This is a genomic window from Pradoshia sp. Z3_51, from assembly GCF_058215915.1.
In genome coordinates, this window is record NZ_JBZAJC010000001.1 from 1 (window position 1) to 57671 (window position 57671).

At 37.8% G+C, this 57671-nt stretch carries 57 protein-coding genes (1 of these 57 running past the window's edge); 40 read left to right on the top strand and 17 right to left on the bottom strand.

What is annotated here, in order from left to right:
- Positions 1-471 precede the first annotated feature (471 nt).
- Positions 472-657, bottom strand: coding sequence for a hypothetical protein (locus tag AC4BHA_RS00005; protein WP_148629679.1), 186 nt, complete (start codon positions 655-657; stop codon positions 472-474).
- Positions 658-1608: 951 nt separating this feature from the next.
- Here AC4BHA_RS00005 and rsgA point away from each other — a divergent pair.
- Positions 1609-2676, top strand: coding sequence for a ribosome small subunit-dependent GTPase A (rsgA, locus tag AC4BHA_RS00010; protein ID WP_490557925.1), 1068 nt, complete (start codon positions 1609-1611; stop codon positions 2674-2676).
- A gap of 324 nt (positions 2677-3000) precedes the next feature.
- Here rsgA and AC4BHA_RS00015 read toward each other — a convergent pair whose 3' ends face one another.
- From AC4BHA_RS00015 to AC4BHA_RS00025, 3 genes are all read right to left on the bottom strand, one after another.
- Positions 3001-5613 (bottom strand): calcium-translocating P-type ATPase, PMCA-type, encoded by a 2613-nt coding sequence (locus AC4BHA_RS00015; RefSeq protein ID WP_490557926.1) that lies wholly within the window; start codon positions 5611-5613, stop codon positions 3001-3003.
- Between the two features lie 475 nt (positions 5614-6088).
- Entirely contained in the window at positions 6089-6931 is an 843-nt protein-coding gene (locus tag AC4BHA_RS00020) for a manganese catalase (protein ID WP_490557927.1), read from the bottom strand.
- Positions 6932-7232: 301 nt separating this feature from the next.
- Positions 7233-7361, bottom strand: coding sequence for a hypothetical protein (locus AC4BHA_RS00025; protein WP_257469051.1), 129 nt, complete (start codon positions 7359-7361; stop codon positions 7233-7235).
- A 467-nt stretch (positions 7362-7828) separates the two neighbouring features.
- On the opposite strand from AC4BHA_RS00025, the gene AC4BHA_RS00030 reads away from it, so the two are divergent.
- Positions 7829-8260 (top strand): DUF2621 domain-containing protein, encoded by a 432-nt coding sequence (locus AC4BHA_RS00030; protein ID WP_066103960.1) that lies wholly within the window; start codon positions 7829-7831, stop codon positions 8258-8260.
- A 100-nt stretch (positions 8261-8360) separates the two neighbouring features.
- Here the strand turns inward: AC4BHA_RS00030 and AC4BHA_RS00035 are convergent, their stop codons facing one another.
- Entirely contained in the window at positions 8361-8930 is a 570-nt protein-coding gene (locus tag AC4BHA_RS00035) for an HD domain-containing protein (protein WP_140461422.1), read from the bottom strand.
- Between the two features lie 241 nt (positions 8931-9171).
- Between AC4BHA_RS00035 and AC4BHA_RS00040 the strand changes: the two genes are divergently transcribed.
- Complete coding sequence (locus tag AC4BHA_RS00040) at positions 9172-9672, top strand: NUDIX domain-containing protein (RefSeq protein ID WP_139891983.1); 501 nt, start codon at positions 9172-9174, stop codon at positions 9670-9672.
- A gap of 76 nt (positions 9673-9748) precedes the next feature.
- Here the strand turns inward: AC4BHA_RS00040 and AC4BHA_RS00045 are convergent, their stop codons facing one another.
- Together AC4BHA_RS00045 and AC4BHA_RS00050 are read right to left on the bottom strand one after the other, a co-directional pair.
- Positions 9749-10360, bottom strand: coding sequence for a hypothetical protein (locus tag AC4BHA_RS00045; protein ID WP_066103954.1), 612 nt, complete (start codon positions 10358-10360; stop codon positions 9749-9751).
- 419 nt (positions 10361-10779) lie between these two features.
- Positions 10780-10920 (bottom strand): small acid-soluble spore protein P, encoded by a 141-nt coding sequence (locus tag AC4BHA_RS00050; RefSeq protein WP_077248027.1) that lies wholly within the window; start codon positions 10918-10920, stop codon positions 10780-10782.
- A gap of 146 nt (positions 10921-11066) precedes the next feature.
- Between AC4BHA_RS00050 and AC4BHA_RS00055 the strand changes: the two genes are divergently transcribed.
- From AC4BHA_RS00055 to AC4BHA_RS00085, 7 genes are all read left to right on the top strand, one after another.
- On the top strand, positions 11067-11342 hold the full coding sequence (locus AC4BHA_RS00055) for a hypothetical protein (protein WP_066103951.1): 276 nt from the start codon (positions 11067-11069) through the stop codon (positions 11340-11342).
- Between the two features lie 229 nt (positions 11343-11571).
- Complete coding sequence (gene acnA, locus AC4BHA_RS00060; protein ID WP_490557928.1) at positions 11572-14301, top strand: aconitate hydratase AcnA; 2730 nt, start codon at positions 11572-11574, stop codon at positions 14299-14301.
- 177 nt (positions 14302-14478) lie between these two features.
- The gene (locus AC4BHA_RS00065) at positions 14479-14973 is read left to right on the top strand and encodes a TlpA family protein disulfide reductase (RefSeq protein ID WP_066103947.1); all 495 of its coding nucleotides are present in this window, start codon (positions 14479-14481) and stop codon (positions 14971-14973) included.
- 126 nt (positions 14974-15099) lie between these two features.
- Positions 15100-15231 (top strand): FbpB family small basic protein, encoded by a 132-nt coding sequence (locus tag AC4BHA_RS00070; RefSeq protein WP_077248025.1) that lies wholly within the window; start codon positions 15100-15102, stop codon positions 15229-15231.
- Positions 15232-15299: 68 nt separating this feature from the next.
- Entirely contained in the window at positions 15300-15443 is a 144-nt protein-coding gene (locus AC4BHA_RS00075; RefSeq protein ID WP_066103946.1) for an acid-soluble spore protein N, read from the top strand.
- A 347-nt stretch (positions 15444-15790) separates the two neighbouring features.
- Positions 15791-18097 carry an AAA family ATPase gene (locus AC4BHA_RS00080; RefSeq protein ID WP_490553324.1) on the top strand — a complete coding sequence of 769 codons (2307 nt, stop codon included), beginning with the start codon at positions 15791-15793 and terminating at the stop codon, positions 18095-18097.
- A 35-nt stretch (positions 18098-18132) separates the two neighbouring features.
- Entirely contained in the window at positions 18133-18552 is a 420-nt protein-coding gene (locus tag AC4BHA_RS00085; RefSeq protein WP_066103942.1) for an acyl-CoA thioesterase, read from the top strand.
- Positions 18553-18598: 46 nt separating this feature from the next.
- On the opposite strand, the gene AC4BHA_RS00090 is transcribed toward AC4BHA_RS00085, so the two are convergent.
- The 3 genes from AC4BHA_RS00090 to plsY form a co-directional block, all read right to left on the bottom strand.
- Positions 18599-18889, bottom strand: coding sequence for a HesB/YadR/YfhF family protein (locus AC4BHA_RS00090; RefSeq protein WP_066103940.1), 291 nt, complete (start codon positions 18887-18889; stop codon positions 18599-18601).
- A 334-nt stretch (positions 18890-19223) separates the two neighbouring features.
- Positions 19224-20363, bottom strand: a complete 1140-nt coding sequence (locus tag AC4BHA_RS00095) for a CapA family protein (RefSeq protein WP_066103938.1) — start codon at positions 20361-20363, stop codon at positions 19224-19226.
- Between the two features lie 308 nt (positions 20364-20671).
- Positions 20672-21280 carry a glycerol-3-phosphate 1-O-acyltransferase PlsY gene (plsY, locus tag AC4BHA_RS00100; protein WP_066103936.1) on the bottom strand — a complete coding sequence of 203 codons (609 nt, stop codon included), beginning with the start codon at positions 21278-21280 and terminating at the stop codon, positions 20672-20674.
- Positions 21281-21451: 171 nt separating this feature from the next.
- Between plsY and AC4BHA_RS00105 the strand changes: the two genes are divergently transcribed.
- The 4 genes from AC4BHA_RS00105 to AC4BHA_RS00120 all read left to right on the top strand — a co-directional run bounded on the left by AC4BHA_RS00105 (position 21452) and on the right by AC4BHA_RS00120 (position 27499).
- Positions 21452-21862: a CoA-binding protein gene (locus AC4BHA_RS00105; protein ID WP_490557929.1), complete on the top strand. Its 411-nt coding sequence runs from the start codon at positions 21452-21454 to the stop codon at positions 21860-21862.
- Positions 21863-22199: 337 nt separating this feature from the next.
- Positions 22200-24167 (top strand): DNA topoisomerase IV subunit B, encoded by a 1968-nt coding sequence (parE, locus tag AC4BHA_RS00110; protein ID WP_490558170.1) that lies wholly within the window; start codon positions 22200-22202, stop codon positions 24165-24167.
- Complete coding sequence (gene parC, locus AC4BHA_RS00115) at positions 24161-26596, top strand: DNA topoisomerase IV subunit A (RefSeq protein WP_140461425.1); 2436 nt, start codon at positions 24161-24163, stop codon at positions 26594-26596. Before parE ends, parC begins: the two co-directional genes overlap by 7 nt.
- Before the next feature lie 147 nt (positions 26597-26743).
- Positions 26744-27499, top strand: a complete 756-nt coding sequence (locus AC4BHA_RS00120) for a YybI family spore inner coat protein (protein WP_140461426.1) — start codon at positions 26744-26746, stop codon at positions 27497-27499.
- Positions 27500-27717: 218 nt separating this feature from the next.
- Here the strand turns inward: AC4BHA_RS00120 and AC4BHA_RS00125 are convergent, their stop codons facing one another.
- The gene (locus AC4BHA_RS00125) at positions 27718-28137 is read right to left on the bottom strand and encodes a F0F1 ATP synthase subunit C (RefSeq protein ID WP_140461427.1); all 420 of its coding nucleotides are present in this window, start codon (positions 28135-28137) and stop codon (positions 27718-27720) included.
- 449 nt (positions 28138-28586) lie between these two features.
- Here AC4BHA_RS00125 and AC4BHA_RS00130 point away from each other — a divergent pair, with 449 nt between their 5' ends.
- The 4 genes from AC4BHA_RS00130 to AC4BHA_RS00145 all read left to right on the top strand — a co-directional run bounded on the left by AC4BHA_RS00130 (position 28587) and on the right by AC4BHA_RS00145 (position 31260).
- Positions 28587-29504: a nucleoside hydrolase gene (locus tag AC4BHA_RS00130; protein WP_490553315.1), complete on the top strand. Its 918-nt coding sequence runs from the start codon at positions 28587-28589 to the stop codon at positions 29502-29504.
- A gap of 170 nt (positions 29505-29674) precedes the next feature.
- Positions 29675-30124 (top strand): staygreen family protein, encoded by a 450-nt coding sequence (locus tag AC4BHA_RS00135; protein WP_066103923.1) that lies wholly within the window; start codon positions 29675-29677, stop codon positions 30122-30124.
- 81 nt (positions 30125-30205) lie between these two features.
- Positions 30206-30766 carry a YcxB family protein gene (locus AC4BHA_RS00140; RefSeq protein WP_066103920.1) on the top strand — a complete coding sequence of 187 codons (561 nt, stop codon included), beginning with the start codon at positions 30206-30208 and terminating at the stop codon, positions 30764-30766.
- Positions 30763-31260: a metallophosphoesterase family protein gene (locus tag AC4BHA_RS00145; protein WP_066103917.1), complete on the top strand. Its 498-nt coding sequence runs from the start codon at positions 30763-30765 to the stop codon at positions 31258-31260. The genes AC4BHA_RS00140 and AC4BHA_RS00145 overlap by 4 nt, the downstream gene beginning before the upstream one ends.
- Before the next feature lie 48 nt (positions 31261-31308).
- Here AC4BHA_RS00145 and AC4BHA_RS00150 read toward each other — a convergent pair whose 3' ends face one another.
- Both AC4BHA_RS00150 and AC4BHA_RS00155 read right to left on the bottom strand, forming a co-directional pair.
- A complete protein-coding gene (locus AC4BHA_RS00150; RefSeq protein ID WP_490553308.1) occupies positions 31309-32331 on the bottom strand; it encodes an HAAS signaling domain-containing protein in 1023 nt (340 codons plus the stop codon).
- A complete protein-coding gene (locus tag AC4BHA_RS00155) occupies positions 32318-32665 on the bottom strand; it encodes a PadR family transcriptional regulator (protein ID WP_066103914.1) in 348 nt (115 codons plus the stop codon). Before AC4BHA_RS00155 ends, AC4BHA_RS00150 begins: the two co-directional genes overlap by 14 nt.
- A gap of 406 nt (positions 32666-33071) precedes the next feature.
- On the opposite strand from AC4BHA_RS00155, the gene AC4BHA_RS00160 reads away from it, so the two are divergent.
- The 7 genes from AC4BHA_RS00160 to AC4BHA_RS00190 all read left to right on the top strand — a co-directional run bounded on the left by AC4BHA_RS00160 (position 33072) and on the right by AC4BHA_RS00190 (position 39203).
- A complete protein-coding gene (locus tag AC4BHA_RS00160; protein WP_066104338.1) occupies positions 33072-33623 on the top strand; it encodes a site-specific integrase in 552 nt (183 codons plus the stop codon).
- 131 nt (positions 33624-33754) lie between these two features.
- Complete coding sequence (locus AC4BHA_RS00165) at positions 33755-34255, top strand: hypothetical protein (protein WP_490557930.1); 501 nt, start codon at positions 33755-33757, stop codon at positions 34253-34255.
- 323 nt (positions 34256-34578) lie between these two features.
- Positions 34579-34866 carry a hypothetical protein gene (locus AC4BHA_RS00170; protein ID WP_140461430.1) on the top strand — a complete coding sequence of 96 codons (288 nt, stop codon included), beginning with the start codon at positions 34579-34581 and terminating at the stop codon, positions 34864-34866.
- Between the two features lie 10 nt (positions 34867-34876).
- A complete protein-coding gene (locus AC4BHA_RS00175) occupies positions 34877-35155 on the top strand; it encodes an alpha-amylase family glycosyl hydrolase (protein WP_148629692.1) in 279 nt (92 codons plus the stop codon).
- Positions 35156-35597: 442 nt separating this feature from the next.
- The gene (locus AC4BHA_RS00180) at positions 35598-36911 is read left to right on the top strand and encodes a sugar ABC transporter substrate-binding protein (RefSeq protein WP_490557931.1); all 1314 of its coding nucleotides are present in this window, start codon (positions 35598-35600) and stop codon (positions 36909-36911) included.
- Between the two features lie 265 nt (positions 36912-37176).
- The gene (locus tag AC4BHA_RS00185; protein WP_225983693.1) at positions 37177-38298 is read left to right on the top strand and encodes a carbohydrate ABC transporter permease; all 1122 of its coding nucleotides are present in this window, start codon (positions 37177-37179) and stop codon (positions 38296-38298) included.
- Complete coding sequence (locus AC4BHA_RS00190; protein WP_066103904.1) at positions 38295-39203, top strand: sugar ABC transporter permease; 909 nt, start codon at positions 38295-38297, stop codon at positions 39201-39203. The genes AC4BHA_RS00185 and AC4BHA_RS00190 overlap by 4 nt, the downstream gene beginning before the upstream one ends.
- A gap of 158 nt (positions 39204-39361) precedes the next feature.
- On the opposite strand, the gene AC4BHA_RS00195 is transcribed toward AC4BHA_RS00190, so the two are convergent.
- Positions 39362-40354, bottom strand: coding sequence for an aldo/keto reductase (locus AC4BHA_RS00195; protein ID WP_066103902.1), 993 nt, complete (start codon positions 40352-40354; stop codon positions 39362-39364).
- A 574-nt stretch (positions 40355-40928) separates the two neighbouring features.
- Between AC4BHA_RS00195 and AC4BHA_RS00200 the strand changes: the two genes are divergently transcribed.
- The 13 genes from AC4BHA_RS00200 to AC4BHA_RS00260 all read left to right on the top strand — a co-directional run bounded on the left by AC4BHA_RS00200 (position 40929) and on the right by AC4BHA_RS00260 (position 52749).
- The gene (locus AC4BHA_RS00200; protein WP_066103900.1) at positions 40929-41789 is read left to right on the top strand and encodes a Cof-type HAD-IIB family hydrolase; all 861 of its coding nucleotides are present in this window, start codon (positions 40929-40931) and stop codon (positions 41787-41789) included.
- A gap of 188 nt (positions 41790-41977) precedes the next feature.
- Positions 41978-42889, top strand: a complete 912-nt coding sequence (murQ, locus tag AC4BHA_RS00205; RefSeq protein ID WP_066103898.1) for an N-acetylmuramic acid 6-phosphate etherase — start codon at positions 41978-41980, stop codon at positions 42887-42889.
- A 25-nt stretch (positions 42890-42914) separates the two neighbouring features.
- Entirely contained in the window at positions 42915-43775 is an 861-nt protein-coding gene (locus AC4BHA_RS00210; protein WP_148629697.1) for a MurR/RpiR family transcriptional regulator, read from the top strand.
- Positions 43776-43797: 22 nt separating this feature from the next.
- The gene (locus AC4BHA_RS00215; RefSeq protein WP_066103894.1) at positions 43798-45162 is read left to right on the top strand and encodes a PTS transporter subunit EIIC; all 1365 of its coding nucleotides are present in this window, start codon (positions 43798-43800) and stop codon (positions 45160-45162) included.
- On the top strand, positions 45159-46160 hold the full coding sequence (locus tag AC4BHA_RS00220) for a MupG family TIM beta-alpha barrel fold protein (protein ID WP_490557932.1): 1002 nt from the start codon (positions 45159-45161) through the stop codon (positions 46158-46160). The genes AC4BHA_RS00215 and AC4BHA_RS00220 overlap by 4 nt, the downstream gene beginning before the upstream one ends.
- A gap of 181 nt (positions 46161-46341) precedes the next feature.
- Entirely contained in the window at positions 46342-46593 is a 252-nt protein-coding gene (locus AC4BHA_RS00225) for a GlsB/YeaQ/YmgE family stress response membrane protein (protein ID WP_139891962.1), read from the top strand.
- Positions 46594-46802: 209 nt separating this feature from the next.
- Complete coding sequence (locus AC4BHA_RS00230; RefSeq protein ID WP_139891961.1) at positions 46803-47075, top strand: YhdT family protein; 273 nt, start codon at positions 46803-46805, stop codon at positions 47073-47075.
- Positions 47072-48511, top strand: coding sequence for a sodium/pantothenate symporter (panF, locus tag AC4BHA_RS00235; protein WP_140461439.1), 1440 nt, complete (start codon positions 47072-47074; stop codon positions 48509-48511). The genes AC4BHA_RS00230 and panF overlap by 4 nt, the downstream gene beginning before the upstream one ends.
- Before the next feature lie 237 nt (positions 48512-48748).
- Complete coding sequence (locus AC4BHA_RS00240) at positions 48749-48895, top strand: hypothetical protein (protein ID WP_175354260.1); 147 nt, start codon at positions 48749-48751, stop codon at positions 48893-48895.
- Between the two features lie 71 nt (positions 48896-48966).
- A complete protein-coding gene (locus tag AC4BHA_RS00245; RefSeq protein WP_219847586.1) occupies positions 48967-49101 on the top strand; it encodes a DUF6254 family protein in 135 nt (44 codons plus the stop codon).
- Positions 49102-49210: 109 nt separating this feature from the next.
- A complete protein-coding gene (locus AC4BHA_RS00250; protein ID WP_490557933.1) occupies positions 49211-49885 on the top strand; it encodes a PH domain-containing protein in 675 nt (224 codons plus the stop codon).
- A gap of 612 nt (positions 49886-50497) precedes the next feature.
- Positions 50498-50905 (top strand): hypothetical protein, encoded by a 408-nt coding sequence (locus AC4BHA_RS00255; protein WP_066103880.1) that lies wholly within the window; start codon positions 50498-50500, stop codon positions 50903-50905.
- A gap of 179 nt (positions 50906-51084) precedes the next feature.
- Positions 51085-52749 (top strand): FAD-binding dehydrogenase, encoded by a 1665-nt coding sequence (locus AC4BHA_RS00260; protein WP_490557934.1) that lies wholly within the window; start codon positions 51085-51087, stop codon positions 52747-52749.
- 38 nt (positions 52750-52787) lie between these two features.
- On the opposite strand, the gene AC4BHA_RS00265 is transcribed toward AC4BHA_RS00260, so the two are convergent.
- Positions 52788-54554, bottom strand: a complete 1767-nt coding sequence (locus tag AC4BHA_RS00265; protein ID WP_066103876.1) for a glycoside hydrolase family 3 protein — start codon at positions 54552-54554, stop codon at positions 52788-52790.
- 350 nt (positions 54555-54904) lie between these two features.
- Here AC4BHA_RS00265 and AC4BHA_RS00270 point away from each other — a divergent pair, with 350 nt between their 5' ends.
- Positions 54905-55066 (top strand): hypothetical protein, encoded by a 162-nt coding sequence (locus AC4BHA_RS00270; protein WP_175354259.1) that lies wholly within the window; start codon positions 54905-54907, stop codon positions 55064-55066.
- A gap of 200 nt (positions 55067-55266) precedes the next feature.
- Here AC4BHA_RS00270 and AC4BHA_RS00275 read toward each other — a convergent pair whose 3' ends face one another.
- A complete protein-coding gene (locus AC4BHA_RS00275; RefSeq protein ID WP_181161997.1) occupies positions 55267-55764 on the bottom strand; it encodes a phosphatidylglycerophosphatase A family protein in 498 nt (165 codons plus the stop codon).
- 109 nt (positions 55765-55873) lie between these two features.
- On the opposite strand from AC4BHA_RS00275, the gene yutH reads away from it, so the two are divergent.
- Positions 55874-56902 (top strand): spore coat putative kinase YutH, encoded by a 1029-nt coding sequence (gene yutH, locus AC4BHA_RS00280; protein WP_175354258.1) that lies wholly within the window; start codon positions 55874-55876, stop codon positions 56900-56902.
- A gap of 80 nt (positions 56903-56982) precedes the next feature.
- Here yutH and AC4BHA_RS00285 read toward each other — a convergent pair whose 3' ends face one another.
- A protein-coding gene (locus AC4BHA_RS00285; RefSeq protein WP_490557935.1) for an STAS domain-containing protein crosses the window boundary here: on the bottom strand, positions 56983-57671 show its 3' portion. It continues 136 nt past the right edge of the window; the window shows 689 of its 825 coding nt (coding positions 137-825); its start codon lies beyond the right edge, outside the window — the gene reads right to left on this strand; its stop codon occupies positions 56983-56985.

Consider the following 57671-nt stretch of genomic DNA (forward strand, 5'->3'; position numbering starts at 1 on the left):
AGAAACGCTCCTTATTTTATGAAACGATAAAAGAAAATTTATTCAACAATGATGTTTATCATATAGGGGATAGTGATCATAAAGAGGATATAGTATTTGAACTTATTGGGATAGTGGTTGCTATTGATATTCACTTCCATATGGGGCAATGAATTGTGAACTTTTCTACTTTACCTATGGGCATTGTCCAAGTAGGATTAATGCCCTTTTATATTGAATTTCTTATGGAAGAAACGGGGCAGGTTAGTGGAAGAAAGATTTGCTACTTTGCAGTGCAACCAAGGACTAAGAGAAGTTCAAAGAAGCGTTAACGAACTGCTATTTGATATATAATTTAGAAAACTTATAGAGGGATAAGTCGACACATCTAATAGTAAAAAAACAAAAGATATATTTTTATAAGACAAGGTTATTTATGTCTTCTTTTTTGTTAACATCGCCCTTTAGTATAGAGATGTTGAAAAAAGAAGATCAAGATTTTTTAGCCCGATCTATCGCAATGCGAATTGTTACTCCGATTGCCCCACCTATTCCCATCAAAACAGCAACGTCTATAAAATTCTTAGATGGTATATCCTTGAAAACCAAATCAAAAATCCACATCAGCACTAAGACTGTAGCAATCAAACTCAATATACGTAACAAACCTTTTATCATTATTTTCCTCCTGTGTGATTTTTTTTATTGTATCACAACTGTACTATTTATATCGATTAGTTACTTATTACATGAACCAGGGCTGCAGGGCTTTATTTTATACCGAAAGTTTGGTGTTTAGCTCACCTTCTTAATCTGCAAAAAAGGGGGAATCTAGCAGAAGGTTAAGACTGTCATAAGACGTTCAGTTATTATGCGACTAAAGGGGCAGGTTAGCGGAAGAAGGATTTTAATATATCTAAGTGGGATTTTTACAATAGACGAGATAAAGAAAATGGGAGTTTTAAGTCCAAGGGATAAAGGGGTATCAAAATGCGGTTTTATTTTCGAACAATGAAAAACAATATATTTTTATCTTTAATTACTTTAATGGTATTGATTCTTACAGTCGGATTTTGGTATGGAATACCCTTATTCGGGTTATCAGATTTCTTTTTTGAAACGAATGTACCCATATTCGTTCAATTTGTTTTAATCTGCCTGAGTGTTGGTTTTTGTTTTTCAATAATTTGTATTCCATTTCATCTATCTTTCGCTAAAGAATATACCATAAACAAAAAGAAAAATATGATAAATACTTTTTTTATAACTCAAGGTACTTTAATTATGTTTGTAGCATTTCTATTTGCAGTTTTTTATTTAACCGTATCACTTTTAGCATTTTAAACCTTTAACTTTAACTGCGATAGCCGAAGATCAAAGCTGTCAAAATTGACGGCCTTTTCTTATGCTGCTAACGGGGCAGTTTAGTGGAAGAACATTGTTTAATTTGTGTTGAACATTAGAGTTGGATTGTACTAATATAAAACTTATAAGTAATGAAAGGAGCGGCTGTGTTTATGTATAGCAAGCGAAATGTGGAGATTGTAACAAATAGGGAGGTATGCACAAAATAAACTAATGCATAAAACCTCCCAAAAGTTATTATCTAAACTTTAGGAGGAAATGAAATTGAATAATATTGATATGAAAAATTTAGGACTTATTGAAGAATTCATACAGGAGTCTACAATATATAAAGACCTTTTTATTGGGCGAGTTTCATCACAATCTAAAAATTTATATAAGGTGATTACAGAAAGTGGTGAGGTTGTTGCTGAGATATCCGGTAAGTATCACTATAATGTAACAGGAATTTCTGAATATCCTGCTGTTGGAGATTTTGTTATGATCGACAGAACAAATAATTCAAAGGGGAACGGAATTATTCATCATATACTTTCACGAAAAAGCGTATTTGGACGTAAAATGGTAGGAACCAAAAAAGATATTCAGATTGTCGCTACAAATATTGATACGGTTTTTATTTGTATGTCACTGAACAATGATTATAATCTGCGTAGACTAGAGCGTTATCTTTCTATCGCTTGGGACAGTGGTGCAAACCCAGTTGTTGTACTTACAAAGTCAGATTTATGTGATGATATAGCATCAAGACTTAATGAAATATATTCTATTGCAATTGGTATAGATGTGATTGTTACAACAAATACTTCTGATGAAGGATGCCAATCTTTAAAAAAGTATCTTTCAAATGGGAAGTCAGTAGCGTTTATAGGTTCATCTGGAGTTGGGAAATCAACCTTAATTAATTGCCTTATCGGCCAAAACTTATTAGATACAAATGAAATAAGGAATGATGATAAAGGCAAACATACTACTACAAGCCGTGAATTAATTATGTTGCAAAATTTAGGTGTTGTTATAGACACTCCTGGTATGAGAGAGCTTGGAATTATAAGTGCAGATTTAACCAAGTCTTTTTCTGATATTGAAGACCTTGCTAATGATTGTAAATTTAATGATTGTACACACCAACATGAGCCAAACTGTGCAGTACAAAAAGCAATGAAAGATGGATTTTTGTCAATTGAAAGGCTAGAAAGCTACTGGAAACTAAAAAAAGAGACTAAGTATCAAGGTTTGAATTCTAAAATGATTGAAAAAGAAAAGGCAAATGAAATGTTTAGTAGCATAGGCGGCATGAAAAATTTCAAGAAATTTAAAGAACAAAATTGAAAGAAAAGAAGATGAAGTTTTATAGCTCTTTGAAGTGAAAAATAGGTAACAGCTCGATGTTGAGCTGTTACCTTATTTTTTGGTAGATAGTATAGTTAAATGAGATTTTATTTATAATATTTGTGAAGGAATGTACTTAAACAAACAGGAGAGTTAGTCCAATAACAAGTACAACCACTTCCTTTTTGGAGGTGGCTATTAAACAAGCATTAATCAATAGCAACAATGGCTATTCTAGTAACACCAAGGGGAAAAGAATCAGAAAAACCGAACGGATTAGCCGAATAAAAAGCACCCAATCGGGTGCTTTTTAACTGCTGGAAATTAGGTTGTCTTAGTTCTTCTGATCAGTTTTTCAATCTCAATTACAATGATTGGAACAAATCCAAGTCCAAGCGCGATCAGATAGTATTCAGAAGGAAGAGATGTTACCTCGAAAATATAAGCTAGCGGTGGTATAAATACAATCGCAACTATAAGTAAAAGTGAAGCAAGCAGGGCAAGAATCATATATTTATTTTCACGAATATCGGATTGGAAAATAGATTTGGTTGTTCTTACATTTAGAACATGAAAGAGCTGCGAAAGTGATAAAACTAGAAAGGCCATTGTTTGGGCAGCGCCTAATGAGTTCAGATTGACTCCTGCCAGATAAAAGCCGATTAAGGAAAGTACAGCAAACATCAACCCCTGAAGGACAATCCGGTAAAGGAGCCCACCTGCAAAAATTCCTTCTGCTTTTGGCTTCGGTCTCCTCTTCATAATATCTTCTTCAACAGGTTCCATTCCAAGAGCGAGTGCAGGAAGTCCGTCTGTCACTAAGTTCAGCCACAAAAGATGGATGGCAAGGAGCGGTGTTTGTTGCCAAATAATCATGGCAATGAAAACAATAAATATCTCACCCATATTAGTGCCAAGCAGGAATTGAATGGCTTTGCGGATATTATCATAGGTACCGCGACCTTCTTTTACTGCATCGACAATTGTCGCAAAATTATCATCCGTCAAGATCATATCTGATGCTCCTTTTGCGACATCCGTCCCAGTTATGCCCATCGCGCAACCGATATCAGCTGCCTTCAAGGCAGGAGCATCATTAACCCCGTCACCTGTCATTGATACGATTGCACCTTTTTGCTGCCAGGCGCGGACAATCCGTATTTTATCTTCCGGTGACACACGTGCATAAACAGAGTACTCATCGATTGAGTCATTTAATGCTTGATCGCTCATTTTTTCAAGTTCTGCACCACTAAGAGACTTTTGTCCGGCATTTAATATACCGAGTTCTTTGGCAATGGCATTTGCTGTTCCAATATGGTCACCTGTGATCATAACCGGGCGGATACCAGCTCTTTTACAAACCTGTACAGCATCCTTAGCTTCTGCACGTGGAGGATCAATCATTCCAAGCAAGCCGACAAAGTGCAAATCATGCTCAATCTCATCGCTATTAGGGTGATCAGGAACACTGTCAAGTTCCTTATAAGCAACAGCGATAACACGCATAGCTTCATCCGTCATTTGGTTGTTAATTCTCTTGGCAGCTTCAAAATCACCAGTTTTACAACGGTTCATCAATACATCAAAAGCACCTTTTGTTAATGCATAAGGTTTTCCTTCTATTACATGGATGGTTGTCATTAGCTTTCTGTCAGAATCAAAAGGAATCTCACCAACACGGGGTGCTGCTTCATGAAGGCTTTCTTTTGTCATTTGATTCTTAAGCGCTGCTGAAAGGATAGCAGTCTCTGTTGGATCGCCGATGTGCTTTTCTTCTCCATCTACGATTTCAACGGTCCCATTTGATGCAAGTGAACCAAGGCGAAGCAAGGATTTAATTGGACCGGAAACATGGTCAGTTATATCTTCTGGTTCACCTTTAACCCAGGCTTTGATGACTGTCATTTTATTCTGTGTAAGTGTACCTGTTTTATCAGAGCAAATAACAGAGGCACTTCCTAAAGTTTCAACTGCTGGAAGCCTGCGGATTATAGCATTTCTTTTGACCATTCGCTGGACGCCGAGTGCTAAAACGACTGTGACAATTGCAGGCAAACCTTCTGGAATAGCAGCGACTGCTAAGGATACTGCAGTCATAAATATCTCGAGTATCGGCATTCCAGAGAAGAATCCGATAGCAAAGATTACAATACTGATGGCAAGCGCCAGTAAGCCGAGGTACTTTCCTAGCTTGCCTAGTTTTTGTTGCAGAGGTGTCTGACCTTGGTCAGCTGATTCAAGCAATTCGGCAATCTTGCCCATTTGTGTATCCATTCCGGTTCCAGTTATAATTGCTTTTCCGCGACCATAGGAAACACTGCTGCCTGAAAAAACCATATTCACTCTATCTCCAAGGGGTGCATCCTCATTAACTGTTGCATTCTGATCCTTTTCAACTGGAACGGACTCTCCAGTTAATGCTGACTCCTCAATTTTCAAGGAAGCTGCATCAACCAATCTTCCATCAGCAGGAATGAAATCACCAGCTTCAAATTCGATTAGATCACCAGGCACAATCTGGCTTGCTTCAATCTCGGTTAATTTTCCATTACGGATGACTTTTGCCCGCGGAGAGGAAAGGTTCTGTAGTGCCTCGAGTGATCTTTCCGCCTTATTCTCCTGAACAACTCCAAGTACAGCATTCAATATAACAATACTTAAGATAACAACTGGTTCAATATATTCCTTTGTATCATGGCCTTTAAGAGCGACGAAAAAGGAAACCGCAGCTGCAATGATTAGAATCAAGACCATGATATCCTTAAATTGTTCAAAAAAACGTTGGACGAGCGTTTTCTGTTTTTTTCCTTTTAATTGATTAAGTCCATATTTCGCTTGATGTTCCGCTACTTGTGCATCGCTTAAACCAAGCTTACTATTTGTCCCATATTCCTTTTCGATATCATCGAGTTTTTTCACATGTGGATTATTCATGAAGAAACCTCCATTCTTTTTCAATAAATATGCCATTAGCATATCCAAAAGAGAGCGAAGGATTCTTTTTAGATAATTAATTAATAAAGAAAGGTAGACTTAATCAAAATCTTCATTGAGATAGCTTAAGAACAAGCATTGTTTTATTACTTAGATACTATGGGAAAATATTATCGATTAATGGGGGAGGGGGGATGATGATGTTTATTATAGGACATGGAAGAGTGGCTAATGTTCCCCGGAATTTAGAGGGCTTTAAAGTACAGAAAATATAAATGCGTAATGATACTCGAAATTCTTTTAAATGATACAGAAAAAGGAGTTTTTACGATAATCAACAATAGGGGGTGCAATAGTAAAATGAGCAAGCAGTGCAGGGGGAGCAAAGGGAAATATCTATGAAAAAAGGATTTCAGAATAAGTGCTATTCTGAAATCCTTTTGTATGGTAGTCTAAATTATATAGGAGTGTTTATTTATAAGATTGATTTATCTGTGTCCATTGGCAATGTGTTATGTGTTTCTAGTGGTGCTGGTTTTAACATTGGTTTAGCTCCTTCAGCCGGTGGAACAACTGCTTCATAGCGGAATTCACCCTGTCCATCAGGCGCTTCGCCGCTTGCCCAGCTTCCAGTGCTGCTTTCTTCGCCTTCGGAGAAATTATATAAAGAGTAGGCAATATCTAAGCGTTCTTTTTCACGTGGGAATGTGCTTGGAACAAGTAATCCTTCTTGTTCTTCTAATTCAGCGATTGCTTTCGCCCATAGATTTTGGTGATAAGAATCACGTGCAATCAGAACGGAAAGCAAATCTTTAATTCCTGGATCATCTGTCATTTCATAAATACGGACTGCAGCTAATCGACCTTGTGATTCAGCGTTTAGGTTAGAGCGGAAGTCAGCCAATAAGTTGCCGCTTGCTGTTACATAGCTTCCCATCCAAGGGTTACCAACACTGTCCTGTGGACGAGGATTTAATCCAGAAACAATAGCATGTTGTGGATTCATACCGCTTAGTACAGCAGCGACTGCTGGGTCAGCCATTGCTTTTTCTTGATCTTTAAGTGGTGCGTCATCAAGAAGACGTGCGACCATAGTCGCTAACATTTCAACGTGGCCGATTTCTTCTGTACCGATATCAAGTAAAAGGTCTTTATATTTTTCATTGCCGCGTACGCTCCAGCCTTGGAACAAATATTGCATCATAACGGACATTTCACCATATTGTCCACCAATCAGTTCTTGAATTTTCTTTGCCATCAATGGATCTGGTCTAGTTGGTTTAGCTTCGAATTGAAGTTCTTTTTTATGAAAAAACATATTCATACCTCCGTATATAATAGTATTTTGTGAGCGATTGCTCGTACAATCTATTACATACCCAGCGTTTTTAGGAAGAAACATAGAAATTTTGTAAAATCAGGTAATAGAGGTGTGAAATGCTATGGTAATATTGACATAGAGAATAAGAAATAAATTTTATTTTCAAGTGTATTTTTACATATTTTTTTCTTGGTTGTTGAAAATTTATGGTCTATACATAAAAAATGTCATAATAAGAAAAGAGCACCCAGAATACATGTATTCTGGGTGCTTTAGTTCGATAGGCGATAGCGCCAGATTAATTTTTCATTGCACCGATTGGCGTTAATTGTTCATTAGGCTGTTGCTTGGTTATTGATTCCATCTTCTTTAATTCTTCTCGAAGTAATCGTCTGACTTCCCTGCGTCTGTGTACTTTTTTTCCCATTAAGTAAAGACCTCCTTAAAGTAGTGGAAATGCAACAAACCAATCTGACCCTTAACAAAAATAACCACAATCCCTGATTAGATTAAAGAAATATCTAGATTGAATGATATGAGGAAACTATACAGTATATTCATTACTTCTTTAATACAGTCAGATTGTTATCTTTAGTTATATCAGAGATTGATAATTCTGACAATTAAAAACAATCTCAATTAAAAGGGAAAACAATAGAGAAAAGCCCAAAATCTTTGATATATTTACGTAATACACCCTTTTCCTGCAATTCTTTTTATTTTTCTCCAAAATCCATGTTAGGAATGGAGGTTCCCTTATACGAATTTTGTACAAACAATTTAGTAATTATTAGTCAATTTAGTTGAAGGTTTCCAACTCTTTGTTATAATAATACATGGAAAATGATTGTTAAATTAGGGGATTGTGTATTACTTAACTGGGGTGAATGATCTATGTTAGAAGGATGGTTTTTATGGTTCATCCTGTTTTGGGTTGTCTTTATGATTGGTTTTATGGCCATCGGTGGATTTTTTATGTTTCGAAAGTTCTTAAAAAAACTGCCCAAAGAAGATGGAAAATCAGATATGGACTGGGAAGTTGAATTTGTTAATCAGACAAGGCATCTATGGAATCAGGAAGAAAAAGATTTTCTAGAAGAATTAGTAAGCCCGGTTCCTGAATTATTTCGAGATGTAGCAAGGCATAAAATCGCAGGGAGAATCGGTGAACTTGCACTTAAAGAAAAGGCTAATAAGATAACGATGGATCTTATTATTAAAGGGTATATTCTAGCAACACCAAAACGTGATCACAAATTTCTTCGAAAAAAATTAGAAATTGAAAAAATAGACGTCAGTCCATTTGAAAAATACTTCTCTATTTGACCTCTTCTTTTTATGAAGAGGTTTTCTTTTACGGAAATAGCGTTTGATTGAAAATAGGACCTTAATAGGTCCCCGGGTTATTATGGCTGTGTTTGACAAATTATTTGTTGTTACTATCTTTTATAGAATCAAAAAAGCTATTTACGTCTTTAACGTATTGATGGAAAAACTCCGGAATCTCTTTGTCGTCCAAACCATAAAAGCTATTCATTGCAACCCCTCTGATATACCATTCCTGAGAATCCAGTCCTCTTTTAAAGCAGTTCCAAATTTCACTCCCCAATAATTCATGTCCGGCAGTCATGGATTTTAGGTTATCCCATTTATCAGCAACAATAAGAGCCTTTACTTCAAGAGGCGCTTCTTTAACAAGCTCAAGTGTATGCTGCTTACGTTCTTCCCAGGTTTTTGTTTTGTCCTCTGTATGAGCAGAAACATAATGCGCGATTTTAGGTCCAAACTCCTTTTCAATCTGTTCAATCGTTGTATCTGTGTCCTCCACAGTATCGTGCAGTAATGCTGCAATCACCAATTCTTCACAAAAACCAGCCTCTTCAAGAGTTTTAGCCACCTGCAAAGGGTGTATAATATAGGGTTCATTTGACAGCTTACGTACTTGTCCGGCATGTGCCTCCGTTGCAAATTGTACTGCTTTTTCCTTTAATGTCATTCATTCAGCCACCTTATCTATATATACTGAAATTTCACTATCTTATTATAAATAAATAATTTTGTGCAGCTAGAATATATAAAATATACATATGATTATGGGTATTATATCATATTTAGCTTTGAGGCAGGTCTTATGCGTTTTATTTATGAATATGTATAATAATATATTACACAGAAAGCTAAAATTATATATAATCATACTGTGGATTATTAGAAAGATTTAAAAGGGGTCATAAACCATGGAACTTATCAAGGAAATTTATGATGATGCGTCAGAACAGTATACGGATCATGCATACCGTATTAGAAAGGCATCCAGAGCTGTAGTCATTAACGACCGTGATGAGATTGCTCTTTTATTCGTTACAAATGGAAACTATCATAAATTGCCTGGTGGAGGCATTAAAAGCAATGAAACTATTTATGATGCATTAAAAAGAGAGGTAGAAGAAGAAGTAGGAACCTTAATAGAAGATATTAAGGAACTGGGACTTACTATTGAATACCGTAATAATGAAGAGCTGCTTCAGATATCTTATGGATATATTGCTAAAACTATTGGTGAACTTAAAGACCCGATGTATACCGACGATGAGATTAACGACGGATTTGTATTAAGATGGGTGCCAATCAAAATAGCGATTGAAATATTAAAACAAGACATGCCTTCTAATTATGCAGGACAATTTATTCAGCAAAGAGATCTGGAATTTTTATTAAAAGCTGACGAACTGATTTAAAATAATGTCAGTCACTACTCTAAAAGCTGCACTCCAATTGTTAGAGATTTAATTGCAATTGAAGTGCTTTTTTAGTTTAGTTAAAATAGTTTTCTAAGTCAGCTAAAGAATAGGCATCAGAAACACCTTTTTTGGAATATAAATATTGAATTAGATTTTTATCATCTTCATACAGATCAGCTAGTCCATAATAAATATTCTTTAAATAGGGAAGAGAAGGTGGAGTGATGTTCTTTTCAGCAATAGTTCGATTATCTGTAAAGGTGAAAATCGGATATCCATCCGTCTCACCCAAGTAGAGAATATTACCATACCAAGAATCGTTAAAGGAATAGGTATGAACATTTTTGGCTAATTCAAGATCTATCTCCATTTTATAATTGTCATTCTCCTGCTGTACAATTTGTTTAAACTGTTCGCTAGTAATTAGGTATTTCTTACCGTATGTCCTTGTATTCGTATCTCTATCAGTATTGATAAAAGCGACACCGCCATCCCAACGACCTGAGTATTCAGCGAAGTACATCTCATAAGGAAGAGAAATCGGAGCAATTTTTTCTGGATAAGCAGGATTCGTACACCCACGTTCATTTTTTGTAGAACCCTCTGGTGTCCCTCCGCTTATATAACAACGAAAGCGGCTCTCTAATAAATTGGATCCATAACTTGCGTACCATACATAATCCATTGTCGTATAATACCTCCTCAATAAAATTCTATATAGATATACGTACCACAAAAGGGATTGATTACACATGAACATGCGGGAGGCAGGTTAATTCCTTAGAAAAATCAAACGTATCGTGAGCACGCACAAAAACGGTAAGCTGTGTAACCTTCAGAAAAAGAATTTTAAACAATCAGGGAGAGAAAAGGGAAAGTTAATAATAATATTTTTAGTTAAAAGGCGAAAATTTAAAAATATAGAGGATATTAGTAGTTGTATTAGGTCTGCCAGTAGGAAAGGCCATTAAAGATAATACAAAACCTTATAATCAATGTTTCTGTTGAAAGTCTGAGGATCTTTTCCTGAATACTATCTATGAGCGGAATTAAAATGCGAGAGAAAAAATTCCTCCCGCAGTCTTTTAAGAAAAGATAATGCTGTTACATATCGTGATGAGAATGATTTTTTTGACGTGTATGCTGCCTGTTTTTCACTTTATGAGAACCGCTTAAGGGTGCCGGTTGGCCAGAATGATTTTTATCTTTAGGGCCTTTTTGGTGATTAGCGTTTTTATTCGACATATTCATCCCTCCTACCTATAGTATGAGAGCCTATTAAATGATTATACAGGTATATAATAACGGGTATTTAGAAGCTGATTCACATCATGAATAAGGCAATAAACTTCCGTACATCATAAAAGATATATTGTTAAGGAGGGGTGTACGTGCCTTATCACAAAAATAAAGTTCAAGCGTTTCAATCCGCTCAAAATGGCGTCAGAAGAGCGGTGGATGCACATGAAAATCTTGAATCTATGCAGCATGATCCTCAATTTGGCCATGAAGTGGGACATTTGTGGGAAGAAATTAATGAGGCGTATCAGCAGGTTGAAAATGCTTATGAAGTGGCAAGTGAACATCAAAAGGACCAACTGGATGATTATAGAAATACATTAGACAAAATGGTTTCAGATTTAGACAAATTTGAAAAATATCGATAAGGTACCGGCCAGCTAATATTACTTTGCTGGCCGGCTTTTATTTTATCAGGAAAATAATTACCAATAAGCAGAACTTATGACAGGTAATAAATTACTTATATTTTACTTTATGGAAAGGTTATATTAATATTAAATTGTTAGAATATTAGGATTGAATGAAAAGTGTTTTACTTTTCTACAATTTATTACTATATTCTGTAATATCTTTTACCTAGAGGGGGTAATTTGATTGGGGAAAAATGATGTGTTCGAATCACGGAGATTTTTTGAAATCGACGGTAAACGCTATCATTACTACAATTTGAATGTATTGGAAGAAGCAGGAGTTGGAGAAGTTTCCAAATTGCCTTATTCCATTAAAGTTTTACTGGAGAGCGTTTTGCGTCAACAGGATGGGAGAGCTATTAAAAAGGAACATGTGGAAAACCTTGCTAAATGGGGAACAGAGGAAATGTCAATCGATATTGATGTACCTTTTAAACCTTCCCGTGTAATATTGCAGGATTTCACAGGTGTACCGACTGTAGTCGATTTGGCTTCATTACGTAAAGCCATGGCTGATATCGGAGGAGATCCGGGTAAAATTAACCCTGAAATCCCGGTTGATCTTGTTATCGACCATTCAGTTCAGGTTGATAAATATGGAACTGCAGATGCGTTGCAGATTAATATGGATTTAGAATTTGAAAGAAATGCGGAACGTTACCAATTCCTAAGCTGGGCACAAAAAGCATTTGATAATTACCGTGCGGTTCCACCAGATACAGGGATTGTTCACCAAGTGAACCTTGAGTATTTGGCTAATGTTGTACATTCAGTAGAAATGCCGGATGGCGATTATATGACATTCCCAGATTCTTTAGTGGGAACTGATTCACATACTACCATGATAAATGGTCTGGGTGTATTAGGATGGGGTGTAGGCGGAATTGAAGCGGAAGCTGGAATGCTTGGTCAACCTTCTTATTTCCCAGTACCTGAAGTTATCGGTGTACGGTTTATTAATTCCTTGCCAAACGGAACAATGGCTACAGATTTGGCGTTAAAAGTTACTGAAATACTGCGTAAAAGTGGTGTGGTTAATAAATTTGTAGAATTTTTCGGCCCTGGGATGAGCGCTCTTTCACTTTCAGATCGTGCGACCATCGCAAATATGGCACCGGAATATGGCGCTACTTGCGGTTTCTTCCCAATTGACGAAGAATCTCTTACTTATATGCGTTTGACTGGACGTACAGAAGAGCATATCGCAATTGTTGAGCAATATTGTAAAGAAAACGGTTTGTTCTACTATAAAAACAGTGATGAACCAAGATATACAAAAATTATTGAGATTGACCTTTCAGAAATTGAGGCTAATCTATCCGGTCCAAAACGTCCGCAGGATTTGATTCCTTTATCTAATATGAAATCTGCCTTCAATCAAGCTTTAACAGCTCCGGTTGGAAATGCAGGATTCGGTCTTAGTCAAGATGAAATTAATAAAAAAATCACTGTTCAGCTGAATGATGGCCGTCAGGCGCCGATGAAAACAGGTGATATTGCCATTGCTGCCATTACAAGCTGTACGAATACCTCTAACCCATATGTTATGCTGGGTGCTGGACTAGTTGCTAAGAAGGCAGTGGAATTAGGATTACAGGTTCCACATCACGTAAAAACATCATTAGCTCCGGGATCAAAAGTCGTTACAGGCTATTTGCGTGATTCTGGTCTGGGAACATACCTTGATAAACTTGGTTTCAATGTTGTTGGGTATGGCTGTGCTACATGTATCGGGAACTCCGGTCCATTAATGGAAGAGATTGAAGCAGCTGTTTCTGAATCAGATTTACTTGTTACTTCTGTCTTATCCGGTAACCGTAACTTTGAAGGACGTATTCATCCGTTAGTAAAAGCAAACTATTTGGCATCACCGCCATTGGTTGTCGCATATGCCTTAGCAGGTACAGTGGATATCGATCTTGAGAATGATCCAATTGGAAAAGGTAAAGATGGAAAAGATATTTATTTCAAAGATATCTGGCCATCCAGTGAAGAGGTTAATAAACTTGTACAGGATACCGTAACATCTAATCTCTTCCTTAAAGAGTATGAGCATGTATTCGATGACAATGCAAGATGGAATGAAATCCAAACCAGCAACGAACCTTTATATAATTGGGATTTTGATTCAACTTATATTCAAAACCCACCTTATTTTGTAAATATGGATCCTAACCCAACAGAAGTAAAACCGCTTGACGGACTGCGCGTTGTCGGATTATTTGGAGATTCAGTTACAACAGACCATATATCTCCGGCTGGATCTATCGGCAAAGATACACCAGCAGGTAAATACTTGCGTGAAAAAGGAGTTGCTATCCGTGACTTTAACTCATACGGTTCTCGTCGTGGAAACCATGAAGTTATGATGCGCGGTACTTTCGCTAATATCCGAATCCGTAATCAGATTGCTCCAGGCACTGAAGGTGGATATACAACGTATTGGCCAACTGGTGAAGTGATGTCTATCTATGATGCATGTATGGAATATAAAAAAGATGATGCTGGCTTGATCGTATTGGCTGGGAAAGATTACGGAATGGGAAGCTCCCGTGACTGGGCTGCCAAAGGTACCAACCTACTTGGAATTAAAACGGTCATTGCGGAAAGCTTTGAAAGAATTCACCGTTCCAACCTTGTATTAATGGGTGTACTTCCGCTTCAATTCAAAGAAGGCGAAAGCGCTAAAACACTTGGTTTAACTGGAAAAGAGAGAATCTTTGTTCCAGTTAATGAAAATGTTAAACCACGTGACATCATCGAGGTAACTGCAGTTGGAGAGGACGGAACAGAGAAGAAATTTGATGTTTTAGTTCGTTTTGATTCTGATGTGGAAATCGATTATTATCGTCATGGCGGTATCTTACCAATGGTTTTACGAGGAAAATTACAAGAAGCATCATCTACTAAGTAACGATAAAAAACTGACTTCGGTCAGTTTTTTATTTTTGTTTAGAATAACTAATTGTAAATATGAAGATCAGAATTCTGTAAATCTTATCAGGATGAGATTTTCACGCTTTCGTAAAATTGGAAATACTGATACAATTTCAGGTGGGGAATATACTATTTGTGGCTGGGGGAGTTTAGTGTGAAAAAAATCATCGGGTCACTTTTATTGCTGATACTGATTGGAGTAGCATTTTATCAAGTGTTGAATCAGCCTGATACACCTGTCAAGGCTGATGAGGGCAAAGAAGCAGTCGACTTTACATTAAAAGATCCAGATGGAAAGGAAATTACACTATCTGATTATAAGGGGAAAAAGGTGTTGTTAAACTTTTGGGCAACCTGGTGCAATCCGTGTAAAAAAGAGATGCCTGATATGGAAAAAATCAAACAATCTCATCCTGATGTAGTTGTTTTAGCCGTAAATATAGATTCTGATCAGGATATAAAAGGATTTATGAGTGATTTAAAACTTACGTTTCGGACTGTATTGGATGTAGATGGTGAAGTGAACAAAAAATATAAGGTTGTGTCCATTCCAACTTCATTCTTCATTAATGAAGAGGGAGTTATTGATAAAAAGGTTGTAGGGTTAATGGAATATAAACAAATGGAAGAGCATATCGCAAACATGTAAGCAGCCTTGAAGGCTGTTTTTTCATATTTTAAAGACTAATTAGTTATCGTTATTTTCTAAAAATGTTATAAATACAGAAAAAGTAGGCAATGATATTATAAAATAAAGTATGGATGGTGGTTGACGATGAAAAAGCGTAAGCGGATGTCTTTAGCAGATTTAATACTGGAAAATAAAAAACAAATTATAATGGATAAACATGCAATGGAAGTTCTAGAAGATCGAATCGATAAAAGAATGATGGAACGAGCGGAGTAATATCCAATATCTACACCTTATAAGTCATGCGTAAGTAAGCATGATAAGAAAGAAGGGGTGAAGATAAAATGGGAAATCCGAAGAAAAATTCCAAGTCATTTGTACCAAATCACATTGGAACTCAACCTAGAGCTGCCGGTGGAAATAAAGGCAAACAGATGCAAGATACATCCGGAAAGCATCCAGACGTGATTCAAACAAAAGGTGAATAGCTGAATAATTTAATCTCAAATCTGCCTGAATCCTAATGGAGACAGGCAGATTTTTTAGTTGGTTAGAATCCAGGAAATTTACTTCGCGTTCATTAATGAATTAAAAAAACTATGTTCCAAATCTTCATGGTGAATTTTAAAACCAAACCCAAGTAGCCAAGAAAAATAATCCGTAAAAAGAGGGACAAATGAAGCGGCCATTACGACTAAAAGACAGAACTTCTGAATAAGAGAATGTTTAATTTCAATAGTTGACTGGTGAATCATACATTAAGCTAAAATGATTAATCTGGAACGTGTTGTATGATAGGATGGAGACATCGACTGAAAAAAGGATGAAGCAGTAAATGGAATTATCAATAACCAATTATAAAAATATGATTGATGAGTGGGAGAGAACGTTGACTAAAGAAGGTTCACTCCCCATAAAAACAGAATTACTTAGTGTGCTTCAATTTATATGTAAAAACCAGGGTGAGTGGGGAATATCAGCAGATTTAGAAGGAAAGCTGTTATATTTATTAGCCCTGGAAAGAAGTAAGCAAGAGGAACAAGATGATTTATATTATCTATTATTAGATGAAGCAAACCGATTATTGAATAATCGCTCTGAAATACAACGATTGCTGGAAACTAAGCAGCTCAATCGTTTTAATGACTTATATACTGGCTTTTCTACTCCAACTTTACGAGAAACGGATAATAGAACTGCAAAACGTAACACGGTCGGGCAGATTATGAATGAAACAAGCAATTACATGAACCGTACAACTGAAGCATTAAAACAAATCAATCAACTGGCAGAAACAGATTTAATCCATACTGCAAAAAAATACTTAAATGATATATTTGACGGTATGCAAAAGGTAATCTCTACGGCAAAAGAGTATGAAGAAACATTAAGCGGGAATTTCCATACCGCAATTGTTTATCAGGAGTTAAAATCCTCATTAAATCTTCTGAATAGCCATATTCATCAATTTAACGAGTTTATATCACAGCATGAAATTGTTGATGCAAAGGATCAAGTAAGTGCCTTAGCAGAGTTGAACGAAATGGTTGGGCTGATTGAAATAAAAAAACGGGTTAACCAGCTTTATCAATTTTTGAAGTATCAAAAACACCGTGAAGAATTAGGATTCAGTAATACAGGTGATATTAGCCTAAACATGATTTTAACGGGTAATCCTGGAACCGGTAAGACTACCTTGGCCAGATTATTAGGGAAAATCTATTATGAATTAGGGATATTGCCAAAAGAAAAAATTGTAGAGGTTGATCGTTCTAAATTGGTTGGAGCTTATGTTGGACAAACAGAGGAAAACGTTCGTAAAGCTGTGGAAGAGGCAGTAGGAGGCGTCCTTTTTATTGACGAGGCATACAGCTTAAAAAGAGAGGGCCAACAAGGAACAGATTACGGGCAGACAGTGATAGATACGCTTATATCTCTTATGGATAGTGCAGAGTATTCTGGAAGGTTCGCTGTTATTTTAGCAGGATATCCTGAGGAAATGAGACAGTTTCTGGATAGCAATCCTGGTTTGCGCAGTCGTTTCCCGAATTTTAATTATATGGAGTTACCAGACTATTCATTGGATGAAATGATTGAAATTGCGATTCAAACGGCAGAAAAAAATCATTATTTTATCGCTCCTGATGCGATTCCTTCTTTAAAAAAACGAATTGAATATGAGATGGTTGATCAAACTTTCGGTAATGCCAGAACAGTTAAATCAATTGTTATGGATGCAATCTTCCATAAAGGTTCTACAGGTGAACAGCAAGCCAATGAAAGCTTTTTAAATTATCTTCTTCTGCAAGAAGAGGACTTTTCTTCTCAGTTTCCTGTATCCACTGGAAATCCCCAGGCAGAACTAAAGAATCTTGTTGGTTTGGATATGATTAAAGAGGAAATTCATAAACTTTCAGCATTTGTAAAGATACAGCAATCCAGGAGACAGGCTGGAGTAAAAACGGTACCTGTCCAGCTTCATGCGGTTTTTACCGGGAATCCTGGAACTGGTAAAACAACAGTTGCAAAGCTGTACTCGGAAATACTGCGAGATTGTGGACTGTTGAAGAGAGGTCATCTAGTTGTAGCTAGCCGTGCTGATTTTGTAGCTGGCTATGTCGGGCAGACAGCCATTAAAACGAAAAAGAAGGTTCAGGATGCATTGGGCGGTGTATTATTTATTGACGAAGCTTACTCCTTACTAAGCTCTTCCAATTCAGATTATGGAAAAGAAGTTGTGAATACTTTAGTGGATGAGATGACCAAACATAATGAAAACCTTGTCATCATCTTGGCAGGATATCCTGATGAGATGAAGGCGTTGCTGTCCAGTAATCCAGGATTTTCATCCAGGTTCAAAAAGTTCATGCATTTTCCGGATTATAGCACAGAGGAATTGATGCAAATCATTGAAAATTATGCTCGTAAATATCAGTATATACTGGACCAGGCGGCAAAAGATTACTTGGTTGAAAAGTTGAACCTAATTGAGATTGATGGGAACGGACGATTTGCTATTAATTTGGTTGACAATGCGATACAGGTACAGGCGGTTCGATTAATCGAGCAGACGGGAGAGGATCTGGCTGCGGTTGATTACTCTACTCTGACAAAGGCTGATTTTCAAGATGTGTTAGAATAGAAAAAGGACTATTGTAGAATAGGAGTGTAGAAGGAATGTTTGTTTCAAAAAAAGAAATCCAATTATTTTACGCAGATACTGATATGATGGGTGTTATGTATCATGCAAACTATCTTAAATGGTTTGAGCTGGGCAGAACAGCCCTTATTGAGGATTTGGGCTATAAATATACGGATATGGAGGAAGCAGGCTATTATGCACCTGTTTACGATATTCATGTAACCTATAAAACACCATTACGATATGGTGATCAGGCCTATGTACATACTTGGGTAGAAGAAAATAATGGAATAAAAACACTGTATGGATATGAAATCCGGAATCAGCATGATCAAATTTGCGCAACTGGAACAACTACGCATATTGTAGTAAAAAAAGATAATTTCAGACCGATTCAGTTTAAAAAAGCATTTCCGGAATGGAATGCAAAATACGAAGAAATCAAACGAAAATAGATAAAGAGAATCCCCTGTGTCAGTGGTACACAGGGGATTTCTGTTCTTATTTGCTATAGGAGAACGTGGGCTCAGCCTTCTGTTCGTCAAAGGTTATATTGAGGTTATTTCCGTCAAAATACCATATATCATCCTCATTAATAAAATAGGTGATTCCATCCTTTAATAAGGTAACAGTGGCTTGTTTTCCTTCCTCTTTGCTGATTCCCAAAGAAAAGCCTGATTGTATAGGGCTATAGCCTCCATAACGGGGAAAGAACCGAAGGCAGTCGCCTTTTTCAAGTTCCAATTCTGCTTTATACCATGCAGCTGATTGCTCATCGATTGTAATTTCCATGTTTGAATCCTCCTGATATGTTTATTGGCAGATAAAGGTGAGCTATCTAACTACTGAATACTACCATTATGACATAATTTTAATAAGATAACGATTGGTAACACTCAGTAAACAAAAGGATGTATCACTAGAGTGGTTTAAACTGTTTCAATTCCCACTTTTTATTCGGTGGAAAATTCATCTCTGATAAAGACTCAGTTGCTGTTAGATTATTATTATAATACTCTATAGCCCTTATCCATCTCTTTTAATCTTTTTCTCTCCTAAACTTGAAAAAGAAAAACTGTCCCAATGCAAATTAAGCAAATTTGGAACAGCTCGTTAGTTTAAATTCTTATTTTATGGATGGATGGCTAAGCATAAAATCAGTCAATTTTTCTTTATCGATCTTTTCCTGTCCAAATACATCTTCACTTCCAAACGTATTTATTCTGTAGTCACGGTCGTTTTGATTAGTTACATAGGTTGGAGAGAAGTTTACGTTAGTTACTTCGGTCTCAGTTCCCTTAGCTGACCATTCTTTACGAACGCTAATGGTAACCATACCGCCAATATCTTTATAGTTATTTTTTTGGGCGGAGATGAAGTTTCCTAATGAATAGACAACTAATGTTTTTTTCTGATTGGATTCTATCCATTCAATTGGTTGGAGGACATGCGGATGATGCCCAATAATAATATCTGCACCTGCATTAGACATTAATTTTGCCATTTTTCTTTGTTCATCAGATGGGTTTCTTTGATATTCCAGTCCCCAATGAGCATTAATGAGTATAAGATCCACTTTATCACGTAAATCCTTGATATCTTGTGAGACTTTTTTACCATCTAAGTAATTGACTAAATAATCTTTTCCATCCGGAATAGGAATCCCATTCGTTCCATATGTGTAAGAGAGAAAGCCGATGTTAATACCATTTACGTTCATGATGCGGTCTTGTTTGGCATCCTCTTCATTCTTATGAATTCCTACGTAAGGCATATCAATTTTATTGTAATACTCGATTGCACGCAGAATACCTTTTTCACCTTTATCGAGGGAATGGTTATTTGCTAAGGTTACGAGGTCTATTCCAACGTCTTTTAAGGTGTCCGATATTTCATAAGGTGAATTAAATGTCGGATACCCTGATAACCCCAAGTCACTTCCGGCTGCAATAGATTCCTGGTTGGCAATCGTAAAATCTGGGTTGCTTAGCATGTCTTTTACAGGTGCGAACATATCTGAGAAATCATAACCAGAACCAGTATCTGCATCTTCATATACCTTATCATGCAAAAGTATATCTCCGATGGCTCCAATTTCAGCAGTAGAATGGTAGTTACGTTCAGATAAGAAAACTTCCCTATTATGGGTTAAAGCTACGTTTTTTTCTTCATAATTATTGAAAATCTCCTGAGTGTTTAGATATATAAGTATACCTATAGCTGCGGTAATGATTAAAAATGATAGGAGGGCTATTTTTTTCTTCATTCTTCACCTGCTTAGTAAATTTTTCTAAATATGAGTACATATTTTTAATATATTCCTACATGTATATTGACACTTTTTAGATTAAAATGCAAAATAAGGTATTTTTCTGGTTTCATATGACTGATAATTTTATACTAAATTATCCGATCGTTTAATCCTATTAGGTAATCAGTCGATAGAGGTCGAGCTTTGTTGTTTGAATATGAGATGAGGTTTTCGGAGGAGAATATTGCTTTTGTATTCTGTTTAGCAAAAATAAAAAAGACTGTTTTTGGACCACTAATCGTGATTCCAAAAACAGTCTTATATCATCGTTTAAACAAATTAACCTTAGGTTCTGTTTTATTAATAATACGTTTGATATTAGCGCGATGGCGATAGAAGATAAATCCTGCCAGGAAGATAATTAGGATTAACATGGAAGGATCTCCGCTAAACATGGCATAAATAAGTGCCACAACTGCAATCAACATAGAAGATAAGGACACGATTTTAGTTAGGTATAAGAATACAAAAAAGCATGCAACTAGAATCACAAATAAAAGTGGATCGTATCCGAGCAAAATACCTCCGGATGTAGCTACAGCTTTACCGCCTCTGAATCCGGCAAATATAGGGTACATATGGCCGATAACTGCCAATAAGCCGCATATCAACGGAATAGCAATCCAACTTGGCCATTGATCAGCTTGTATATTAAATATGTATGGCAATAAGGTGGCCAAAGTACCTTTTAAGATATCTATAGTTGTAACGATAATTCCGGCTTTTTTCCCAAGTGTCCGGAATGTATTGGTTCCTCCTAAGTTTCCGCTGCCATGCTCACGTATATCAGTGTTATAAAAAACTTTTCCTATAATTAAGCCTGAAGGTATTGAACCTAGCAAATAGGCCAATATAAACAAAAAATATAACATATAAACAGTTCCTTTCTTACACTACTGGTTAATATATTTTAACATGTACCTGCAAAAAGAAAATAAAAAAATTATTTTTATTAACTTCCCTATTCTGAGCTGACCGTTTATTCTATAATAGCCTATGGGTATACATAAGGATAAATTTTATTATTGAAAGGGGCTATATTCATGATAGAAAATCCAAGCAGAGATGAAATTGGTCTCCTCTTAAAAAAAGCGAAACGAATAGCTGTCGTTGGTCTTTCTGATAATCCGGAACGGACATCTTACATGGTATCTAAGGCCATGCAGGATAATGGATATGAAATTATCCCGGTCAATCCTTCAGTGGATAGTGTTTTGGGTGTAAAGGCGGTTGCGATATTGAAGGATATTGAAGGGCATGTAGATATTGTCAATGTTTTTCGCCGATCTGAATATGTGATGGATCTGGCTAAGGAATTTTTGGAAATCGATGCCGATATATTTTGGACACAGCTGGGAGTTATTGATGAAGAGGCCTTCCAAATGCTAAAGGACAAGGATTACACCGTCATTATGGACCGTTGCATAAAAGTGGAGCATGCATTAACTAAATAATAAAAAATGGCCACCAATTGCTCGTAAATAGCTCATTGGTGGTTTTATAATGTTGTAGGTAATAAAAACTAATAGTTGTAAAAACACCGAAGATGATACCATAATTAAGATACAGGGACTTATTTTATTTGTTTTTTACAGGGACTGGAAGCCGGGATGTCTCGTATACATAACCTTTATCTAAACTTTATTTGCGAAACGAAAAATAATCTGTAAAAATAGAGCAATAGAGCTTTAGTGTGCTGTTTATACTATCGAGAACATTTGTTCTTGTTTAAGAATATGTATATAATAGAAGTTGTAACGTAAAGAGAGGGGTACATAAGTGGCAAAAAATATAAAACCTATTGACTATAACGAAGATGCCATCCAGGTACTTGAAGGATTAGAAGCTGTCCGTAAACGACCGGGAATGTATATCGGAAGCACAGACACACGAGGCCTGCATCATCTCGTTTATGAAATCGTTGATAACTCCGTGGACGAAGTATTGGCCGGACATGGGGACGAAATTATTGTAAAAATTCATAAAGATAATAGCATCAGTGTAATGGATAAAGGTAGAGGGATGCCTACTGGAATACATAAAATGGGTAAACCGACTCCGGAGGTTATTCTAACCATCCTTCATGCAGGAGGAAAATTTGGTCAGGGTGGCTATAAGACGAGCGGTGGTTTACATGGGGTTGGTGCATCGGTCGTAAATGCTTTATCAGAATGGCTTGTTGTTACCATTAAGCGTGATGGTTTTATTTATGAACAGCGTTTTGAAAATGGCGGAAAACCTGTAACGACTTTAGAGAAAATTGGTAAAACCAACCAAACTGGAACAACCATTCATTTTAAACCGGATGAGAGTATTTTCTCTACCATTGTTTACAATCGTGAAACCTTAAGTGAACGCTTACGCGAATCTGCCTTTTTATTAAAAGGTTTAAAAATTGAATTACATGACTTACGTACGGATGAAAAAGATGTTTATTATTATGAGAATGGGATTGAGGCATTTGTTTCTTACCTAAATGAAGAAAAAGATACATTGCATCCTGTTGTAAGCTTTGAGGGGACTCATTCTGATATTGAGGTTGATTTTGCTTTTCAATTTAATGATGGATATTCGGAAAATATTTTATCATTCGTCAATAATGTCAGAACAAAAGATGGCGGAACTCATGAAGTAGGAATGAAAACTGCTGTTACACGTGCCTTTAATGAATATGCACGTAAATCCGGTTTGCTGAAAGAAAAGGACAAAAACCTGGATGGTTCAGATATCCGCGAAGGATTGGCTGCTATCATTTCTGTAAGAATTCCAGAAGAATTATTACAATTTGAAGGACAGACAAAAAGTAAACTTGGTACCAGTGATGCCCGTTCTGCGGTAGATTCTGTTATATCTGAAAAATTATCTTATTATTTAATGGAAAATGCCGATATTGCGACATCCTTGGTCCGTAAGTCGATTAAAGCGGCTCAGGCCAGAGAAGCAGCCCGAAAAGCAAGAGAAGATGCACGCAGCGGTAAAAAACGCAAGAAATCGGAAGCGTTGCTTTCAGGAAAACTTACACCGGCGCAGTCCCGCAATCCATTGAAGAATGAACTATACCTCGTCGAAGGAGATTCTGCCGGAGGGTCTGCCAAACAAGGGCGTGATCGAAGGTTCCAGGCTGTTTTGCCTTTACGCGGTAAAGTTATTAATACAGAAAAAGCTAAGCTTGAAGATATTTTTAAAAATGAAGAAATAAACACAATTATTCATGCTGTCGGTGGTGGAGTAGGATCCGATTTCTCCATCGAGGATATCAATTATGATAAAGTCGTCATTATGACCGATGCTGATACGGATGGCGCCCATATCCAAGTATTATTGCTTACCTTCTTTTATCGTTATATGAAACCATTAATTGAACATGGTAAAGTATTCATCGCCTTACCTCCTTTATATAAAGTTAGTAAAGGAAGCGGTAAAAGAGAAGTTATAGAATATGCTTGGGATGATGATGAATTAGAAGGTACCATTAAAAAGGTTGGAAAAGGATACATGCTTCAGCGATACAAAGGTCTTGGAGAGATGAACGCAGACCAGCTATGGGAGACGACTATGGATCCAGAACAACGTACCTTGATCCGTGTATGCATTGATGATGCGGCACGGGCAGAGAGACGGATTACCACATTAATGGGTGATAAAGTAGAACCAAGGCGTAAGTGGATTGAAGCCAATGTTGCTTTTGGTTTAGAAGAAGATGGAAATATTTTAGAAAATGAGAACTTAACGGTTGCTGGTGAGGAGGAAGTATTATGACAGCAGAGAAATACCGCGATCTCCCTCTTGAGGATGTGATTGGCGACCGCTTCGGCCGATACAGTAAATATATTATTCAAGACAGGGCATTACCGGACGCACGAGATGGATTAAAGCCGGTTCAACGAAGAATCCTTTATGCCATGCATTCGGATGGTAATACCAATGACAAACCATATAGAAAGTCAGCCAAGACAGTCGGTCTGGTCATCGGTAACTTCCATCCTCACGGTGACTCATCTGTTTATGAAGCCATGGTCAGAATGAGCCAGGACTGGAAGCTTCGCCGTGAATTAATTCAGATGCATGGGAATAACGGAAGTATTGATGGGGATCCTCCGGCAGCCATGCGTTATACGGAGGCACGTTTATCCTCTATTGCAGGCCAGCTTTTACGAGATATCGAGAAGAAAACAGTCGATTTTGTACCAAACTTTGATGATACAGCTGAAGAGCCGATTGTGCTGCCGGCTAAATTTCCAAATTTGCTTGTAAATGGTTCAACTGGAATCTCAGCTGGTTACGCCACTGAGATTCCGCCACATAATCTTGGAGAGATTGTTGATGCTACCATCATGAGAATCGATAATCCGGATTGTACAGTTGATGAGCTAATGACTGCTGTAAAAGGACCTGATTTCCCTACAGGTGGGATCATTCAAGGGGCAGATGGAATTAAAAAGGCGTACGAAACAGGTAAAGGCAAAATTGTCATTCGAAGTAAAACGGCGATTGAGTCTTTACGCGGTGGCAGACAGCAAATTACGATAACTGAGCTTCCCTTTGATGTAAACAAAGCTAATCTTGTTAAAAAAATTGATGAATTGCGCCTTGATCGTAAACTTGAGGGTATCTCTGAAGTAAGAGATGAGACCGACCGTACAGGTTTACGGATTGTCATTGAGTTAAAAAAAGAAGTAGACTCTAATGTTATTCTTCAATATTTATTTAAAAATACAGATTTGCAAATTACATATAATTTCAATATGGTTGCCATTCATAAGAAACGTCCGCAGCTTATGGGCATAAAAGCAATGCTGGATGCCTATATTGATCATCGCCGTGAAGTGATAACAAGGCGCTCTGAATTTGATTTGGCAAAAGCTCGTGATCGTCAGCATATTGTTGAGGGACTTATCAAAATGATTTCCATTCTTGATAAAGTAATCGCAACAATCCGTGCGTCTCTCGATAAAAAAGATGCAAAAGAAAACCTAATAAAGGAATATACATTTACAGAGGCACAAGCAGAAGCGATTGTTTCCCTTCAGCTCTACCGATTAACGAATACGGATATTACGGCATTGGAAAACGAAGCTGAAGAACTACGTAAAAAAATTGAAGAGCTGACAACTATCCTTGGCAGTGACAAGAAGTTAATGTCAGTTATTAAAAAAGAACTAAAAGAAGTTAAAAAGGATTTTTCAGATTCACGTAGATCTCTAATAGAAGCTGAAATTCAAGACATTAAGATTAATCTTGAAGTTCTGATTCCAAGCGAAGATGTTATTGTTACGGTCACAAAAGAAGGGTATATAAAACGGACAAGCTTACGATCTTATACTGCTTCAGGCGGCCAGGATTATGGAATGAAGGAAGGAGATAGGCTCCTTCATAAGCTGGATATGAATACAACCGATACCTTGTTGTTATTTACAGATAAAGGTAGTTATATTTACTGTCCTGTTCACTTACTTCCTGATATCAGATGGAAGGATACTGGTCAGCATATCAGTAATATCGTACCGCTTGATAAGAATCAGAATCTATTAAAGGCTATTCCAGTTTCTGATTTTGAAAAAGGATCGTTTTTATTATTTGTTACGAAAAATGGATTAGTTAAGAAGTCTGAACTTGCACTATATAAGGCAACGAGATACTCAAAACCATTAACAGCTATTAATCTTAAAGGAGATGATCAGGTTGTGGATATCCATCAAACAGATGGAAATCAAAACATCTTCCTGGCTACTTCTATTGGGTATGGATTGATGTTCCCTGAAAGTGAAATTCCAACTGTGGGAGCACGTGCTGCCGGTGTTAAAGGTATAAATCTCAAGGACGATGATTATATAGTTGCAGGGAAAGTTTTTGCTGAAACTGATTCATCTATGATAGCGTTGATCACACAGAGGGGCGCTATTAAGAAAATGAAACGAAGCGAGTTTGAAATGACTTCCCGTGCAAAACGAGGAGTTGTTATGTTGAGAGAGTTGAAGAAAAACCCACATCGAGTAGCAGGAATAGAATTTGTAAACGATGTTGATACTATTGTGATTTTGTCGGAAAAAGGCATGATAGAAGAAGTTGCATCCTTCCAATTACGACCTAGTGATCGCTATTCAAATGGTTCGTTCTTTATGGATGAAGGCGAAAATGGACCAATCGTTGAAACATGGGTTAAGACTCCCGAAGTATCAAATTCATAGCTTCAATGTATTTCTATCCAAAAAGCTGTAAACAGTATCATCTGTTTACGGCTTTTTTTCTTTGATTTTCATCAGTTATATGCATAATTAAGTTAAATTCCAGGCAATCTATAATGAATAATCCTATACCTGGGAGTTGATGAGTATATGATGAAATGGATTAATCATTTTATAATTTTTTCGATAGTTGGGTGTTTGCTTCTGCCAGTATCCATAGATGCTGCAAAAAAAGATGCAAAAAGCCAGGAAGTTGAACTTGGTTCTTATAAAGTGGATGTGACAGGAGACGGGAAGAAGGATCAAGTATATTTATATGGTAATCCTTTTGATCAGGAGACAAAGTATTACAAGGAATTCAAGTTGGTAGTAAAAACAAAAAAGGGAACTAAAAAGGAAACGATTCAAGGAGGGTTTAAGCCTGCCGTTAAGTTTCTCGATCTTAATGACGACAGTACATTGGAAGTTCTGATGGAGATTCCAACAGGGGGTAGCGGAGGAGTTAATGATTATTATGCCTTTTGCATCTATAATAATAAAATTGAACTGATTGAGCTCCCCGAAACATTAAATATCAACGGAGCATTCAAAAATAATTATCAAGCCACTGTAATGGTACCAGAAATGAATAAATCCTACTTAATTGATTTAAAAGATCATAAAAAGAAGTATGATAAACTCGGGGTTTATCGAAAAGGGAAATTAAGTGAACCATCTGAAACATTAGTAAGTGAATACAAATCCTTAAAGGTAAAAGACATTGATAAAGATGGTCATAAGGAATTGATAGGCATTCAGCAAATTTCCGGCGCATCCGTGGTTGATCGAATCGCTGAGGTTCGATCAAGCTGGGTATATAAAGAAGAACAATGGGTGCTAAAGGATGTTCAAGTGGTGCCAAATTAAAACCTTATCCCACGATCTACGATTTCCTTTTGAATTTAATGAGTGAGCGTGTTTAACAGGATTTATGTTTAAATGAAAAAAGTCTCCTAGTCGGTAGGATTACGTATCCTTTTCGACTAAGGAGGCTCTTTTTATTGCGGAAATTGCTGATATAAATTAAATTGCCTTTTTATACCGCTGACAACCAGTTTTAGGATATAACATCTCCAGCTAGCATTTTATGAATTCATGACAGTAAAACAAGCTACAACAGCTATGGTAGGTATGGCTAATACTAAAGTGACACCCATCATGGTGAGAGTCTTTACTGCTGATTTTAAGTCCACTGGGGTATTCAAATCATTCGTTATTTCAGAGGATGTACCATAGATGGAGATTATATTTAGAATGGTAACTGCACCTACTATAATAAGGGGAAAAATAACGTCAGAATTTGAAGAGGATAGGTTAATAAAGCCAAAAATGATTAAAATAATGGGAATTGCCTCTACAACAGCTACTTTGATAAACATCTTAGTTTGAATGTTTTCTTTTCTTTCTGGGCCATTGACCAATTCCCTGATTGCTGTTCGTACAGCCCAGCTAATTCCAAATGTTGCGATAACAGCAGCTAAAACAAAATAATAAAGAGCTTCCATCAGTAGTACCACCTCAATCAAATATTTTAAAAATAGTCCTATATAAAAAAATTATTCTATTAATAGGATATCACTATTGGATATATTTGTAATGCGATAATCGTTATTGCGAGGCAAAATTATTACCTAGCTATTATTTTATATAATGTATTACAATCTATATAAAAAGTAATTAAAATAGTAGATAGACGTAAATCTAAGTGAAAATAGCCAATGATATCACAGTATATGATTAGAATGAGCGGATTTATCACTCGGAAAATTAACTATTTGTTAATGATACATATCGTACCCTACGTTTATAAACCATTTGCTCATTTAATTTCGTGTGAAATTTTGTAAAAGGTGTTTTTCGTTTAATAAAGATTGGACGGCCAAACCCATGACATTACATGCAGCAATCATCATACTGGGAAAAAGTATACTTCAGGAGCAGAGGAGAGAACATAATGAAGTCGGTTATCTTAGACGTAGATACAGGAATAGATGACGCATTGGCTATAGCTTATGCCGTTCATTCACCGGAATTAGATATAATAGGTATCACTGCGTGTTTCGGCAATATTCCTGTTGAAGAAGCAGTAAGAAACTCGCAAATCGTTCTAGAAAAATTGGGTTGTTTTGATATCCCGGTGTATGCCGGTGCGTATGAATCTCTTAGGCGTGGACCGCGAAAAGTATATGCTCGTCATGTACATGGTGAGGATGGTCTTGGAAATGTACTTAATGGAGAGAAGCCCAGTGAAATACCAGAGGTCCATGCAGTTGATTATCTGATTGAGCAGGTGAAAAACAACCCTGGTAAAATTACTTATATCTGTGTAGGACCGCTGACAAATCTTGCGCTTGCCCTCCAAAAAGCGCCTGAGATAACTGCTATGTTTGATGAAATCATCATCATGGGAGGAGCGGTTTTCTGTAAAGGAAATGTAACGCCGCATGCAGAAGCAAATATTCATTGTGATCCTGAAGCAGCTGACCTTGTTTTCCGCTCTAATCTACCGCTTTTCCTTGTAGGACTTGATGTAACCATGCAAACCCTGCTTAAGAAGGAGGAACTAGCAAACTGGCGGAAGAAGGAAGATGAACTCGGTTCCTTTTTGGCAGACATGACAGAGTTTTATATGGACTTTTATAAGAAGGCCACTCCTGGCATCAAAGGTTGTGCCCTGCACGATCCACTGGCTGTTGGAGTAGCAATTGACAAGAGCTTCGTCACACTGAAGACAGAACCCATCTCGGTGGAGCTCGAAGGAGAAAGGGTAGGGGAAACCTGTCCCAGTGGAAACGAAAGGCCGCTTGTTCATGTATGTGTAGAAGTGGACGAAAAACGTTTTGTAGAACATTTTTTAAATAGAATTATTTGATGTTATATAAGTGGGTAAAGCACTATATGACTGTGAAGATAAACATCTGGTTTTAACATACCAGTTTACGAGTAAGGAGAAAAATAGCGATCTATTTCATTTGCACCATTTTTAGGCTGATGTCATAGAATAGTAAAAAAAATCTTCTTATTTAAAGGAGTGTTTCAGATATGTCCTTCCAGACAGAACAATTGAGTGTGACCTATATTCCGCCGATAACCCCTTCAGGACCTTTAGAGGGTAGAAAATATACATTGACACATTCTGACTTAACCGGACAGTTGTTTTTAAGCATTGGCTGTGAGATTGATGCACTGAACATCAACTGGGAGATGCGGGATGAAGTTGTAGCTGATTGGCGTATGTTAAACGGACAATTTGTCCTAACAGTTTACATTCATATTAGTAAAGGTGAATTTGATGAACAAAAGGCCCAATCACGTTATGATCATTTTGTAAAGATGATGCCTGTAGCCTTACATGCAATTATACATGGTGATCAAACGCTGTTTGCTTACTATCCATGGTTGCTCGATAGCCCCATTTATGTTCAGTTTTCTTCTATTTATCCGGAATACAATAAGATTGAGTATTATGGGACGGTCCGACATTATCAATGATAATGTCGGCTGTCTTTTTTGTTTGTTGTAATTACCTGTTACAATAAAGTTGAAATGAAATAGAAAATGTGAGGAAGTACAATGCAACTAACATATGATCTTAAACTGACTGATGTAACCAATTTTTATCTCCACATGAACAAACAATCTGAAATAAGCAATCGGAGAATGAGAAATAGACAACTAAGATTATTTTTGATTACTTTATGTATTTCACTAATCCTGCAATGGCTATATTTTCGACCTATTACACCCATTTACTATTTGATCAGCTTATTCATTGCACTCTTACCGGTACTTTTTTATTCATTCTATTTAGAGAGAATAATCAGAAGGAAGTTTAGAAAATTTCATAAAAATAGCAGGGAGCCTAATCTATTTGGTACATACCGCTTATCCATCGGAAAAAGCGGATTAACAGAGATGATTGATGGTGGGTATGAGGTACTCTATGAATGGAAAGATATTAAACAAATTGAAATGCTGAAAAATTATATTTATATTTATACGAATGCCATTCATGCTGTTATTATTCCGGTAAGGGTGTTCGGTACATTAGAAGACTGTACCTTTTTTCTGAATGAATTGAAGAGACATATAAAGGAATCAACAAAGCAAAATATCGAGGTGAATCGTCGATGAAAATCATTGTGATATCAGATACCCATATGCCCAGAATGGCAAAAGGACTTCCACCGCGTTTAAAGGAAGAATTGAAAACAGCTGATCTTATTTTACATGCTGGTGATTGGCAAACGAAGAATGTATACGATGAACTGCAATCCTATGCACCCGTTGATGGTGTTTGTGGCAATGTCGATGGAAAGGATCTGATTGACCAACTTGGATATCAAAAAATTCTCACATTAGATGGATATCGAATTGGTTTGGTACATGGGCACGGTAAGAAAGGAACTACAGAGGGAAGAGCAATTGAAGCATTTAGCGGAGAGGAACTGGATCTAATTATTTTTGGACATTCTCATATCCCTGTTAATAAAGACATAAATGGGACAATTCTATTTAACCCGGGTTCTCCGACAGATAAAAGACGCCAAACTGAATACTCATTTGGGATTATTCGGATTGAAAAGAGTTTATCGGTTGAGCATGTGTTTTATAAAAATAAGAGATAAGTGTAAAACAAGAAGGATGCAGCTTTATCAAGCCTGCATCCCTCTTGTTTACTTTTTCTTTTTTTGCTGATTTTTAGTAGTTTTATAGGCTTTATAAAATGCAAAACTGCAATCATACACAGATATTAAAATAATAACTGCTAATGTGATGGCTATAATACCTGATGGTAATGTTCCGTTTGTAGATTTTTCAAATAATAAATTGAAGCGTTCGATAAAATCGCTATTGTATAAAGTAGTGTCATACAGCATTTTATAAAGGATTGCTATAACAAATGCGCTTTGGACTGTATAAAATATAGCGATATGGTAGGTCCATTTACCCATCATGTATTTCAATCCCGCTAAACTTATTTCTAACACTGCCAAGGCAATTAAAAGGGGGATATACGTTTTCAGAACTTCTTGGTTAAACAAGGAGGCTTGCAAAACAAGCTCGCCATTAACGGTCTCATACCAGCCTAATAGATATTCAGAAAATAATAGAATTAGGATCCATATAATTGTCCAAATGAGTCCAAAGATTGCTTCCCCTTTGGATATTTGATACTTATGCTTTTGAACAGTCCGCCTCTGCAATTGGTCAGTGTTCCATTTTGGCTTTACAAGGGGGATGCTATTTGTTTTATTTGCAATTTTATCTATAAATATAAATGTAATGGTGACCCAGGTAAATACCTGAAATGCTGCCTGGAGGATTCCTATGATAGAATCTGTAAACATGTCAATTAGAAATGATACAACGGAGGAATAACTGGTATAATCCGTAATCCCGCTGACTATATGACCCAATAAAACCAAGCCCGCCATCAAACCAAAAGCTATTAGTAAGACCCGAATATAACTATCATAAAAAATCGGCCCTATAATATATCGGTTATTTCCGCTATAATCGGCAGCAAGAATTCTGGGGTCACCCAAGCTATTCAAAACGTTCTTTACATCATTTTCAGTATAGTTATGTGGCAGCATATCCTCAATATTCCCTTTGAGTTCCAGCGCAATCTCCTCTTTTGACTCTTCTGGTAGCCACTTTGTAACTTCATAAATATATATATCAATTAAACTCATCACATTCATCCTCTCTTAACAATTGTACCATCTGATTAGACGTTTCAGACCATGCTTCCTTTAATTTTTCATAAATCTGTTTGCCATTCTGGCTTAATTGGTAGTATTTTCTCTGTCGATTTCCATTTAACTTCCAATCGCTAACCAGTAAACCTTGCTTTTCTAATCTTCTCAATAAAGGATAAAGTGTGCTGGGATCAATAGTAACATTTTTTTCTTCAAGGGATTGAACGAGTGAGTATCCATATTCGGGTTTTTGTAATTGACTTAAAACTGCCAGAGTAAGTGTACCTCTTCGCAATTCGATAATGAGAGATTGTATGAGTTCATCCAAAACACCTTCACCTCCTAATTCTATAATAGTGTATGGCATACAGTATTGTTAAGCAAATAATATCCAAAAATTGTTACAAGAAGAGTCAAAAAACGACCTTCATAATTGAGTTTTAAGGTCCTCTTTTTTAATTCCTAAGGTGTTTGTATTCTAAACGTTTTTTGTCGAATGTAGGCGATTTATAGCCTTTTTGGGAAATGTGTAGAATTATGATGGATTTTACCATTAATAATTAGAAAATTCCGAATGTAACAAAGGACTTGAATTGATACATTCGAAAACTGATTAAATCAAGGTTTACAGAAGGTGTGGAATTGAAAAAATCTTGTGTTTGAATGGCCTCTTCACGTACAATAAGAGATGGGAAGAAGGGGGACTGGCAAAAGTGGTTACAGCAACAAAACGAATTAAAAATGTACAGCCTATTCGCCGGCTTGATCAAATAGAGGCCATGAAAAAAGCATTATTACGCTATTGCAGTTATCGGGATTATATAATGTTTACAATTGGGATCAATATTGGGCTGAGGATAGGGGATTTATTGCAGCTACGGGTAAAGGATGTATTGGATGGAACGCATATTGTCATTATTGAACAGAAGACGGAAAAAACGAAAAGGTTTCTGATTAATCCGCACTTGCGAAAAGAAATTAAAAAATACGTCAAGAAAGAAAAACTTTCAAAGGACGATTATTTATTTCCAAGCCGTAAAGGAAATGGACCAATTACGAGGGTTCAGGCTTACCGTGTGTTAAATAAAGCAGCCGAAATGGCAGATATTCAGGATGTAGGGACACATACTCTACGTAAGACATTTGGTTATTTACACTACCAAAAATTCAAAGACATTGCATTGCTGCAACAAATTTTAAACCATTCCAACCAAAAAGATACGATGATTTACATAGGATTGACACAGGATTTAATGGATGAAACTTTAATGGATTTCTACTTTTAACCAATTATTTACGAACCAACCACCTCTAGAATGGTTGGTTTATTTGTACAGTTAAGCCAAACCTGTCATAATTAAAAGGCATAAAATCCCAATAATAGGATGACAAATACTTTTGATAGGCGGGAGAACGAATGACTAAAAAACAAGATAAGAAAAAATCAAAGTGGCTATCTCTTTTAATATTAATAGTAGGTATATTAGCAGCTGGAGTGATTGGTCTTACTGTCTATTATCATTTGAATGATTCATCTAAGGAAGCAATGGATCAATTAAAGAAAAACCCTCCAAAAAATATATCGAATCAAGAAAGTGTGTTAATTGCTGAATATCACGCTAAATACAATGATTTAACAGGCTATGGCAGTATTGAAGAATTAGATATGTCAGAAGCCAAGAGTTTATCAGCCATACTTGAAAAAGATACGAATGAAATCATTAGCCAGGGGATAGAAAATAAAAAGGTATCGGAAGATTTTAAACAAATCCATGCAATTGCCAAGGCGACCAAAAATAAAGCAGACAAAGAACAGATTCGATTAATACATCGTTATTTTCATGATCTAGATATTGCGATTAATCAGTATAATGATACGAAGGATGTATTTGGGGTGACTAAGACTCTCGGTAAGTAAGTCTCGTGATTTAATGTAGATATTGTAATAGACAGAGAAGAAAATAAATTTTTGATTAAACGCTTAACTTATACAGTAGACATTTTAAAGATAATAAGGATAGACAGGCATAGATAATTGCTTGTCTATCCTTTTGTTTACTGACTTCTAACTGCATAAATAAAGTTCCTGATACTCAAGCGATGAAAATTTCGTCAAAAAACGTTGTGAATTCTCAACATTCTTAAACTATGGATATACGATATGGTAAAATGAAAAATTGTTAAAAAAATAGTTTTCTGATATCCATGTTTCCTTCATATAATGAATGGGAGCGGGGTTTCTTGGGTATTACGGGAAGAGACGTTTGCCCGCTTTGCCATCATGACGGTTGGGGGAAGACAATGGGGGTGTTTGGCGGAAGTAGACAAATGGGTAGGAGAAAAAGAGGATATTTCAATATCATTTTTCTGCTCGAACGCCTGGGGTTATGGAATCGAGGGGATGGGGGGAGGACTGAATATGCCTTTGAAGCAGACTCTGCAAATGGTAAAAGGGACTGTAGGATCCCGGGTCGAATGCTTTGCTTTCGGAAAATCATGACCAGCCGAGAAGCTTCAGCACCTGGGTAAATGACGAGTCATGGCGCAGAGAAAGTGCCCAAGCACTCAGCACCTTGTTTTTGGAACCACGTTTATTTATGACGGGCAGGAAATCAGCATGACAAATATCCACTTTGCGACCATTGAGCAGTACAACGGTGTGGGCATGAAAAATTTACACAATATTGAAATATGGCAAGGGCGATTTATACGAGGAGATCATGCAGATCATTGGAAAAATGGAAGAGACAATTCTCGAACATTAGTACAATGGGATGATACTCATCAAGCGGGAATTACAACGAATAAATCTGCTTAGTTTGACATCAATCCCAACTACTCTCATGCTAATGTGTTCAATCAGAAAAAGGATACGCAAAGTATTTTCACGTACTACAAACAGATGATTCAACTCCGAAAAACCAACCTCTTATTTGTGTTTAGAACTATGACATATCCACCACGTACCACAACTGTGAATTTATACCTATGCCGAACCTTCGGGGACGAGCAGGCGGCGAGTCTGGTCTAATTGGCTCTCCAAGAATGTACCATTGTGATACAGGAAGAACTGAATGTACCCGTTAATGGTTATTTTTGAAAGCGTTTTCTAAAGGTGCCGCTGGATTAACTTTTGTTCGTATGAGGAAATGGTCTATCAGAAACGAAAGTAAAAAAAAGTGTGTATCGCAAAAGCACTTACAGCTTCTGTTTCATTAATTTTATACATGGTACAAAAATTCCCACATAGGAGGTTTCACATGATCAAGAAAAGAATAGTTGGTATATTGGCATCCGCCACCCTATTGGCAGGAATATTGGCGGGATGTTCGGAAGATGAGACGAAAAAAGCAACCACTGAAACAAAACCCAAGGAAACCACAAAAGAAACACTCAAACCTGAAGATGGAGCAACCCTGATTATTTGGGACAACGGAGCGGACGAGGGCGCGTGGGCGACCTATGTCGCAGAGCAATTCACGAAAAAATACAATGTGCCTGTTGAAGTACAAGAAGTGGGACACACAGACGCAGCAGGAAAATTGGAAACTGATGGGCCAGCTGGCTTAGGTGCCGATGTTTTCAACTCCGCCCATGATCATTTAGGAAAATTGGTGAAAGCAGGTTTGGTATATGACAACTATTATGCCGATGACTATCAAGACATGTTCTTGGAAGCAGCGGTAAACGGGACAAGTTTTGTGGATAAAGATGGAAAAAAGAAAATGTTCGGCTATCCCATCTCCATTGAAACATATGCCTTGTACTACAATAAAGACATCGTAAAAGAGGCACCAAAAACATGGGATGACTTGTTCAAAACAGCTAAAGAATTCCAAACAACGAGCAAAGGAAAAAATCAGAAATATGGTTTTATGATGGAACCAGGTAACTTTTATTACACACATGCTTTCCTATCTGGTTATGGCGGTTATGTATTTGGAAAAGAAGACACCGATCCAACGGATCTTGGTGTCAACAATGAAGGAGCCATCAAATCGGCGGAATTTATGAAAAAAATCAACAAAGAATTGTTACCGATGAAAAAAGAAGACATTACAGGTGATGTGATTTCCTCTTTCTTCAATGAAAGTAAATTAGCCTACCGAATTTCAGGTCCATGGGATGTTAAAAACCATCAAGATGCTGGTGTGAACTTTGGAATCGCTCCACTTCCAACATTGGATAACGGCGAAACGCCAAAATCCTATTCAGGCATCAAAGCGTACTATGTAAACAGTTATTCCAAATATCCCAAAGCAGCAACTCTTTTAGCTCAAATGGCTTCCAGTGAAGAAATGCTCTTAAAAAGATACGAAATGACAGGCCAATTGCCACCAGCGACTTCGCTCCTTGAAAACGAAACCATCAAAAAAAATGAAGTATCCATGGCTTTCTTGGAACAGGCGAAAAATGCTGTGCCGATGCCAAATATCCCTGAAATGCAAGCTGTATGGGGACCAATGGAAACGGCTTACACATCCATCTGGAATGATGGAACCGACTCGAAAAAAACGTTTGACGCAGCCAAAGAACAAATTGAAGATGCAGTGGCCACTCAGAATAAAAAATAAAGAGTTCATCTATCAAAAGAGCCGATATCCAGGTAGTGAGATATTGGTTCTTTTTTCTAAGAAGTGAAAAGGAGGTTAAAAACAAATGAAAACACATGCCAAGAAAAGCTTGATCTTTTCTTTGCTGTTTATGGGACTTGGGCAATTGTACAATCGACAGTACATCAAAGGGATCTTATTTATCTGTATGGAGCTATACCTTGTAGTGTTTTGGACATTACCGTTTCGAAATGCTATGTGGGGGTTGGCCACATTAGGGGAAACGGTGCAGACCCGTGTGGGATTTGAAATTCAGCAAGGGGATCACAGCATCTTCTTGTTAATCGAAGGTATCATCTTTTTAATTTGTGGCTTGTTCTTTGTATGGATGTATTATTTGAATGTGAAGGATGCTTGGAAAGTCGGACAATGGCGAGATCAAGGGGGAAAAACAAACTCATTCAAAGAAACCCTCCGTGTCTTAATAGATAAAGGATTTCCTTACTTTTTGCTCACACCATCCATTGTATTCACGGCCTTTTTAACCATCTTGCCTTTGATTTTTGGAATTGCAATCGCTTTCACAAACTATTCAGGACCGAACCACTTGCCGCCTGCTTCTCTAGTGGACTGGGTGGGATTTCAAACCTTTGTGGACTTATTTAACTTGAAAACCTGGAACCGAACGTTCATCGGCGTCTTCGGATGGACGATTCTTTGGGCAATTTCAGCCACGGTTACCACGTTCTTTGTCGGAATCTTATTTGCGGTTCTCTTGAATTCAAAGGGAATCAAATTCCGGAAATTTTGGAGAAGCATTTATATCTTGCCATGGGCGATTCCTTCGTTTGTCAGCATTTTGATCATGAGGAACCTATTCAACGGGGAATTTGGACCTATTAACCAATATTTAGAAGTCATTGGACTATCCAGTATCCCGTGGCTTAGCGACCCGATGTGGGCGAAATTCGCGCTTATCATGGTGAATGTCTGGTTTGGATTTCCGTTCTGGATGGTCTTGATGAGCGGCGTCATGACGAGCATAGATCGTGAATTATATGAGGCGGCGCAGGTGGATGGGGCAAACGGGAAGCAACAGTTCTGGAAAATCACCATGCCGATTGTCATGTTCTCTACCGCCCCCTTACTTATCATGCAGTTTGCTGGGAATTTTAATAACTTTAACCTGATTTATCTCATGACGAATGGAGGACCTGTGAATGTGGATTACAGTTATGCAGGCTCCACAGATATTTTAATCAGCTGGATTTACAAACTGACCCTCGACCAAAGCCAATTTAATATGGCAAGCGTTGTGAGCATCCTGATCTTCATTGTTATTGCCATCATTTCGGTTTGGAACTTCAGACGAACGAAAGCATTCAACGAGGAGGACATGATGTCATGAAACAAAAAACACGTGAACGAATTTCATTCGTGTGGAAACATTTTCTGCTTCTCGTGGTGGCCATCTTCGTGCTTTATCCAGTTGTATGGATTCTCATGGGAAGTTTGAATCCTGGGGATTCCCTATTCAGTGCACAGCTTCTTCCTGGGATGGAATGGGGTCTCTTTTGGGAAGGGGTTCGGAGTTTTGATTTCGCTCAAATTGCCCAGTCCGTAAAAGGAATCCGTTTATCCTTAGATCATTTTGTCTATTTGATTCAGAAAACCGAGTATGTGACATGGTATAAAAACACCTTAAAAATAGCACTATGGAACATGGTCATTTCGACCTTTTTAGTGGTCACAGCTGCCTATGCGTTTAGTCGATTCCGCTTTCCAGGCCGGAAAGAAGGATTGATGGCTATGTTGATTCTGCAAATGTTTCCCGGATTTATGGGGATGATTGCTATCTATATCCTGCTTTTACAAATGGGATTATTGGACAATCACTGGGGACTCATATTGGTTTATGCAGGCGGATCCATTCCGTTTAACGCCTGGCTTGTGAAAGGATACTTCGATTCCATGCCTCGCAGTTTGGAGGAAGCTGCGAAAATTGACGGAGCAGGTCATTTCACTATTTTCTTTAAAGTGATGATGCCATTGAGCGTTCCAATTCTCGTCTTCGTAGCGGTTTCGAACTTCATCGGTCCGTGGATGGACTTTATCTTTGCTCGACTGGTTTTACGATCCAATGAAAATAAAACCTTAGCGATTGGGTTGTTTGAGATGGTGACGGGACGAGGAAACACCGAATTTACGACATTCGCGGCTGGAGCAGTGCTTGTTGCACTGCCTATCACGATTCTCTTTATGGCGTTCCAAAAATACATGGTAGAAGGGTTGAAGGCTGGGGCGAATAAATAAGCCCCAAGCCCCCTTACGATGGCAGGTATTTAGAGAGCAAAAATTGTTCGGCATTTAGTAGAATCACGAAAGAACATGATGCCGTAATATTGGTTGGCCATTGATTATTCAATAAGTTTATTCCGAATTGAATTCAGAAACTAAACTGGTTTGTTCAGTTATGCTAAAGAAATGTTATCAATCTGCTGTAACTCTTCTTCTGTGAATGTGATATTTTTTAAAGCTCCAATGTTATCAAGAATCTGGCTAGGTTTGGAAGCTCCTATGAGAACACTGGTCACAATTCCATCTCGCAAAATCCAGCTTATCGCCATCTCTGCAAGTGTCTGCCCTCGCTCCTCAGCTATCTCATTGAGTTTTTTAATTTGAGTTAATCGGTCTTCGGATAAGGCAGAAGCATTTAAAAATCGTCCATCCGTCTTTATTCTACTGTCGTCCGGAATTCCATGTAAATATCGATTGGTTAACATTCCCTGTTCCAAAGGACTAAACGCAATAATACCTTTTTTTAACTTTTTAGATGTATCTTTCAAATCATTTTGTTCAATTGTTCGATCAAAAATTGAATACCTATTCTGATTTATAATAAATGGGCAATGTAATTCTTGTAAAATTTCAGTCGCCTTTTCTAACGTTTTTCCATCGTAGTTTGAGAGACCTACATATAATGCCTTGCCACTTCTAACGATTTGGGCTAGCGCATTCATCGTTTCTTCCAATGGTGTGTGGGGATCCATTCGATGATGGTAAAAAATATCAACATATTCTAATCCCATTCTCTTTAAGCTTTGGTCGAGGCTTGCAATAAGATATTTTCGGCTTCCCCAGTTTCCATATGGACCATCCCACATATCATATCCTGCTTTAGTACTGATGATAAGTTCATCACGATATGCTGCAAAGTTTTCTTTCATAATAAGTCCTAGATTTTTTTCAGCACTCCCAGGTTCTGGTCCATAGTTATTTGCTAAATCAAAGTGAGTAATTCCATTATCAAAAGCGGTAAAACAGAGTTGTTTCATATTTTCATATGAAGCTATATCGCCGAAATTGTGCCAAAATCCTAATGAAATAGCTGGTAATTGAAGTCCACTGTCACCACAGTGGAAATATGTCATAGATTTATAACGTTGTCTTGATGCCTGATACATGTTTTCCCTCCTATATTAAATACTCTTACTTTACTCAGCGTAGCCTTCAAGTAGACTTGAAGTCAAGCGTAGTATTTTGTTTTTTAAGAGTAATTTAAATATTCTAAATTTATATGGAGGAAGGGGAGTCTATCCCAAATGGAAGAATGATCGGGATAAACTATTTGATGTGTAGATGGTATTTCTTCTATCTTCTCTATAAGAGAATCTCTCTGTTTTAGAGGTGTTAGAAAATCTCCTAAAATACTCCTTTGTAAGATAGATTAACATTGTCTTTTCTTGTTCACAGTTCTTCATTTAGCTTTTCAGCATGCTTGATTTTCGGTTTGTATTTTTGCCAAGCCAGTTCCTTTGCAACAAGGTGAAAATTATCCTCTGTAATTAGCCAGATTTATAATCGGTAATCCCGCTATCTAAGAGGTACGATATACATTGCTATCTAGTTTAACGAATAATAAATAGGTACACAGGTGTTATTCTCCTATTATGAGGGATTGGAAATGTGAATCTTTTGTGTGGTTGCCGGTAAAATATGATAATGTGCATGTATATAGGGACCTGGGAGGGATACTAGATGGAGTATAAATTATTGGCTGTTGATTTAGATGGAACTTTGTTGAATGCGGAGATGGATATTGACAAAGAAACGATAGAGGCCCTGCATGATTTTAAATCAAGGGGAGGAAAGGTAATCATCTGCAGCGGAAGAACGCCTTTGGCGACTAGGTGGATTGCGGAGGCTATCCGTTTATCCGATCCAATCATTGCCTACAACGGAGCTGTTATACAAGGGCGGGACGGGAAGATTATTCAGCAATCTACCTTTAAAAAAGAAAGTCTGTTGGCCTTTATAGATGCGTGCCAAAGCTATGGGGTATATGGGCATTTGTATGAGGGTGACTGTTTACTAGTTCCAGAGAAAAATAAGTGGAATGAAAAATGGATTGAGAATAATATCCTGCCTTTACAAGGAACCGGTGCAGAAATGGGAGGATGTGAACGATTCCGGGCTCAGTGCGAAATCAGGCTGTTTCATTCTTTCGATGAATATGTGAAAGAAAACGAACCTGCCATTCAAAAGCTGGCTGCTTTTCGGAAGGAACAAGGAGACTATGAAGGATTTATGGATCGGCTATTCAACATGGAAAATCATTTTGAAGTGAGCAGCAGCTTCGGTTTCACAAGCCTTGAAATTACTCCACCAAAGACTACTAAGGCTTCTGCTTTGGAATATTTGGCAAAAAGGCTTGGCTTGGATATGTCTGAGGTGGCTGCGATCGGTGACAACTTTAACGATAGACAAATGCTGCTTTCAGCGGGACTTGGCATAGCTATGGGAAATGCGCCGGAGGAAGTTAAGGAAGCAGCTGATGCTGTGACCGAGCCTAATGACCGAATGGGAGTAGCGCATGCAATCAAAAAATATATAATGTAAAAAGGTTTTTTTAGCATATCCTATGTAGTTCTGCATATGAGAATATGCTTCTTTTTTTGGATTAGAATGAAATAAAATTTTAAATATTCAATAAAATTATTGAATATCAATTTCAGTTGGAGTATATTGGAAGTGTTGAGTTACTAGTAAATGGTAATCGCAAAAGGAGCTACCTGGAGGTCTTACTAATGAAAGAAAATCTTAATCTATTAACCACGGAATCACGCAATGATCGAAGTATGCAGATAGACACTTCCAGTCCGATGGAAATTCTGCGAATTATGAATGAGGAAGACCAAAAAGTAGCCGCTGCAGTTCAAGAGGTTTTACCAGATGTTGAAATAGCCGTTCACTTTGCTGTTTCATCTTTCCAAAATGGAGGGCGCCTTATCTATATGGGAGCCGGGACTAGCGGAAGGCTTGGTGTACTCGATGCTGTTGAATGCCCGCCAACATTCAGTACCAAGCCAGAGATGGTACTGGGTATTATCGCCGGCGGAGAAAGCGCATTCATAAAGGCGGTTGAAGGAGCGGAGGATAGGCCGGAGGATGGCGAGAAGGATTTAAAAGACATCACCCTTACTGAGAATGATACGGTTATCGGTATTGCTGCAAGCGGCCGGACACCATATGTTATTGGTGCACTTCGTTACGCACGGTCGGTAGGAGCCAAAACAGTGGCACTGTCGTGTAATAAACAGGCTAGAATCAGTGAAGAAGCAGATCATGCCATCGAGGTGGTCGTAGGTCCGGAAGTGCTTACGGGATCTACTAGACTGAAATCTGCAACCGCTCACAAAATGATTCTAAACATGATTTCAACCTCTTCAATGGTTTTGCTCGGCAAAGCGTATGAAAACTTAATGATTGATGTCCATGTCAGCAACGAGAAGCTCAAAGAAAGAGCTATCGGCATTATTAGCAAAATCACAGGAGTAAGCTATGAAACAGCGAGACAAACATTAGAGGATGCTGATCATCAAGTAAAGGTCGCCTTAGTCATGCTTAAAAAGGATATTAAGAAAGAAGAAGCGGCTCTGATTCTGGAGCAATCTGGAGGGTATGTCCGAAAAGCCATTGAAGCCGAGCTCTCAGATTGATTTAAACACAAGTAGGTGATGATAAGTGGTTTCCGGAGTATTGAAAATGGTAGTAAACAGGGTAGAACAGTTGCCTGCATCTGAACGGAAAATTGCTGAATATATACTGGAAAATCCGTATGAGGTTGTCAATTGTAAAGTCAATGAATTGGCAGAAAAGACGAGTTCAAGCGGGGCAGCGGTCATCAGGCTATGCAAGTCACTGGGGCTGAATGGCTTCCAGGATTTGAAGGTCCGTATTGCAGGTGATCTCGGCAGACCGGAGGAACCGGGATACAGAGACATTGAACGGGATGAAACCGCCGAGATGATCGTCCAAAAGACTTTGAATAATAGTATACAAAGTTTGCGTGATTCCTCTGAAGTAATCAACTACGAAGAACTAAAAAAAGCGGTCGATGTGCTGTTGAAAGCGAAAAATGTCCATTTCTTTGGAATCGGGGCATCATCAATCATCGCCGTGGATGCGCAGCAAAAACTGCTTCGGATCAATAAAAGCGCAACAGCATTTTCGGATGCGCATCTTGTAGCAACATTGATTGCTAACGCCGAGCCGGATGACGTGGTATTCACCATTTCGTTTTCTGGTGAAACAATCGAGGTCATCGAAGTTACAAGACTCGCAAAGGAACAAGGTATCCAAACAATCAGTTTGACTAAATATGGGCCCTCATCGGTTGCAGCATTAGCCGATATTAATTTATATACATCCTATTCGAAGGAAGCTCCGTTCCGGAGTGCGGCCACTTCTTCAAGGTTAGCTCAGCTGTTCATGATTGATATTTTGTTTTTGAGCATGGCGACAGAGCAATATGAAGAAACGGTCAGAGCCATCGATAAGACGAGAGAGGCTATAAGATTTATGAAAGGCAAAACATACAAATAATCAGTTTTTGGGGGGAAAGAAAATGGCTGGTCAAGATTACAAAACTCTGGCTAAAAAAATCTTGGAGCAGTTGGGCGGGGCGAAGAATATTAAAGCCTTTACGAACTGTATGACACGTCTTAGAGTCACACCTTATGATGAATCACTCGTTAACAAAGAAGCCATAAAAAAAATCGATGGAGTTCTCGGCTTTGTTGAAGAAGAAACGCTGCAAATCATTCTGGGTCCTGGACATGTCAATAAGGTCACGGACGAATTCGAGAAGCTGGTCAAGGAATCAGGAGACATCAATCTTAATGAGCGGGCTTCCAGCCTGAAAGGTGAACTTAAAAAGAAAAACAGCACGCCGTTTAAGCTCTTTTTGAGGAAAATTGCCAGTATATTTATTCCTTTGATTCCTGCGTTAGTTGCTTCCGGTTTGGTCAATGGTATTTCTAAGGCTGTCATTCAAGCAGGATGGTTATCGGCTGAATCACAACTTGCAATTATTTTAACAGTTATCGGTGGAGGTTTATTCACCTATTTAGGAATCTTTGTAGGGATCAATACAGCGAAAGAGTTCGGTGGGTCCCCTGCACTTGGCGGGTTAGCCGCTATATTGATTATTAACCCTGCTGCTGCCCAGATTGTCTTGTTCGGGGAAGAATTACTGCCTGGACGCGGTGGTTTAATCGGGGTCATGTTTGCTGCGATATTTATGGCTTTTATTGAGAAGAATGTCCGTAAGTTTGTTCCAGCGTCGCTTGATATTATCGTGACACCGACTATTGCCCTTTTGCTTACAGGTATTATGACGTATCTGGTATTTATGCCTGTCGGGGGATTTGTCTCTGATGTGATTACAGATGGATTGACCGCAGTGCTTGATTTTGGAGGAGCCATTGCAGGATTTGTTCTTGGAGCGACATTCTTGCCGTTGGTCGTGACAGGCCTGCATCAAGGTCTCACACCTATCCATTTGGAATTACTCAATACAATCGGTGACGACCCATTATTACCTATTCTTGCAATGGGTGGCGCAGGTCAGGTTGGCGCTGCGTTCGCTATCTATATGAAAACAAAGAAAACACGCTTGAAAAGAGCGATTGGCGGGGGACTTCCTGCTGGTATTCTTGGAATCGGCGAGCCATTGATCTTCGGAGTTACATTGCCGCTCGGCCGTCCGTTCTTGACCGCATGTTTGGGGGCAGGCGTTGGTGCAGCCTTCCAAGCACATTTCAATATCGCAACGACAGCAATTGGGGTATCCGGTTTGCCGCTTGCATTCCTTGTGAATAACGGTGAGGTACTGCTTTACTTAGTCGGGGTATTAATTGCTTATGTTGCTGGCTTCATCTTTACATACCTGTTTGGGTTTAAAGATGAAATGGCTGGTGAATTTGATTGATCGGAATTTCCTTTTATTTGAATGATCCTCTGGCTGAGGAACGTATTATCCAAGCAGGCCAAATGGGGGTGAAGCGGGGATTTACCTCGCTTCATATCCCGGAGGAAGCAGGTGAGCTTGCAGTACGTGCCAAAAAGCTGCTACATCTGGCTAAAGGACAGGGGATCGATGTATATGCGGATGTTTCATTAAAAACCCCGGGCCATTTGGGAATCGACAGTTTGTATCAATTGAAGGAATTGGGTGTCACCGGGCTAAGACTGGACGATTTCTTTGACCATGGTTTTATTGCTAGTCTGGCAAGGGAATTTAAAATTGCGGTTAATTCAAGTATACTGTTCGAACGTGATATACAGCTGCTGCTGAATAACGGACTCAAAACTGAACAGATAATCGGTTGGCATAACTTTTACCCGCGGAGGGAAACAGGACTAAGTGAATCGTTTTTCCGGGAGCAAAATGCATTGTACAAGCGATATGACATTCCGATCTTTGCTTTTGTACCGGGAGGAGGCGAGAAACGCGGCCCTTTATTTGAAGGACTGCCGACTCTGGAGAAGCATCGATATATATCCCCTTTTGTTGCCGCGATTGAACTATATAAAGATGGAACGGAAGTATTTGTTGGTGATCCGGAGCCTGGAGAAGACTTACTCAAAAGGATGGATGGCTTTGAAAACGGAAAGATTAGCATCCAAACAGAGCAAGGATTCGAAAAATATGGTGAATACCGTTTGCGCCCGGATGCTTCCAGGGACGTTCTTCGTTTTATGGATACAAGGGTTGCGGAATCTGTACCGCCACTGCAAAATGATCTCCGTCCGAAAGGGAGCATAACCATTGATAATGACCTTTACGGACGCTATCGCGGTGAAATGCAGATTACGCTGACAGATTTGCCTGCTGATGAACGGGTCAATGTCGTTGGAAGTGTGGCAGAAAGTGATTTGCTGATTTTGGATCATGTGAAGCCTGGGATGGTCATTGAACTAGTATAGGAATAATGTAAACTCCACCCAATCAATGGGTTGGAGTTTTTTTGTAGGGAGACATGACTCATGAGAATTGCTTTTCCCTTCGACGTATTTATATCGACTAAAAAAGTAGCCTTCTTTCCTGCTAAATAAAGCCATTTAGACCTTACCAGCATATACTGTCCATGAAGGAGGGAGCTAAAAAATGTCCTTTATTGGCATCCTGTTTGTTGGTGGCTTTATTGGTTGGATTGCGGGATTACTTATTCATGAAAACGTTCACAACGGGATGGTGGGGAATTTCCTGGCTGGCATAATTGGTGCGTGGATTGGTACAGGAATTCTCGGTGAAATGGGTCCTGAAACTGGAGGGTTTTATCTATTTCCAGCATTCACAGGTGCTCTTGTCCTTACCCTAATTGTGAGTTTTATTTTAATAAAGACAAGTAAATGGTGAAATTATATAATGTGCCTCCTCAAAATCTGATTTTGAGGCTTCTTTGCGTTATACAGTTTTTTATTAAGCTATCCATTATAAGTTATTCTACCAAATTTTGTACCTTCATTTTAAGAGTATGGCTTGGTTTAATGGTAATGTTGTTTGTTTACGTATTATACAAAAAATAATGGCGGGCAAACTAATGGTGCTATTGCAAGGAGGAAGATATGAAAGATAGACGTTTTAAAGTAGCCCATAGGGAAGCAATCATAGGTGTCGTACTTGTCATTATAAATTTTATCTGGTGGTTTGGATTTGCGTATGGGTTAGGATCAGGTAATCCGAAGGAATATACATACATTTTAGGATTGCCAGCTTGGTTTTTTCTAAGCTGTGTAGTCGGCTTTCTTGTTATGGTGGTCCTTGTTACTCTTATTGTCAAATTTTTATTTGAAGAAGTATCTTTTGATGTGGATGACGAAGAGGAGGAGCAATCATGAAGTGGGAGGTCATTGTTCCTTTATTGATCTTTTTAGTTATTATTTTTTATATAGGATTCTGGGCAAATGGAAAATTAAAATCCTCTGATTCCTTCCTGCAGGAATATTTTCTTGGCGGGAGACAATTAGGCGGTTTTGTGCTTGCAATGACTATGATGGCAACATACGGAAGTGCTTCAAGCTTTATTGGCGGGCCGGGTGTTGCCTATACACGTGGGCTCGGTTGGGTTTTACTATCTATGGCTCAACTGGCAACCGGGTATTTTGTATTAATGGTTTTAGGGAAAAAATTTGCGATTATGGCTCGTAAGTATAAAGCAATCACGATTATTGATTTTCTAAAAGGCAGATATAAAAGTGATACGGTCGTCATTATTTCCGCCATCAGTATCATTATATTCCTTTTTGCGTCGATGACTGCCCAATGGGTTGGAGGAGCTCGATTGATTGAATCCTTAACAGGGCTTCCATATAAGACAGCACTTTTCATATTCGCCGTTTCAGTTTTAATGTATGTTATTATTGGTGGATTTAGAGCAGTCGCTTTAACAGATACCGTCCAAGGAGTAGTCATGTTAGCCGGAACCGTCATCCTTTTAATCGCCACCATTATTGCTGGCGGAGGAATATCGAACATTATGTCAGACTTAATGGCTGAAAATCCCAACCTAATTACTCCTTTTGGTGCAGAACGAGATTTAACGCCTTTGTATGTCTCATCTTTTTGGATTTTAGTTGGTGTGGGCGTCGTGGGTTTACCGCAAATCAGCATGCGAGCGATGTCCTATAAAAATTCGAAGGGAATGCACATCGCGATTATCACAGGAACAATTGTGGTAGGTGCTGTGATGCTGGGAATGCATTTAATCGGAGTTTTCGCGCGTCCATTGATACCTGGGATAGAAATTGGTGATATGGTCATGCCTGCATTAACTATGGAGGTCTTGCCACCATTTATTGCGGGTATTGTCTTAGCCGCTCCCATGGCTGCTATCATGTCCACAGTTGATTCTCTTTTAATATTAGTAAGCGCAACTATAGTAAAGGATGTATATATCAATTACATAAAAAAGGATGCTACCGAGAAGCAGATTAAAAGAATCAGCTTTTGGATTACAGCAGCAATTGGAATCGCTGTTGTATTGTTTGCGTTAAGTCCACCTGATTTAATTGTATGGTTAAACTTGTTTGCATTTGGAGGCTTGGAGTCGGTGTTTATATGGCCAGTTATTATGGGATTATATTGGTCTGGCGGGAATAAATACGGCGCGGTTTCATCCATGATTGTAGGAATGGGCAGCTTTATGATTATAGATCGATTTTATCCAAATCCTTTCGGGATGCATACGGTCGTACTGCCGATTGTTTTATCGTTTTTTACCTATGTTTTAATGAGTAAACTGACGAATGCAAAACAACAGTTATCTATTCAATAACAAGTAAGATAATCGCACAGTCAAGGGCGGTCTCAATATTTAGATCAATCAAGCAAAGAATGCATAGCTTTATCAGCATTCTTTGCTTTTTCTTTTATCCACGATCAGCTAATTCAAATAACATTGGAAAAGAAAAAGGAGTAGTCGTCCTTGAAAGAAGATAAAACAATAATTCATAGCTGACAGTGCATATTTACTCTTTACTTTCTAATACTAAATGAGAGAAGGAGGGATCGTATGCCGAAAAGAAAGCATGATGCAGCTCAAAAAAGTAAACAGGGGTTTGATTCTAGTAAAACGGATGCTGAATTCTCAAAGGAATTAGGAAGCGCCAGCGCAAATCAAGCTTATAAGAATAAATCTAAAAAGGCAAAGAAAATATAAAAATAAAGGAAAATTGGGCGATATGCTTCAATCTTTTGCAATGAGTCCTATTTTAATTTGGAGGTATATATATGTCACATTCAAAAAAAGAAGAAGAAAGACACTGGAAGCAAAGAAAAAATTCACAGCATCCTCATGACGAAGTAAAAAGTTATAAGAAGCTTGGTGAAGAAATAGCAAAAATAACAAAAAAATATGATGAATAATGACATAAAACACATGGACCATCCATGTGTTTTCTTGAGCATTAAAGGAATTTTATACTAATCACTTTTCTGATATAGTAAAAGTATAAACTACAATGGGGTGATATACATGTTAAAGAAAATGGCTTCTGATGCATTGGGTTTGTCTGACGTAGGTGTTATTATTCCGCCGGAAGATTATGACAAAACGGATGCAGACGACTATGTTATGCACGAGGATAATGAGAAGATTTATTTCATTATCAAAACGAAGGCAGACGACTATGTTATGCACGAGGATAATGAGAAGATTTATTTCATTATCAAAACGAAGGCAGACGAATATTGTTTTACAAATCTAGCATTAATTCATGTAGATGGTGAAAATGCTGTCTCATCTAAACGTTTATTAAAACGATACCCATATTCTCAGTATAAGATTTCAAATGTCATGCTTGAAACTGCAGGGCGATTAGATTTGGATACAGAAATAAAGTTTGATGTAGGAAATGTTCATTTTGATATTGACGTCAAGAAAAATCAAATTGAACAATTAAAGGATTTGTATAAAGCATTACTGCGAATTGAGGAAATCACGTATGAAAACTCCATTCAAATGAATTATGCCAAAGAAGGACTCGATCGAGCGGTTCAAACACTCCAACACTCAAGATCTGAGGAAGCATCATTAACAGGCACATATAAAGGGATAACTGAATTTACATTTGAATGGTTAAAATCCTCCTATAATGAATATCATATGAAAGATTTTGGTGCAGTTTTTGAAAAATACATTAATAATTAATTTTGCCTGGATAGAGTGCCAATTTATGAATAAATAACTAAAAAGGGAGTTCTAAAGTCTATTTATTTTAGAGCTCCTTCCTCTTTTACTAATTCTTCTGATACCCTCAATAACTTACTCCAATAGTAGGCTCATAAATAAATGTAAGTTAACATACTAGGGATGATGAATCCTTGAGCCAATGCACTCGCATCTGCTGTCTTCCCATTTTCGCCTCATAAATAGTTTAGTCCACTTACTTATCGAACTTATCGACTTTCGCTTCGATTTGCGGAAGTATACACTGACGTATTTTAATTTCTTCTGCAACCCAGAGGAAAATTCCAATTCCATATTAACTAATTTCCTCATAAATACACCATAGAATACATAATCGGGTCTATTGGAAATAGAGGTGGTTGTCCTCTTATTTTTCATAAAATCTGAAACTCTTGGGACAATTCAATAATAAGCGAAATAAAATCTTGTTGAGAGCCATATAATCGTATGAACGGCAGGGGGATGAATACTAATTTTATAAGAATGAAGTAAATTGGTACTATGTCGGCAACTATCAGGAGAAACGACGGTGTGGAAGAATACTACTATAACACATAAAGGGGGAGGAAGAGGATGGCTAAGAAATATAAAGTGATGGTTATCATAGCAGCTGCAGTATTGATATTAGGGATAGCGGCCTTTGCAGGTTATAAATATTACTCAGACGCGGAAAACAAAATAGCTAGGGTTGCCAAGAATAAAGTGGAAGATGCTTCATCAAAGGATGAAACTTTTGAATTTATTGGGCATAGCAAAGTTGAGTACAACAAGGATGAAGATTATTATGTCGTGAGCGGATTCATGGAAGTCAATGATGAATATGAGGCTGGACGCAGAGTGATGTATATAGCAATAGTGGAAGAGAACATGGGGGAATATCAAGCTACAGAAGTGGAACGAACAGATGATGAAGTAAAATATGAATTCGTGGATTATTTCTCCGATTATGAGGAAGAGGATGATGAGGAAGATGATTATTGAACCAGTCTGGTACTAGGCTGGTTTTTTATTTATAAAAAGGGAGAAATATAAAACTGTTGATTTAGGCTCATAATTTTAAGCAAAGTAAATTCTTCTTTTTATATCAGTATACATACCTAAATTATGGAACTATAGATTAATATAAGAGTATAAACGTTTATCAAAAAGGGGGAAATGCATTGGAGTTCGATGCGATCGTTATTGGGGCTGGTTTGGCCGGTTTGGTGGCTACAGCAGAAATTGCAGATGCAGGGAAAAAGGTATTATTGCTAGATCAAGAACCTGAAGCTTCATTAGGCGGACAAGCTTGGTGGTCATTCGGTGGTTTATTTTTAGTGGATTCCCCTGAACAACGTCGTATGGGTATTAAAGATTCTAAGGAATTGGCTTGGCAGGATTGGATGGGTACTGCAGGGTTTGATCGAGATGAGGAGGATTATTGGGGCAAAAAATGGGCAGAAGCGTATATTGACTTTGCTGCTGGAGAAAAACGTGCTTGGCTTCATAAACAAGGAGTTCGTTTTTTTCCTGTAGTTGGTTGGGCTGAAAGAGGAGGTTATTTGGCTGAAGGACATGGTAACTCAGTACCAAGATTTCATATTGTTTGGGGAACAGGTCCAGGTATTGTATCGCCTTTTGAAAAAAGGGTAAGAGAGCATATTAAAAATGGATTAGTTGATTATCGTCCTCGTCACCGTGTAGATGAACTGATGAGCAGTAATGGGATAATTCAGGGGGTGAAGGGTTCCATATTGGCAGCCAGTTCGGCTTTAAGAGGTGAGAAAAGTAACAGGGACGTTATTACTCATTTTGAGTTTTCTGGTAAAGCAGTTCTTGTATCGAGCGGGGGTATCGGAGCCAACCATGATTTAATTCGCACAAATTGGCCAGAAAGACTGGGGCCGCCTCCAAAGAACATGATTTCAGGGGTCCCGGCACATGTGGATGGCAGAATGCTGGGGATATCAGAAGAGGCAGGTGGGCGTATTGTAAATCGAGATCGTATGTGGCATTACACAGAGGGAATCAAAAACTGGAACTCGGTATGGGAAAACCATGGAATTAGAATTTTGCCAGGTCCGTCCTCTATTTGGCTGAATGCAACAGGCCAGCGCTTCCCGGCCCCCAACTTTCCTGGGTATGATACACTTGGCACCCTGGAGGCTATCCAAAAAACAGGATTTGATTACTCATGGTTTATTTTGACACAAAAAATGATTGAGAAAGAATTTGCGCTATCCGGTTCTGAGCAAAATCCGGATTTAACGAATAAAAGTATCCGCAAGGTCTTAAGCAGAGTACTCCCTGGTCCTCCTGGTCCGGTAAAGGCATTTATGGATCATGGCGAGGATTTTGTCATTGCAGATAACTTAGTGGAACTGGTTAAAGGAATGAATGAATTAACAAAAGATAATCTAATAAATTACGAAGAAATTGAAAGACAAATAAAAGCGAGAGATCGTGAAATGGATCATACATTCACAAAGGATTTGCAAATTACGGCATTAAGGGGAGCGAGAAATTACATAGGTGACAAATTAATCCGAGTCGCCAAACCGCATAAAATACTTGATCCTCAAAATGGACCATTGATTGCTGTTCGTTTAAACATTGTAAGTCGCAAAACTCTAGGCGGGCTACAAACAGATTTATCAGCACGAGTCCTCAATTCTAAGGGTGAGGCAATACCTGGCTTTTATGCAGCTGGTGAGGTTTCTGGATTTGGAGGGGGAGGAGTTCACGGATATCGTTCGCTAGAGGGGACATTTCTTGGAGGCTGTTTATTTACAGGCAGGGTAGCAGGCAGGGCAATCGCTTCCTACTTAAAAGAGAAAAAGGATTAAACCGAGGAAGGTTTAATCCTTTTTTTGCTTTTGACAGATTAAATGTATGTGTCTTTTAATCCGCAGTATGCATCAACTGGGCTGTCACCCTTGAATGGTGATTTACCCATCATTTTTTCTACTAGTACTTCAATTGTTTCTTTATTACCGTCATACGTGTTGATGTATGTTTTCACTTGTGGAACATCCGCTAAGTGGAATGGGTAGTTTACAGAAACAAAGATTGTTGGTACTTCGTGTACATAGAACGGAATATCAGGTGTTCCTTTTAACGCATTCCATGTCATACGTTGAACAACTTCACCCATTTTGATATTAGCGATATTAATGATTAAATCATATTTATCTGTTAATTCTTTAATAGGGCGTTTTGCTGCATATGCGTTCATGATGCTCTTCATTTGTTCTTCTGGTGGCAGGTCCGCGATTTTATCCATTGGAGATTCGTGAATTTCCACTTCAAAGCCTTGCGCTTCAAGCTCTGCTTTCAGAAGATCAATTGGCTTAGGTTTGTTACCGCTAATTAATTTACTGAATGCACCTTCAGCAGTTTTAACATTAACTAGTAATACTCGTTTGTATTTTTCAGGAGTAACAGGCCAAATATCTTGTTTGTCTTTTACCAATGTGATTGCACGATCAGTAACTTCTTTAAATAGCTTAACGTTTTCAGGAAGACCGATTTGTTTAAGCGCTTCTTCTTTCGGCATCATGATTTCCGTTTTTGCTTTTTTGTGAAGACCTAAAGATGCTTTAAGACCAAGGATACGAGTAAGAGCTGCTTCTAAACGCTCTTCTGTAATAATACCGTTTTTGTATCCGTCCATCATGTAGCCGAAATCTTCATCTGGATCGTTGAAGAATAAGAATAAGTCACAACCAGCAGCAATAGCAGTAGGAAGCATTTCGCTGCGTTTCATTGCAGAAGTCATCGCAACCATGTGGCTCGCATCTGTAACAACAACGCCATTGAATTCTAATTTACCACGTAATAAATCTGTGATTAGCTCTTTAGAAAGAGTTGCTGGCAGCAAATCTTCATCTGTAAGGCTAGGGTTGAAGTGCTTGGAATAAGCAGGCATATGGATGTGACCAGCCATGATAGAAGGTAGGCCAGCATCGATTAAGCCTTTGTAAACTTTTCCGAAAGTTTCATCCCACTCATCACAAGATAGGCTGTTAGGCGCGAAGGATAAATGCTGGTCACGCTCATCTACGCCGTCACCAGGGAAGTGTTTAGCAGCAGGTGCAATTCCGCTTTCCTGGATACCTTTCATGTAAGCCAAGCTCATTTCTAAAACTTGATCAGGGTCAGAACCAAAAGTACGGCTAGAGATGATTGGGTTACGCCAGTTCATGTGAATATCTACGATTGGTGCAAAGCTCCAGTTACATCCGATTGCAGACGCTTCTACACCAGAAACTCGGCCCATCTCATATGCCCATTTCGCATCTTTTGTTGCACCGATTTTAACTTCAAGACCAACTTCAGTACCGTCTGTACAAGCTCCATTACCGCCTGCTTCTGTGTTTGCAGCAATTAGCAATGGAATTTTGCTGTTTTCTTGAAGAATTTTATTTTGATCGTAAACTTCTTCAGCTTTACCAGGATTGTAACGTACAGCACCGATATGGTAGTTGTTTAGCATACCTGTTAAATATTCTTCAGTACGGCTAGCTCCCATATTAACGAATAATTGGCCAATCTTTTCTTCGATTGTCATAGAATTAATTGTGTCTGTTACCCATTTAATATCTTCATCAGATAAATGGTATGGTTTTGCTTTTAAATCCACTTTAGTCATCCTATGTAATACTCCCTTACTAAATATTTGAGAAAAATTTCTATCATCATGTAGTATGTACGTTTTTTCCTTTATTTATGTTTAGGCTTTCATAATTAAAGACGAAGGCATCAACCTTCAAATAAATTAGCCATACATTTAAACTACAAAAAAGTAATTTAACTCAACCACTAGTATTCTAGCATACTAGTTTAAGGATTTCTATAGAAAGTTCAATATTTCACAAACTTATTCAGGATTTAAATAATAAAGATTAATATTTAGAAAAGCCATACAATTGTCAAGATACCTATAGGTACAGTGTTTGATAACGGGAATAATGATAATAGAAGAAAAAGGGGGGATAGACGATGATTCTAAGATTTTCAATACTAATCTTACTCGATATCATTTTTGCAATTACCCTTATTGATCAGCAGCTCATATTGGCAGCACTGATTGCTCTTGCCTTTGTTTATTATACAATAGAGCTTGCAGCTGAAATGGAGTTTGACAATGTGGAATTTGAGTAAGTTCACTTATGATTACCTAAGCGATTAAATGAATTCACAAAGATGTGTATTACACATAATTCATATAAATATCTAAACAGTAGAACGAAAGGGCAGGTATGCTCTTTCGTTCTTACTTGTTAGACTGTTAGGAAATTAACCGACTCGGTTTAATTACCTTATAAAAGAAAAACTCAAAGTATAAATTCAGGATTTTATATTTATTCTACATTCTCTACTCGGTGAGCTAAACGGCTGGAAGCGGCAGCAGCAATCGCCCCAACAATATCATCCAGGAAGGTATGGCATTCACCGGAGGATTTATCATTCAATTTTGCCAGTATGCCTGGTTTCTTTTTATCAATATATCCATAATTGGTAAAACCAATAGAACCATATACATTCACGATGCTAAATGCTAAAATCTCATCAACCCCATATAATCCTTCATCAGTCCGGATTATGGATTGTAAAGGTTCTTCAAGCATCCCTTTTTCGGAAAGCATATCTAGTTGTATGCCAGTTAAAATGGCATTTTGGACTTCGCGTTTTGAGAGTACGCGCTCCACATTTTTAATACACTCATCCAATAGCAGATTTTCATGATATTGATGCTGAAGGTATAAAACTAATTCACCAATATCTGTAACTGTCACCCCTCGATCATGCAACCATTTTCTTGCTGTTTGTTCAGTCATATCTACAGGTTTCCCTTTCATACGAAGACACCAACTCCCATGCATATAGTAAGAATAAATCTTGATGTTAACCACATATAACAGTTATCTTGCCCATATACTTATCATAGTAAGCAAGGAATTAGAGGTGATGAACAATATTGTGATGAACAAACAATTATTACACGAACAATATGGAATTACAGTTGATCAAGAAATAAGCAGTGGGGCAATAAACATATATAACGGTGGAGGCAGAGTATTCATGAGCTTTGCCATAAACATGGAAGAGCAAGAGCTCCAGGAACGAAGCAGTTTGGCGTACCATATGCATAACAAAGGGGAGAAGGGAGTATGGCTTCCCCTGTTAAACAATGAACAAAAGCTATTAACAAAACTGGAAAGTAACGATTATGTGGTTTGTATAAATGAAATGGAAATTCCTCAATCATATGAAGTGGGCAGAGAGCTGGCAATATTTCATTATCGTGGCAGGTCTATTCCGCAACGAATCGTTTTTTGCAGCAGAATCGGAAAATGGAAGGAAATGTGGGAGCAGCGGGTCGATCAGCTTGAACGAGTTTGGAGAGATAAATTGGCAGCAAAGCCACAAAACGATTTTGAAAAACTGTTTATTGACAGCTATCCTTATTACGCAGGCCTTTCGGAAAACGCAATCCAATATTTAGTTGATACTGAAATAGATGAAAACCCGGAGATGGTTGATGCTGGGACCGTTTGTTATGATCGCTTTACTTCAGAAACCTGGGGACCCGGCTCAAATGGCAAATTATTTAGTGAATGGGTTTTTGACCATAGTGCGAGGGATATTGCGGAGTGGATACGCGCTTATTATTTTAAACAGCCAAATACATACCATCAGGGTGTCGAGTCATTTTTGCGCCAATATCAATCGATCACCCCTTTATCAACATTTTCTGCACGGATGTTATTCTCAAGGTTGCTCTTACCGGTTCATTATTTTGAAATTATTGAGCAGTATTATGTAACAAAATCAGAAGGAGAAAAGACTCGTTTGGAGGAAAGATTAGAAAATTTCGTGAAGCACTCTACTATGTATGAAAGAATGCTAAGTGAAATATATGAACTGGCTGGTATACTAAAGGGGAATATCAAAATGGTTGTTCCTGAATGGATCATGAACGGGAGAACTATTTAGTCTATTTTAAGACATTCTTTGAGTGTCTTTTTTGTTTTAAATAAAAATACTCCCGACTGTATGTCCGGGAGAGAAATTTATCATAGGATATCTTTAACAGCCAAATGTAAGCTAGAGTAGCTTTTAGCTGTAAATTTAATTCCGAGGTTTACCATTGTTTGTGCAATTTCTATTCGGATACCGGATAAGCGCGTCTCGATACCGATGAGTCGCAATGCATCAATAACTTTAAATATCTGATGAGCCACCATTGTGTCCGTAATCGGAACTCCTGATAGATCAATAATAATATAACTTAGATCATATTCACTTCCAGCCTGTAATGCTTTTTCCATCAAGTGGCTTGCACGTTGAGTGTCTAATACTCCAATGATTGGAATAATCCCGATATTGGATGTAATCCTAACAACAGGAATAGACAGTTCAAAAGCACTCCTCTCCGCTAATACGATTCTATTGGAGTATTGTGAAGAATAAGAAATACTAAGCCAGTGTATCGCTTTATCAACAACTGAATCGAATTTAGAAATGATTTCATAGAAAACGTCCAGACTTACTGAATATTTTTTAGCTTGGTCCTTGATGATACCGCCAATTTTATCACGATAAAATCTAACTTCTTCTATTGCATCAGCAAGTGATAAATTTAAGTTTATGAGTAAATCAACGGTTTCCTTTCCCCATTCTTTTAAAACTGCAAAGGTTTCGTTTTGCTCTTGGGCAATTGAAAATCCATATATCTCTATAAGGGTTTTTCGCCAAGTTTTAA

Excerpts from the sequence above, each read along its gene's own strand:
- AC4BHA_RS00005 (WP_148629679.1), bottom strand. The coding sequence starts at position 657 with ATGATAAAAGGTTTGTTACGTATATTGAGTTTGATTGCTACAGTCTTA.
- AC4BHA_RS00015 (WP_490557926.1), bottom strand. The coding sequence starts at position 5,613 with ATGAATAATCCACATGTGAAAAAACTCGATGATATCGAAAAGGAATAT.
- AC4BHA_RS00020 (WP_490557927.1), bottom strand. The coding sequence starts at position 6,931 with ATGTTTTTTCATAAAAAAGAACTTCAATTCGAAGCTAAACCAACTAGA.
- AC4BHA_RS00025 (WP_257469051.1), bottom strand. The coding sequence starts at position 7,361 with ATGGGAAAAAAAGTACACAGACGCAGGGAAGTCAGACGATTACTTCGA.
- AC4BHA_RS00030 (WP_066103960.1), top strand. The coding sequence starts at position 7,829 with ATGTTAGAAGGATGGTTTTTATGGTTCATCCTGTTTTGGGTTGTCTTT.
- AC4BHA_RS00035 (WP_140461422.1), bottom strand. The coding sequence starts at position 8,930 with ATGACATTAAAGGAAAAAGCAGTACAATTTGCAACGGAGGCACATGCC.
- AC4BHA_RS00040 (WP_139891983.1), top strand. The coding sequence starts at position 9,172 with ATGGAACTTATCAAGGAAATTTATGATGATGCGTCAGAACAGTATACG.
- AC4BHA_RS00045 (WP_066103954.1), bottom strand. The coding sequence starts at position 10,360 with ATGGATTATGTATGGTACGCAAGTTATGGATCCAATTTATTAGAGAGC.
- AC4BHA_RS00050 (WP_077248027.1), bottom strand. The coding sequence starts at position 10,920 with ATGTCGAATAAAAACGCTAATCACCAAAAAGGCCCTAAAGATAAAAAT.
- AC4BHA_RS00070 (WP_077248025.1), top strand. The coding sequence starts at position 15,100 with ATGAAAAAGCGTAAGCGGATGTCTTTAGCAGATTTAATACTGGAAAAT.
- AC4BHA_RS00075 (WP_066103946.1), top strand. The coding sequence starts at position 15,300 with ATGGGAAATCCGAAGAAAAATTCCAAGTCATTTGTACCAAATCACATT.
- AC4BHA_RS00080 (WP_490553324.1), top strand. The coding sequence starts at position 15,791 with ATGGAATTATCAATAACCAATTATAAAAATATGATTGATGAGTGGGAG.
- AC4BHA_RS00085 (WP_066103942.1), top strand. The coding sequence starts at position 18,133 with ATGTTTGTTTCAAAAAAAGAAATCCAATTATTTTACGCAGATACTGAT.
- AC4BHA_RS00090 (WP_066103940.1), bottom strand. The coding sequence starts at position 18,889 with ATGGAAATTACAATCGATGAGCAATCAGCTGCATGGTATAAAGCAGAA.
- AC4BHA_RS00095 (WP_066103938.1), bottom strand. The coding sequence starts at position 20,363 with ATGAAGAAAAAAATAGCCCTCCTATCATTTTTAATCATTACCGCAGCT.
- plsY (WP_066103936.1), bottom strand. The coding sequence starts at position 21,280 with ATGTTATATTTTTTGTTTATATTGGCCTATTTGCTAGGTTCAATACCT.
- AC4BHA_RS00105 (WP_490557929.1), top strand. The coding sequence starts at position 21,452 with ATGATAGAAAATCCAAGCAGAGATGAAATTGGTCTCCTCTTAAAAAAA.
- AC4BHA_RS00120 (WP_140461426.1), top strand. The coding sequence starts at position 26,744 with ATGATGAAATGGATTAATCATTTTATAATTTTTTCGATAGTTGGGTGT.
- AC4BHA_RS00125 (WP_140461427.1), bottom strand. The coding sequence starts at position 28,137 with ATGGAAGCTCTTTATTATTTTGTTTTAGCTGCTGTTATCGCAACATTT.
- AC4BHA_RS00130 (WP_490553315.1), top strand. The coding sequence starts at position 28,587 with ATGAAGTCGGTTATCTTAGACGTAGATACAGGAATAGATGACGCATTG.
- AC4BHA_RS00135 (WP_066103923.1), top strand. The coding sequence starts at position 29,675 with ATGTCCTTCCAGACAGAACAATTGAGTGTGACCTATATTCCGCCGATA.
- AC4BHA_RS00140 (WP_066103920.1), top strand. The coding sequence starts at position 30,206 with ATGCAACTAACATATGATCTTAAACTGACTGATGTAACCAATTTTTAT.
- AC4BHA_RS00145 (WP_066103917.1), top strand. The coding sequence starts at position 30,763 with ATGAAAATCATTGTGATATCAGATACCCATATGCCCAGAATGGCAAAA.
- AC4BHA_RS00150 (WP_490553308.1), bottom strand. The coding sequence starts at position 32,331 with ATGAGTTTAATTGATATATATATTTATGAAGTTACAAAGTGGCTACCA.
- AC4BHA_RS00165 (WP_490557930.1), top strand. The coding sequence starts at position 33,755 with ATGACTAAAAAACAAGATAAGAAAAAATCAAAGTGGCTATCTCTTTTA.
- AC4BHA_RS00175 (WP_148629692.1), top strand. The coding sequence starts at position 34,877 with ATGGCGCAGAGAAAGTGCCCAAGCACTCAGCACCTTGTTTTTGGAACC.
- AC4BHA_RS00180 (WP_490557931.1), top strand. The coding sequence starts at position 35,598 with ATGATCAAGAAAAGAATAGTTGGTATATTGGCATCCGCCACCCTATTG.
- AC4BHA_RS00190 (WP_066103904.1), top strand. The coding sequence starts at position 38,295 with ATGAAACAAAAAACACGTGAACGAATTTCATTCGTGTGGAAACATTTT.
- AC4BHA_RS00195 (WP_066103902.1), bottom strand. The coding sequence starts at position 40,354 with ATGTATCAGGCATCAAGACAACGTTATAAATCTATGACATATTTCCAC.
- AC4BHA_RS00200 (WP_066103900.1), top strand. The coding sequence starts at position 40,929 with ATGGAGTATAAATTATTGGCTGTTGATTTAGATGGAACTTTGTTGAAT.
- murQ (WP_066103898.1), top strand. The coding sequence starts at position 41,978 with ATGAAAGAAAATCTTAATCTATTAACCACGGAATCACGCAATGATCGA.
- AC4BHA_RS00215 (WP_066103894.1), top strand. The coding sequence starts at position 43,798 with ATGGCTGGTCAAGATTACAAAACTCTGGCTAAAAAAATCTTGGAGCAG.
- AC4BHA_RS00225 (WP_139891962.1), top strand. The coding sequence starts at position 46,342 with ATGTCCTTTATTGGCATCCTGTTTGTTGGTGGCTTTATTGGTTGGATT.
- AC4BHA_RS00230 (WP_139891961.1), top strand. The coding sequence starts at position 46,803 with ATGAAAGATAGACGTTTTAAAGTAGCCCATAGGGAAGCAATCATAGGT.
- panF (WP_140461439.1), top strand. The coding sequence starts at position 47,072 with ATGAAGTGGGAGGTCATTGTTCCTTTATTGATCTTTTTAGTTATTATT.
- AC4BHA_RS00240 (WP_175354260.1), top strand. The coding sequence starts at position 48,749 with ATGCCGAAAAGAAAGCATGATGCAGCTCAAAAAAGTAAACAGGGGTTT.
- AC4BHA_RS00245 (WP_219847586.1), top strand. The coding sequence starts at position 48,967 with ATGTCACATTCAAAAAAAGAAGAAGAAAGACACTGGAAGCAAAGAAAA.
- AC4BHA_RS00250 (WP_490557933.1), top strand. The coding sequence starts at position 49,211 with ATGTTAAAGAAAATGGCTTCTGATGCATTGGGTTTGTCTGACGTAGGT.
- AC4BHA_RS00255 (WP_066103880.1), top strand. The coding sequence starts at position 50,498 with ATGGCTAAGAAATATAAAGTGATGGTTATCATAGCAGCTGCAGTATTG.
- AC4BHA_RS00265 (WP_066103876.1), bottom strand. The coding sequence starts at position 54,554 with ATGACTAAAGTGGATTTAAAAGCAAAACCATACCATTTATCTGATGAA.
- AC4BHA_RS00270 (WP_175354259.1), top strand. The coding sequence starts at position 54,905 with ATGATTCTAAGATTTTCAATACTAATCTTACTCGATATCATTTTTGCA.
- AC4BHA_RS00275 (WP_181161997.1), bottom strand. The coding sequence starts at position 55,764 with ATGAAAGGGAAACCTGTAGATATGACTGAACAAACAGCAAGAAAATGG.
- yutH (WP_175354258.1), top strand. The coding sequence starts at position 55,874 with ATGAACAATATTGTGATGAACAAACAATTATTACACGAACAATATGGA.